Consider the following 56,961-nt stretch of genomic DNA (forward strand, 5'->3'; position numbering starts at 1 on the left):
GGCCGCTCAGGCTATCTTAACGAATTTCGCTCACACCTGCCCTGTCTAACGCCCCAGCGGTATTGGAGGACAGGGTGACGCCAAGCGGCAATGCCCAAGACCTGCGGCGCAAGTTCGAAGCGCGCTCAAGCCCTCGGGGCCGGTTTGCGAGCTATGTGCGCGGGCGGCTGACGCATTTCTGGATGCGTCAGACGGTCCTTTTTGCCGGTGCCGCCTTTGTAGGATGGCTGAGCACACCTTTGCTGGGGCTCTGGATCGCCCTGATCGGCACGCTGGGGGAAGTGCTTGACTGCGCTGTGCTCCGCCGACTGCTCCCGACGCACGCGGATTTCGATCGGTTGCTCAGGCTGAGTACCTACAGTGCCGCGATGCATGCCACGTTGGTGTCAGGGTGCGTGGCACTGGCATGGCATGCAGGCGACGGTGACGATTCGCGGTTTTTCGCAATTGCCTGCATGGCTGGCGCAGTCATCAACGCCGGCCTCGTGTACCCGTTTCATCCGTCAGCGACACGCGCGCGGATCTCCGTCTACCTTCTGAGCCTTGGCGGTCTGTTCGCAATAGACGGTTTGGTCGGTGCGCGGCCGGTAGTACCCTTGAAGTATGATGCGGTCGGCGTTCTGATCCTTGCCTTTTCGATCTACGCATTCATCGCCTATCTGCACCGACTGCGTGCACAACGGTGGGAGAGCGAGCGCGCCTTGATCGTTCAGCAGGCAGAAGTGGACGCGGTCAACCAGCAACTCTTGATCCGAGAGAGGGAGGCCAGGCGCATGGCGCTGGTGGCCGAAAACGCGAATGACTCCGTTCTGGTGACTGATTGCGAAGGGCGGATCGAATACGTGAACAAGAGTTTCGAGCGCATCACCGGCTACTCCTTCGAGGATGCGAAGGGGCAATTGCCTGCCGACCTTCTGAACTCTCCGAACACCGATCCAGCAGCGATCCGAAAGATCCTCGTGGCGCGGCAAAACCATGTTCCGGTCCGCGTGGAACTGCTTAACCGCACCAAGGACGGGCGTGACATCTGGATCGAAACGGTCATCACGCCAATGCTGACACCGAGCGGAACGCTGATCGGCGAGGTTGCGGTGGAGCGTGACATCTCGCGGCAGAAAGACCGCGAACACGAGCTCGCATGTGCCAAGGTCGCCGCCGAAGAAGGCGCGCGCACCAAGGAACGGTTCTTGGCCATGGTCAGCCACGAGATGCGCACGCCCCTAAACGGGATCATCGGCCTGACGGAAAACCTGCTTGACGGTGACCTGTCGTGCGACCAACGCCGCACCGCGCAAACGGTCCTGTCCTCAGGGGAAAGCTTGCTGACAATCATCAACGACATTCTCGATCTGTCGAAACTCGAAGCCGGGCGCATGGAGGTCACGACAGAACCGGTTATCGTGCCGGAGGTCGCCACGCAGATCGCCGCCCTACTGGCCCCGCTGGCGTCTGAGAAGGGCCTCTCGCTCGTGATCGAAACCGGTTCCGCTCCGGAAACCGCGGTGCAGAGCGACCAGGGCCGGCTCCGCCAGATCCTGCTGAACCTTGTCGGCAATGCCATAAAATTCACGCATCAAGGGGAAGTCCGCCTTGCGATCCAACCCAGCGTCGTGGCCGATATGCCGGGACTGGTTTTCCACGTCTCCGACACGGGTGTCGGTATTCCGAAGGATCGTATCGACCATATTTTCGATGCTTTCGCACAGGCCGATGCAAGCATAGCGCGAGAGTTCGGCGGGACGGGCCTTGGGCTGGCAATCTCGAAAAAACTCGCCCGTCAGATGGGAGGGGATATTTCCGTCACCTCGGCAATCGGCTCAGGGACATGCTTTTCGCTGACACTGCCTGCGCCACCCGTGCAGACCGACGCTCCATCAAGTGCGGTTTCGGTCGCAAGTCCACCCGTAAACTCCAGCGTTATGGCGACCCTCAGGGTGCTGGTCGCCGAAGACAACAAGACGAACAGGCTTCTAATGCAAAAACTCCTTGCGCCGCTTTGCATGGAACTCAGCTTTGCGCATGACGGCGAGGAGGCCGCGGAAAAAGCTGGCCTGATGCGCCCGGACCTGATCCTGATGGATATGCAGATGCCGCGTTGCGACGGTTTGGAAAGCGCCCGACGCATCCGGGCCGAAGAAGTGCGTGCAGGGCGGGGCCGCGCACCGATCGTGGCCCTGACCGCCAATGGCTATGCGGGTGACAGAGACGCTTGCCTCGCTTCCGGAATGGACGGTTTCCTGACGAAACCGGTGCGTCGACAGGATCTGTTCGTGCTCGTGGCGGAGCTGATCCCGGCCACCCTTTCCCAAGCACCCGAAGCTGAAACATGGGCGGCGATGAACTAGTGTTCGCTACGCGATTTTTTGCGTCACGGTGTGGGATCGGATAGTCAGAGGGGAACAGAACGCAAAACCACGACCAGGGACAGTCAATTTGGCCGACATCGCAACACGGGTCTACAACCATAATTGGAAAATCGACCCAATCATTCGGTCTTTGATAGACACGGATTTCTACAAGCTTCTGATGTGTCAGTCCGTGTTCCGGAACAAGCCTGATACTCGCGTTGAATTCAGCCTGATAAATCGCACCAAGAGCATTCGATTGGCCGAGCTCGTCGACGAGGGGGAACTGCGTGAGCAGTTGGACCATATCCGGTCCCTGTCCCTCAGCCGCGGCGAAAGCACCTGGTTGCGGGGCAACACCTTCTACGGCAAGCGCCAGATGTTTCGACCTGATTTCATGGAATGGTTCGAGAACCTCCGGCTTCCCCCGTACGAGTTGAGCGTGCGCGACGGCCAGTATGAGCTGAGCTTCGAGGGCGCCTGGCCAGAAGTCATGCTGTGGGAGATCCCCGCGCTCTCGGTTCTGATGGAGCTTCGGTCCAAGGCGGTTCTACGCGACATGGGACGGTTCGAGTTACAGGTCCTGTATGCTCGCGCGATGACGAAACTATGGGAGAAAGTCGAGCGCTTGCGTGCCATAGACACGCTGCGGCTAGCCGACTTTGGCACCCGACGGCGGCATTCGTTTCTTTGGCAGGACTGGTGCGTGCAGGCGATGACGGAAGGCTTGGGCGACAAGTTTGCAGGCACGTCGAACTGTTTGATCGCGATGCGACGCGAGGTCGAGGCGATCGGCACGAATGCGCACGAACTCCCCATGGTCTACTCCGCGCTTGCAGACACTGATGCGGAATTGGCCGATGCGCCCTACAGGGTTCTGGCAGACTGGCACGAGGAACACGATGGCAACCTGCGGATTATTCTGCCGGATACCTACGGCACAAAAGTGTTCCTGGACCGTGCGCCAGATTGGCTGACAAGCTGGACCGGTATCCGTATCGACAGTGGCGACCCGGCCGAGGGCGCAGAGCGCGCGATCGCGTGGTGGCGCGCGCGCGGGGAAGACCCGACTGAGAAGCTGGTCATCTTTTCCGACGGGTTGGATGTTGAAAAGATCGAAACCCTGTCCGCCCAGTTTGCAGGCCGCGTCCGGGTGTCATTTGGCTGGGGGACGTTGTTGACCAACGACTTCCGAGGACTGGTTCCGGACGATGGCCTCGCGCCCTTTTCGCTGGTCTGCAAGGCGGTGCGTGCGAACGACCGACCGACAGTCAAACTAAGCGACAACCCCAACAAGGCGATGGGCCCCGCGGCCGAGATCGAGCGTTACAAGCGGGTCTTTGGCCTCGGCGCGCAAACTGCTCAGCCGGTTGTCGTCTAGGGCGCTATTCAGGGTCCACCTTGCCCCGAAGTGACTTAACAGCGCCGCGCCGCGCCTTGCTGTCAAGCCGACGTTTCTTCGATCCAAGCGTCGGCTTGGTCGCAATCCGCCGCTTGGGCGCATGAAGCGCTTTCTCGATCAATGCACGCAGACGTTCACGCGCGATTTCGCGGTTGCGTACCTGACTGCGGGTTTCATCGACTTGCAGGACAAGGGCGCCGTCCTTCGTCCAGCGCCGTCCGGCAAGGTTTTTCAAACGCGCTTTGACCTGCGGCGCGAGATTTGGAGAGCGGGCCGCCTCAAACCGCAGTTCCACGGCCGAAGAGACCTTGTTGACGTTTTGCCCCCCGGGTCCGGACGCGCGCATGAAGCTTTCGGTCAGTTCCCAGTCTTCGATCGTGATGGCGTCTGAAACTCTCAACATCGTCTTTCCCCAATCGAAAGGGCCGCCCGATGCCGGACGGCCCTGCCGAAAGTTCTGGAGGTGGGGTCGGTTAGATAGGATTGAACCGATCCATCAGGGCGGGCAGTCCGCCAAAGGTTGCCTTAGCGGCGCACCTCCCTGATTGTCCCGACACCTCTCTCCAATACCTTTCTAGACACTGGATCACCTCCTTTCATTTGTTTCCGTTGATTGGAGGTTGCCACAGATTTTGTGTTTGTCAAAACTTTTTATGCAAGGTTTGGTCTAGCGCGCCGAACGATCATCCGGAATGGCACCAACGCCAACAACGCCAGAGTCAGCTTCACTGCCCAGTCGGCCATCGCCAGCGACACCCAGAGCGGTGCAACCGGACCAACACCCAGCAGGGGAAGCGCCTCGTTTGCCCAGGAAACGTCGTTCGATGGGTCCAGCACAGTCAACTGGGCAGAGAACGCGATCGAGAAAAACAGGGCCGTGTCCAATGTCGATCCGATCAGGGTGGATGCCAGCGGCGCACGCCACCAGGGTCCCGTGCGCAGCCGGTCAAACACCGTCACATCCACCAATTGCGCGGTCAGGAACGCGAGGCCGGAACCGAGCGCAATGCGCAGCGTGACCAGCGGGCCAAACTCGCCCATGATCTGTGTGCCGATCAAAGAGCACACGACGCCGACACCAAACCCGGCAAGGACGACCTTGCGGGCGGCGGCCTTGCCATAGACGCGGTTCATGACATCGGTAACCAGAAACGCGAGCGGGTAAGTGAACGCCCCCCAGGTCAACCACTGACCGAAGAGGAATTGCACAAGGATATTCGAGGCCACAACGATGGTGGCCATGGCAAGAATGCCGGGCAGGTGGATGCGGGTCATGGCACAGGTCCGTTTTTACAAGGTTGCGGAGACTTGGCGCCAAAAGTGGCACGAACTTAGGTCGCTTACCCACCAATTCGGCGGGGATCAAGAGCCCGGCAGGCGATACTCGACGATTTGGGTGCGCAGAAACAGGTTGTAATTGTCATCGGATACCATGCTGAGGCGAATAAACCCGCCCTCGTCCCGCCAGACAGACAGACCTTCGAGGTTTTCGTGCGTCCCGGTCGTGGTTTGCAGCAACACCCGCGCGTCACTCAAGACGTCGCCATCGACCGCAAAACTGCGCACACGGGTCGAGAACAAGATACCGCGCAGCGCGCGTTCCAGCACGTAAAGTCTCCCCTCTGGGCCGAAATCCAGGCTGACCAGCAGATAATCCTCGCTCCGCGGGATTGCATATGGCTGATCCCACCCCCCTCCGGCCCGACGATAGACGGGAAAGGGGCGCAGCAACCGCCCTGACCTCTCCGGGGCGGTGTGCAAGCGCCCCAGCGCATCAACCGCCAGCGCCTCGAGGCTGGAGTTTCGCTGCATGCGTGCGAAATGGGGATGTCGATCGAGGCCCGCGGAAACCATCCGGCCCGTCAGGTCAAATTCAGCGACGCCGTGTACCCCCTCGAACGAAACGAACAGACGGCCATCATCGGTCAAGGCAAGGCCTTCGCTGTCGCGCTCCAACTCCGGCAGTTCTGCCCCCGCCCGGTCGCGCAGTGGCGCAACCCGCGTGTTGGTGACGGAGGTGATGGCCGCATCTGGTTCACCGCGCGCAATCGACGCTGTGACCAGAAACCCCCGGTCCCCCAGCGCAACCAAAGCGGCCCCATTCTGCAGCACCTCTAGCGCGGATATCCCACCAAATGCGGGATCATCGTCCGACCAGGTGTAGGCACCTACGAACTCTGCGGACTGGGCGAATGCACCCTGCGCCAGAAAGAGGCTTGCCGCTAACGCGCGGCCAAGACTTGCGAGCATTGCTGCGGTAGGTCCGCCATGACGTAGTCACGCGCACCGCGTTTCTTCGGCGCAGGCGCTTTGGGTTTCGGTTTCGCGGCGGTTTTAGGGGGATTGAGGGCATCCGTAACCCACCAGTTCAGCGATGCGTCGCACCCTGTTCCGCCCTTTGACAACTCGCGTACGGTCGGAGTCTGGGTCCTGCATCCACGATTACCATCCGGGCACTTCAGACGTACGTGAAAATGATAGTGATGGCCCCAGAGCGGTCGTATCTTCTGAAGCCATGACTTGTTGCCGGTCGCGCTGTTACACATGGCGATCTTTGCTGGCGCGGTTACGAAAATGCGGTCCACGGCCGGATCCTGAGCGGCAGCTTTCAGCAGCGCCATGTGCTGCGCCGTCCAGTTCCCGTTGACTCGGCGCTGGTCCTTCGATCGTACGGAAACAGAACTGATCTTTTCGCGCTCAGACCGGCTCAGGTTCAGGCGTTTGGGGGGCAGCATCCATATATCGATGTCCAAACCCATCTGGTGGCTTTGATGACCGCTGGTCATCGGGCCGCCGCGCGGCTGGCTGATATCCCCGATGTAGAGCCCCTCCCAACCCGGGAGGGAGGCGGCATAACGGCTCAACCGTTCGACAAACTCGATTGCATCCGGATGGCCCCAGTTTCGATTGCGGCTCAGGCGCATCGCCTGCCATGTGGGGCCGGTTTCGGGCAGTTGTACCCCGCCCGCAAGGCACCCCCGGGCATAGGTCCCGAATGCCGCCGGCCGCTGGGAAGAGGCCTGTGACTTGGCACCAAAGAGTTGGTTGGCTTTGGTTTCTGCGAAACTTCCTTGTGGTGTCAGCGCCAAGAAGGCCCCGACAAGTGCGGAAAAAACTCGGATCATGACCTGCTCATATCTTTGTCCGGTTGCACCCAGCGTAGCAGAAACAATCCACAGAGGAAGAGGGCAATCAACGGAACAAGCCCGGCGCGCTGCGATCCGGTTACCTCGGTCACCACGGCGATCAGGAATGGCGCAAGGAAGGCGGTCGCCTTGCCTGCCAGAGCATAAAGGCCGAACCCTTCTGTCATGCGGTCTGCACTGGCCTGATGAACCATCATTGTCCGGCTTGCAGACTGAAGCGCCCCACCCGCAGCACCGATCGCCGCCCCGCAGATGTAGAAGGCGATGTCCGGCAAGGCGCTGTCCGCCGCGACCTTGATCCCCAGCACGCTGTCCTGCGAAATCGTGACGATCAGAAGCCCGACTGCCGACAATACCAGGATACAGGCGCCGATGACGGGTTTTGGACCGAAGGCGCGGTCCGCGAAGCCGCCGATCCAGGCGAAGACGGCCCCGGTGATGGCGGCAACGATCCCGAACACACCGACAGAGACAACGCTCCACCCCAAAACCCCAAACGCGTAGATACCGCCGAAAGTGTACATCCCGTTTAGTGCGTCGCGGTACAGCATGGACGAGCCCAGATACGCACTCAGACTTGGGCTGGCCGGCAGCCCCCTGAGCGTTGCCCACAGGTCCAGAAGGCTGTCGCGCAGGGGCTGGGACGCGCGCGGTGGCCCATCGCTGACCCATAGGAAAAACGGGATGATGAACACCACATACCAAAGCGCGACAAACGGCCCGACGCTGCGGGTGCCTTCGCGCATCTCGGGATCGAGCCCGAAGGCCGGGTCACGACCCAGCAGTGTGACCCCCGCGTCGTTCTCGGCAAAGAAAAGCAGCATCAGGATCAGTGCGACCACACCACCTGCGTAGCCCATCGCCCATCCCGACCCCGAGATCCGCCCGATCTCGCGTCGCGGCCCAAGGTCGGGCAACATCGCGTTGGTAAAGATCGTGGCAAATTCCATGCCTATCAGTCCGATCCCGAACAGGATCAGGATCAGGGTCACGTTCTGCGTTCCGGGGGCCGCCATCCAGAGCCCTGCCGCGCCGACAACAAGACAGCAGGAAAACAGGATGATCCACGGGCGGCGACGGCCAGTTCCATCGGCCAGCGCGCCCAGCACAGGCGCAAGGCACGCAATCACCAGGCCACTGATCGACAACGCATAGCCCCACATGGACTGGGCCTTCACCGGATCACCGACGACGGTTGCGAAATAGGGTGCAAAGATGAAGGTCAAGATCAGGGTCGCAAAGGGCTGGCTCGCCCAGTCGAACATCATCCAGCCCAAGATCCGTTTTCTTGCGCCCGACATTCCGCGCCCCTGCGTATACTACCGGGTCTTATAGGCGTGCGTTGGCATCCGTTCGCAAGGGGTAACTTGGCCTCAGGTTGCGATTTCCGGAGGCCAGGGGCGCAGGTCTTCAGCCTCGACCCAGGCTTTGACCCAATCCGGCAAGGCTGGCGTGTGTAGCCCCGGGGCAATCTGATCGGCCACGCGCTGCGGGGGTACGAGGCCCTCTGCGTCCGTCACTGCACTACGATAGACGATGTGTCCCGCGACCTGCCCACGCACCGACATCGACTGCTCGACATACATGAACCGCGCATCCCAGCCGATCACCCGGGACCTCATTTCGATCCGATCGAACAGCCTGATGCGACGGCGGTACCGCACGGCAGCGCCCGCCATGGTCAAGCCCCACGCGTTCTTGCGCAAAACCCGAAACAGCCCGGCGCGCATGCCAAACGGCAAACGGCCAAGGTCATAAATCGTCAACGTGCGCCCGTTGTTGAGCTCTGCAAAAACATCCAGATCCCAGGGCCAACACCGGTGAAAACTGACATGGGTGTCCATCGGACCCAGAGCCCGGCTCTTCCGGTGGATCACAACCTCCAGTGCCAATCGAAAAAACGGATACATCTGGTGCCTCCTTCGGATCGCATCCCTCGCGTGCGACGAAGGTCCGGTCAAGCGTGACGGAACGGCACCGTCTTGCGCGCAGCGATACAACGGCCTAGGTCAAGGCAAAGACAGGTTCGGAGACCGAAATGCAGTCCCTTTTGCAGATACTACTGCTGATCCTCGATATTGCGTGGTTCATCATCATCGCCCACATCATCATGAGCTGGCTTATCAACTTTCAGGTTCTGAACCTGCGCCAGCAGTTCGTGGCGCAGATCTGGTACGGGCTGGATCGACTGCTGGAGCCCGTGTACAGCCGTGTTCGCCAGTTTCTTCCGCAGATGGGTGGCCTTGATCTGGCCCCGTTGGTCGTGCTGATCGGCGTCTACGCTCTTCGCATCATCCTGATCAACAATGCGGCGGCTTTTTACTAGGAATAGCGACGCGCAGGGCTTGTTGCGCAACCTCTGGTATGGGACAGTCTGTGAAAACGAAGCAGTCCCAGCCAAAACAGGCCCATGCAGAGCGCAGAGTCGTTACTTTCCAGCGTATTCGGATTTGACGCGTTCCGGCCGGGTCAGGCGGACATCGTAGAGGCCGTGCGCCGGGGCGAGAACGTTCTGGCCATCATGCCGACGGGCGGTGGTAAATCCTTGTGCTATCAGTTGCCCGCCCTGCTGCGTGGTGGTGTCACGATCGTCATCTCACCCTTGATTGCACTGATGCGCGACCAGGTGCGTGCGTTGCAAGAACTGGGTGTTGCTGCGGGCGCCTTGACGTCAGGAAATACACAGGAAGAAACCGACGAGGTCTTCGAAGCACTGGAGACCGGGTCATTGCGACTTCTCTACATGGCACCGGAGCGTTTGGCGAACGCGGGGACGGTCGCGATGTTACGCCGTCTCGGGGTGCAGGCGATTGCCGTGGACGAGGCGCACTGCGTCAGCCAATGGGGCCACGATTTCCGTCCCGACTACCTGCGGATCGGAGAGTTGCGCCGCGCCCTCGATGTTCCGCTATCGGCCTTTACGGCCACTGCGGATGCGGAAACCCGCGAGGAAATCGTTGCCCGCCTTTTTGACGGTCAGGCGCCAGCCTCGTTCCTGCGAGGTTTTGATCGCCCCAATATTCACTTGGCCTTTGCCGCCAAGGATGGGCCCCGGCGCCAGATTCTGGACTTCGCGGCTGCGCGAAAGGGACAGTCGGGCATTGTGTATTGCGGCACGCGGGCCAAGACCGAAGCGCTCGCTACTGGCTTGCGCGAAGCCGGGCATACCGCGTGTCACTATCATGGCGGCATGGACCCCGAAGATCGCCGGATCGTCGAAACGCGATTTCAAGCCGAGGATGGGTTGATCGTGGTTGCGACCGTGGCGTTCGGGATGGGCGTCGACAAACCAGATATTCGCTGGGTTGCACATGCCGATCTGCCGAAGTCGATCGAGGCGTATTACCAGGAAATCGGACGGGCCGGGCGCGATGGCGCGCCAGCTGAAACGCTTACCCTGTTCGGCGCGGATGACATTCGGCTGCGGCGGTCGCAGATCGACGAAGGGCTGGCTCCGCCAGAGCGAAAACAGGCAGATCATGGGCGCTTGAACGCGCTTTTGGGCTTGGCGGAGGCCTTGCATTGCAGACGGCAGGTCCTGCTGGGGTATTTCGGCGAGGACAGCGTGCCGTGTGGCGCGTGCGACCTGTGCGAGCAGCCGCCGGAGACGTTCGACGGCACCGAAGCCGTGCGCAAGGCCTTGTCGGCCGCCCTGCGCACCGGCGAAAGTTTTGGCGCGGGGCATTTGATCGACATTCTGACGGGGACGCCCACCGACAAGGTCCGGGCCCGCGGGCATGAAGACCTGCCGACCTTCGGGGTTGGCCGTGATCTGGACCGCCGGACTTGGACAGGCGTGTTCCGGCAGATGATGGGCCATGATCTGGTCCGTCCGGACCCGACCCGGCATGGCGCGCTGGTCATGACATCTGCCGCACGCCCGATCCTGCGCGGCGAGGACACGATCCTGTTGCGGCGCGACACGCTCAAACGTGCGGCGCAGCGCCCGTCGGTCAAAGCGCTGGTCTCGGACGAAGACGCGCCGCTTCTGTCCGCGCTCAAGGCAAAAAGGCGCGCTCTCGCCGAGAGCGCCGGCTTGCCTGCCTATATGATTTTCAATGACAGAACCCTGATCGAGATGGCCGAAACGCGACCGACGGATCTCGATGCACTCGCCAGTGTAAACGGGGTTGGTGCAAAGAAGCTCGAAAAATACGGCGCTGCGTTTCTGGAAGTCATTTCAGGCGAGGTCCCCGACACTGCGCATCCGGCGCGCCGCAGACTGGCAGGGCAAACCGCAGGGTCGGTATTTGATCGTTTGCAGGCCGCACAGTCACAGCTGTCACGCGGCGCCTGTGGCACGATGAAACCGCTGAGCTGTTCCACGAGTTTGCTGTCAAAAGTTGCCGAACTGCGCCCCGATACCCCTGACCGGCTGTCGAAATTGCTTGGTGAGCGGCGCTGCGAGCGGTTTGGGACTGCGTTCCTTGAGGTCCTGCGAGATGCCTGACCGCTGTGGACCGCTCTGCGAAAGCCCCTATCTTAGGCGTTCAATACGCGCTCGGAGGACCAAATGCTTGTCGTGATCTCGCCTGCCAAACGTCTCAATTGGGAGGTCAGCGCACCATTGCCGACGACTTTGCCTGAGTTCGAAACCCAGGCATCGGCGCTTGCGCGCGAAGCCCGCAAGCTTGATACGGACGCGCTGCGTCAATTGATGGGCCTGTCGGAGAAACTCGCCGACCTGAACCATGCGCGGTTCAAGAGCTTTCGCCCGAAAACGACCGACGCGGAGTCCCGCCCTGCGGCGCTCGCCTTTGCCGGCGACACATATGTGGGACTGGATGCGCAAAGCCTGTCCAGCGACGAGTGGCGTTATGCGCAGGACCATTTGCGGATCCTGTCCGGGCTCTACGGCGTCTTGCGCCCCCTTGACCTGATCCAAGCCTACCGGCTGGAAATGGGAAGCAGGCTGGAAACGCGCCGTGGCAAGACCCTGTATGATTGGTGGGGCACACGTATCTCGAAATCGCTGAATGCGCAGGCCGAAAGCGTCGGCGCCTCGGTTCTGATGAACTGCGCCTCGCAGGAATACTTCGGAGCCGTCGATATCAAGGTGCTCCGACCCAGACTGGTAACGCCTGTGTTTCTCGAAGATCGCGATGGCGTCACGAAAACAGTCAGCTTCTTTGCAAAGAAGGCGCGCGGCGCCATGGCGCGGTTCATTGTTCAGAACCGCGTCTGCGATCTGGAGGGGCTGCGGGACTTTGCGACTGGCGGATATGCGTTTGACAAGACGCGCAGCACCCCTGACGCCCCGGTGTTCGTTCGGCCCTATCCGGACACCACGTCTGCGGAAGCCGCCTGAGCGTCTACTCCGCGGCGGTATCAACACGTAGGGGCGCGCAACCTGTCGGGGTCAGCTCCTCGATTTTCGCGTGAATCTCGGCCTTCTTCAGCGGCTTTGTCAGATAGTAATCGAGGCCTGCCGCGAGAATACGCTCCGCATCGCCATCCATCGCGTGGGCCGTCATTGCCGTAATGGGAACATGCGTGCCCCCCGCCGCCTCCATCTGCCGAATGGTCCGCGTGGCTTCCATACCGTCCATCTTTGGCATCGAAATATCCATGAAGATCATATCGGGCGCGAAGCTTTCGAACAATTCGACGGCTTCTTCGCCGTTGCCCGCAAACTTGAGCTCGATATTCAGGTCGCGCAGCATCTTTCGAAAGACGAGCTGGTTGGTGCGATTGTCTTCAGCCGCGAGCACGCGCAAGAGGCGCTCAGGTTCCTGTCCTGTGGTGGGCGGTACTTCAGGACCGGCATTGTCGGGCATTGTGTCCGCAACCGCGGGCTCGATCAATTTGGGCCCGGTTTCACCCGCTGCTGCGATCTCCGGCTCGGTTTCTGAAGGCGTTGTATCGCGGTGCGTTTGCGACGATTGCGCGCGGCGCCGGGCGGATGTGAAAGGTCCGAGTGATATTACGGAGGGGTCTTCGTCGGCTGCTTCGGGAGCCGCAGGGCCAAGCGCGGTGTCCGAAGTTGGTGCCTCAAGATCAGGTGCCGGATCAGAGGGCGCCGAAAGCGTTGCGAGGGCGGCGTGCAAATCCGAGCGCAAGACCGGCTGGGTCAGGGTTGCCGCGAACAGGGAGCGATCCTCGGGACTGAAATGTCCGGCCAGTGTTCGGCTCACCAGGATTGTCGGGATACGTCCGCCGATCTGGCGCGCAAGAGTGATGCCGGTTCCATCGGGAAGATTGAGGTCGGTCATGACCAGATCAAAGCCCGAAGCGCCATTCAGTTGCTCGAGGGCGCCCTGATGTGTATCAGCGGATGTTACCTCCAACCCGAACCGCATCAGCTGCTTCAGCAAGACGTCGCGGGACAGCGCATCCGCTTCGACGACAAGCACCTTGCGCAGGTTTGGCAGATCAATATCTGTCGGGTCCTCTGCCGCACCCGGAACCCGAGAGAGAGGGATCCGAAACGAGAAACACGACCCGCTTCCGAGATCCGAGTCCACCCAGATCTCGCCCCCCATCAGCTCGATAAGCCGTTTGGTGATCGCAAGCCCCAAGCCGGTTCCTTCGTAGTTGCGGTTGCGTTCATCTTCGGCCTGGTTGAACTCGCCGAAGATGTGCTCGACCATATCGGGTGCGATCCCGATCCCTGTGTCTTCGATGTTGAAGATGACCTCTTGGGCGTCGTTCCCGGCAGGTACGCCGATCACACGGATCGCCACATGACCTTCGGACGTGAACTTGACCGCGTTGCCAATAAGATTGGTCAGTATCTGCCGCAGTCTACCCTGATCGCCGACGAATTGTTCGGGCAGGAACATGTCAAAATCGAGCGCTAGACTGATGCCTTTCTGCTGTGCCCCGGGCAGGGACAACAGCACGACGTCATGGAGCAACTGTTCGAGGTTGAAAGGTTGCGGATGCAGTTCAAGCTTCTCCGCCTCCATCTTTGAATAGTCCAGCACCTCATTGATGATATGCAGCAGCGCCTCGCCGGACTGGCGGATCGTATCGACGTAGAGACGCTGTTCATCGTCCAGCGTGCCTTCGGTCAGCAAAGACGCCATGCCGACAACACCGTTCATCGGCGTGCGCAGCTCGTGGCTCATGTTCGCCAGAAATGCGGATTTCGCGCGGTTTGCAGCCTCGGCACGATGGCGGGCTTCTGTCAGATCCTTCTCACGTCGGATGGTTTCGGTGATGTTCAGGGCGAGCGTGACGATATCGCCATCCTCGCCCCGGCGTTCGACCAGTTTGATCGAGTATCCGTTCCATAAGCGTACGATGATCGGATCGATGGTATCGGACGACCAGCGCCCCTGCATCATTGCGCACCATTCCTCGCGGCTGAGGCCATCGGTGTCGACGATCCCTTCTTCGGTCGCGAGCCTGAGCAGAGTGTCATACGCGATCCCGGGACGGACCTCTTCCAGTCCGGCGAAGGCCGTCAGATAAGCCGGGTTCGCAATGATCAGGCGGCGCGCACTGTCGAAGACCGCGAACCCATCCTCAATGGTTTCGACCGAGGTCCAGAGCCGCTTTTCCGCGCGCTGCAGGTCAGAGCGGACCTGAAAATTCTCGTCCTTGAGCTCTTCGGCTTCGTGGCGTTGTTCGACAATCTGATCCGACAACTCGAACGCGTGCTTGGACAGCTCGTTATTGGCCGCACTCAGTTCCCGCTGTTTTTGCGCGAGCAGTCGCTCTGCCGCCAGGCGTGCCCGGCGTTCCTGCGCAAGGCGGTGTTCAATGTCTTCGTTCAGCATGATCCGACAGCCCTTAAATCATCGGGCCGCGCGAATCTAAGCGGCCCGCGCAGCACGGGCCGACAGTGAGAGCAATTGGTGAATCCGAGTTTAACCGGCGTTAAAGAAGCTCAAAGGCCAGCGCGATGCCCTGCCCTCCGCCAATGCACATTGTCACAAGGCCACGTTTGCCGCCGATGCGTTCCAACTCGTGCAGTGCCTTCACCACAAGGATCGCCCCGGTTGCGCCAACTGGATGTCCCAGCGCAATCGCGCCCCCGTTCGGGTTTACCTTTGCGGTATCAAGACCGAGGCCCCTGTTCACGGCGATTGCCTGGGCTGCAAAAGCCTCGTTCGATTCGATCACGTCAAACTCCGCGACATCGCACCCGATGCGTTTGCACAGGGCCTGAACCGCAGGAACCGGGCCAATCCCCATTACTTCGGGGCGAACACCAGCATGCGCATACCCCAGAATACGCGCCTTGGCTTTCAGACCGGCGCTTTCTGCCGCGCTGGCGCGGGCCATGACAATTGCTGCGGCCCCGTCATTGATGCCGGAGGCATTCCCTGCCGTCACCGTGCCGTCCTTCTGGAAAACTGCGCGCAGACCGGACAAGGTCTCGACAGTGGTTGCTTTCGGATGCTCATCGCGCGCGAAGGCCACCATCTCACGCTTGACCTTCACCTCGATGGGGACGATCTGGCTGTCAAATCGGCCCTCCTCTATGGCCTGCTTTGCGCGGGTCTGACTTTCGACTGCAAAAGCGTCCTGATCGGCGCGGCTGACGTCATGCTCTTTGGCGACGTTCTCGGCCGTGACCCCCATGTGACCGGTGCCAAAAGGGCAGTTCAATGCGCCAAGCATCATGTCCTGCGACGCGACATCACCCATCTTCTGGCCCCAGCGCGCAGCCGGCAACGTATACGGCGACCGGCTCATGCTTTCGGCACCTCCGGCAAGCCCGAAATCGGCATCTTCCAGTGCGAGGGACTGGATCACCGACGCGATCGCCTGCGCCCCCGATCCGCAGAGTCGGTTCACGTTCATGGCAGGCGTCGTATCGGGGATGCCAGCCTCCATCGCGGCGACCCGGCTGAGATACATGTCCCGAGGCTCGGTGTTGATGACATGACCGAACGTCACGTGACCGATGCGGTCACCTTCGATACCTGCCCTGTCGAGTGCCGCGCGCGCCACGGCTGCACCCAGCCCGATTGGGGGCACCGAAGCAAGGCTACCGCCAAATGTCCCGATCGCGGTGCGCGCGCTGCTCAAAATTACGATGTCGTCGGTCATGGTCTTCCCTCCTCCGCAACTGACAGGTCCATTGGTGACCTTTCGGGCACCGCAGAGCAAGGGACGCTTTGCCTCAGAACCGGCTGTGCATCAGCACATTGATCCCGTCTCGCACCTTGGCGTTGTCCGGCCCGAGAAGTTCGACGATTTGCGCCTGATATTTCCGGGCCAGAACAACCAGTTCGGCCATCATCGCGTCGCCCTTTTGCGTCAGCGACAACTCAACAAGGCGTCGATCGACCGAAGACACCCGTTTGGAGATATACCCGGCGGCTTCCAACCGGGCCGCCGCGCGGGAGATCTTGGATTTGTCCATGTGCGCACGTTCGTGAATTTCGCGCACACTGACTGCGCCGGAATGGTGCAAGTGCGCCACCACTCGCCACTCCGCGATGGAAATCCCGAAGCGTGCTTTGTATCGCTCCGCAAATCCGCGGCTCAGGCGTCCTGCAATGATGTTGAATTGATAAGGCAAGAAGTCATCAAGATCGAAGTCTGGGTCTCTCAAAGGTCATCTCTTGGCTTCCCCCGCGCCGCGCATCTAGCAAAAAAACGGGTGTGTGCCCATGTGACCGATCGGCTGATGCCAAAGCATGATGATTTTTGGCGACCCCGGCAGGATTCGAACCTGCAACCTGCCCCTTAGGAGGGGGCTGCTCTATCCAGTTGAGCCACGGGGTCTTATATTTATTTCAGATACTTACAGATTTGTATCTAAAGTTTTGTCTCTTTTTTGTCTCTCTTTTCTTCGACACTGGATGTCCACTCAGTACGGCCAAGACGAGGGTTTCCGCTACTCTTTGGTTGCATATCGCATCGGTACAATCGTGACCACAGTGCGTTGACTTACTCGAAGACTGGGCCACTCATCACAGCTTTGCAATCGTCAGCACCAGGCATGCTAGACTGATCGTATATGTACGAACCAGACAACGCGGCAGGATCGAACCCGTTCGGACGGGTGCGAACAATCCCTGTTCACACCGACGAACCGACACGCACAAAGAATGATTTGGCGGCTTCAAATAAGGACGAACCAGGTGCGAACCCTCCTCCGATATCAGCCGCCAAGCCCATCCCTTTCGAGGAAGTTTGGCTCACAGTTGATGAGGCCGTCGCCCATTGCGCAGCGCAGGGATTGTCGCGGACGGCTAAGACCATTCGGAAATGGGCGGAGCGCTCTTTCAATGTGCCCGAGGGCGAAGTCGTGTCCCGCCGCGAGGATACCCTTTGGGGGCGCTATCGCTGGAAGATTGAGCTGAAATCTCTTGAGCGCAAAACTGCTGAGGAGCTGTCGCGTGAAGCTGAAAATAGCCGCGAACCGGTTCAAACAGGTGCGAACACTATCAGTGCTGTCGCAACCGATATTCCCCCCAAAACCCCAACGAACCCATCCGAACATGTTCAAACCAGTGCGGTCGCACCCGCCGAACCAATCCCGGAAACTCCTTCGTCGAACATGATTGCACCGCGCGCCGATGTTCGAACAGGTGTGACCAGCATACCGGTTTCTGACATCAACTCAAACGAGCTTGCGACTTTGAGGGCCGAGAACAAAGAACTCAGAAAACAGCAGGATCGCGATCAGGATGAGATCCGGTTCTTGCGTGAGGAGGTGACATTCAACCGGTCGCTCAAAGCAGACTTCGCCCGAAACTCACAAAGGCTCTTGGAGACGCTGGAGACCGTTGCCGTTGGCGGTCGGCTGGAGCGCAGGGCAGGATCGGCTGATCACGAAGCATCAGAGCCGTCACAAGCTGTGCGTTACCGAGAGGAGGATGAGGAAGGGAATAGAGTATAATCAATCACAACATGACCAAGCCCCAGGCAGACCAGTTTCGCGACTTCAAAGGCGCGTTCATACCGAAAGACATCTGGATCAACCCGGAGCTTTCTGGCGACGAGAAGCTAATGTGGGGAGAGATCTTTGCTCTGGACAATTCATTCGGATGCATCGCGAGCAACGAGCACTTTATGAAAATGTTCAGCTACTCGAACGAGAGAAAACCCCAGCGGCTGATCAAGTCTCTGAAGGAAAAGGGGTACATCACAGTGGAGATCGACAAGAAAGACGACAGCCGAACGATACGGATCACCGGCAAGTATCGGCACCTTGATGACACCCACATGCGAGACCTTGCAGCAATGCGAGCTGATCTGATCGGATCGATGCGCAAGCGGTAGCAATGAGCTTGTGAGCTGCCGACAAATTTGTCGCCACCTGGCGACACCGCTGTCGGCACCTGACGACAAATTTGTCGTTCACACATATAAGTTTACAAATTAGATTACAAAGAAGATGACAATTTCTTTCAATTAAAAAAACAAATCGGATTGGGTGGTAGGCTAGGCCAAAGGGCTTGCCATCAACGAAAGCTGATTGGGATGGATCAAAGAGTCCATCACAGCCCATCAAGTTACTGCGGTCTCTATGCCATGCAGACATCCCACCACAGGCCCAAAATGCCACGCTGCGACGTTTGCCCGCCAAAAATGAAGTGACCCCCACCTTTGCTGAGAAAGACGCGCCCAGCGGCTTAGAGAGGCTCTAAGCGAGCGGGGCTGCAGGTGCGCTGGCGTGACAAAATGCAAGGGTCATGGTACGCTTTTCGCATATGAACGCCGTCACGATCGACACGTACAAAACCATCCAAAAGCTTCAGGCAAAAGGGTTCACCGCCGAGCAAGCGGAGGGGATTGTTGATGCGCTGACTGAAAGCGAGCTGGTGACCAAGGCCGATCTGCGATCCACCGTTGGCGAGCTCGAAACGCGGTTATACCGCGCCATGTTGATCCAGACCGGCGCGATTGCTGCCATCGTGATTGGCATTATGCAGTTTACTCTGTCGTAGGTATGAGCTCACCAGATCATCCGCTCACGAAGCCAGATCTACAACGCGCATTCCGCGAACTGAAGTCAGGCCTCAAGGTCTGGGTTGCAATAGCGCTCTTGGCACAAGGTGCGTTGCTGGTAACTTTGCAGAACCTCCTTGGCGCATAGCGTATGGATACAATCGTCGCTGAAGCTGTTGCCCAACTCACCGCCTTACCCGAGAACACCCGGCACCAAATTGGCTGGGCCTTGCTGCGTGGGGAAGGGCAGCGGGAGTTGCCAGTCATCGAGTTCACCGACCCTACGCTTGACCGGGCGGACACGGCCAGCAACACTATCTTCGCCTAGGTTTTCGCAAACCGGGGTGATCGCGATTGCTCCTTAATCGGAGTTAATCGTGATGACTAGACTACTGAGCAAGAAGCAAGTTCGGGAGATTGTAGGGTTCAGTTTTGCCCATATCGACCGCATGGAGAACGATCCTGCCTATGCGCATCTTGGCTTTCCAAAGCGCGTTCAGGTCGGCTTCCGGGTCTTTTGGGTGGAAGAGGAAATCTACGCCTGGGTTGCGGCGCAGATAGCTAAGCGCGATGCTTCCTAGCGGGGCATGGGGGGCGGGTCCAACCGTCCCCCTTTCTGTCGAAGTAGCTATTCGCAAAGCAGGCGGAAGGTCGCGCTAGGCACTCCTCCCGCAGGATCACTCACAGCCAAAATATCCAAGTGGCACCTCCTTTTGTCAGCAAACGTGGACTCAAGAAAGAACGGAGCAAACGGCTGTGTAAGATCATAGCGTTCCCCTACTGTGACCGGATCGATTGAACCATTGATCCTCACCGCGAGTTTTCCTCGCCTATCCCGTACTAAAGCCAACAACACGCTGCGATCTGTCAGATCAACAACTTCGTCTAGCCTCAAATCGAAGACGCCTTCATTGACCTGAATGAAGTCCAGACCTGGCTCCCTGGATTGCGCGGTTCCATGGCTCGCTACCAAAGTCAGAAAAACAACTTTCAAAAATCGACTAAGCAAATTCACCCTCCAATCATGAACATTCGACCTGCTCGTTCTGTTACGCGAAAAGTTGGCGCTCCATCCCAGCCAAAACTACAAGAGTCATCGGTGTAGCATGGAAACGGCCCGTTCAACCCACCAGAGAACTCAACACCGGTTTGAAAAATTCTCTTCACCTCAGCCATCGCGCTGTCGTCCTCAGAAACAAAACAGGCACCGACCTCCAACGGAATTCGCTCGCTGAGCGACGATCCAAGCACCACGCAGTCTGCGCCGTCCTGAATGATCCTTTTCGACGTTTGTTTATCGGCTGCAGGACTGACATTCTCCGTAACGTCTTCGCGAAAAACTTCCTGGCGTGTCACTACGTAGACTATGCCTCCACCGCCGACTAAACATAGTGCGAAGGCGATAAGCTTTACCCACCGATGCTCTCTAGAGAAGAATAGAAATGCGAGCAGCCCTAATGCGACAACAATGAGAGATACAATAGCCAGAGGATTGCTCGGCAGGCTCTCGAGTACGCTCGCAAGGTTCCTTAAAAAAGTATTCAATGCTGACCACAACGTAGCGTTGGCAAGATAGGGAAACGTAGTTGGCTTGCCTCACAAATACCAGCGGCAAGTAATTTCACTGAGACAGTATCATAGATCATGGGGTGGAACACAGTATTCCTTCTGTTTCCATGTCTCAAAGCATGGCGGGAGGTCGAACATACCCCCCCATACAACACCATTCCGCAGCAACTGGTCGTCAGGCATCCGCCATGACTCAATACGCTTTAGGGTAAAAACCCCACAGCCCTCACTCGGGTAAAGCGTATTGAGTCATGGCGCAGTTGCGCCAGACGACACAGTTGCTGCGGTGACTGGTACAGCCACAAGACTGATTCCATTCCCGTTAACTCAGACTCCAAGCTACGCAGCACCCCCTCGCTTCTCTGCAGAAGAAACCGGGCACTAACTCGGTCTGGGGAAGGGGAGCGTATAATGCGAACGGATGTTCTTTAACGGTAGCATCCCTGTAGCCCCCGACTGGTCACCGCACACGGGGCGGGGGACTGGTATGCTACCGTTATGGCGCATCAACTCCTTCTGGGTGGGCACGGGACTGGCAAGACCAGTCTTATTGTGGAGCAGATAGGGAAGAGCACCGCCAAGGGTCACGGCGTCTGCTTCTTCGACGCCCACGGTATCACGCTTCCGACCGTTCCAGACCTCGTCTTCGATCCAGCAGAAACGCGCTGGAACCCGTTGCGCGAACCCATCGAGCCCGCCTTGGCCGCGACGCTCTTTCAAGAGACAACCAAGAGCGCGTGGGACTACGCCGGGCAGACCACACCCACGATGGACATGTTCCTATTGTTCTCCGCTGCTGCCCTGATCGAAAACGGTCATAACCTGTCGGATATCTTGAAGCTGCTCATCGACAAACAGTACCGCTCTACGCTGCACTTCAAAGACGAGCTGACCGCGATGTTCTGGGCAGACTTCGAGCAACTGAAGCCGATCCAGCAACGCCAAGAGGTCGCGAGTACGATCAACAAGTTCTTCACGCTTCTGGCTGACCCGCGCGCCCGGCGCATGCTGTCGGTCAACAAGAAGGGGATACATCTCTCGGACTACCTGCAAGACCAGATACTGCATGTTCGATTGCCCGTTCGTCTGTATGGGAAAGCCAAGGTTAAGCTGATTGGCTCGCTGGTGTTGTCGTACCTCACCCAGCTACTCCTGGAGCGCAACGACCCACGACCGTACGATATCTACATCGACGACGCCCACTTGTACGCCCACGATACAGTACAAAATGCCCTGGTGAACTCCACCCGCTACGGCCTCTCGGTGACGGTTGCCACGCAGAGCAGCACGCAATTCGATCAGACGTTGTTTGATGCGCCTTTGGGCAATACAGAGCGGCAATTTCTATTCCGTGTGTCGCAGGAGGACGCTGCAATCCTGTCCCCGCATATGCCCGCCAACCATTCAAAAGTATCGCTTGATCGATTGCCAAACCATTCATACCGTGAACTACCATTTAATAAATTGCGCCCCGATGGGGTCACGTTTCCACTGGAGAATTTACATTGAAAGTTTCGATTACGCAGGAAACCCGCAAGGCTGGATTACTGGGCGGCAAGCGGGAATGGCAAACGACTATGAAGATCACCGCCACCGAAGAAGAGAAGGCGGTGGTGTCCTCTGGCAATCTCGGCGACTTCACCCTTGTGACGTTGCCTTCATTCAGCGGAAATGGTGAGACGGAATATACCGCCGACCAGATGCTCAAGGACGCAGTCTTCACCATCAGCGGAAACCAGTGGCACGCAAACGATATGGCGAAGCGCATGAAAGGCGGCGCGGCGGGCTTGAAGTCTCTGATTGAAGAGACGATGGCTGATGAGACCGGTGAATTTGAGCTTTGATTGACGACGCACTCGGCTTTCTGCTCGCCGCGTTTGTCTTCGTCTGCATCTTGAATGCGGTTGTCGCGGCCAGCTCAGCACTAGCAGTCCTGGCCGTGCCAGGAGCGATTGGCTACAATCTATTGGCACCAAACCAAGTCCACGACGGCGAAGGAGCGGCAAGCCAAAGCGCGCACAATGCAGCTCTATCGCTCGGTGAAAGCAAAGTTCACCGAAATCGATATCGAGCGCTTTCTGTCCGAGCGTCTCGACTACCCAGATGCAGACGATCCGAACTCGTACACGCAGTTCACCATTGCCACCCGCCTGGTCGCCTTCGAGAACCTGGACAGCTATCCGCCCGAACCGCCAGAACTATGCGACAGCATTGAAGGCGGACGATACCGAGACTTTCTCAATCAAATCTCGCCCGACGACTTCACCCTGCGCCTAGAGCACATTTGTCGAGTGGCGGAGTTGTGTAACCGGCCAGCAACCACCGAGAACGTCGCTATCGTGGTATACACGGCGGTTGAGACGCTCTCAGACGGGCGGAGCATTCTTCCCAACATGCAAAAGCGGCTTGATGAGAACTATGCGCTGCTGAAGGAAGTCGCGCCCCGCGATTACAAGGGCGACGACATCATCGACGCTTACCTCAAAGGCACGCCACTCGCGCTGATGGCCGAGATGGTCTTTGATGAGAGTATCGAGCTCCCGCATGAGCTCAGAAACCAGCACCACGCCATTATCGCGGGCACCGGGCACGGCAAGACCCAGTGCCTGCAACAGATGCTCTTGCAGGACTTTGAAGAAGACGACGCCTGCGTGATCGTCATCGATAGCCAAGGATCGATGCTTGAGAAGCTCCTGCATGTCGTCTCTTGGGATCGTTGTGTCTATCTCGACGGGGGGAACATCCGCACCCCGCTTGCGCTCAGCGCGTTCTCGATTGGCCGCACGGATCGACCCGAAGACGAGCCCAAAGTGCGGACAGCGGTCGCGCTCTATGAGCACATGTTTGCCGCGCGCGACACGGCGCTCACGACAACCCAGTCAACGCTCTACCGCTTCCTATCGCGGTTCTTGATGGTCATCCCCAATGCGAACTTTGATACCGCGCTGGAGATCTTGCAGGACGGCTACGAGGCCTATGCGAAGCACGTCGCACACCTTGATGAGACCTCGCAGAAGTTTGTCACCACGCAGCTTTGCAATCCAAAAGACAAGCATGCGAGCCAGAGCTACCGCACCACCCGGCAGGAGGTTGCACGCCGCCTCTTCACGCTGATGGAGAGCCGGACACTCAAGGGCATGTTCAACGCGCCGGAGAGCAAGGTGGACATCGCACAAGCGATCCGAGAAGACCGGATCATTCTCATCAACACCGCCCAAGCGGTACTGGGTGATGAGGGCGCACAGCTCTTTGGCAAGTATTGCTTTGCGCAGATCGCCATCGAAGTCCTGGCGCGCGCCGAAACGAAAAAACGGGTCTACCTCTATCTTGATGAGGCACAGGAGTACCTTTCTGACAGCCCGATTATTCGCCGTCTCTATGAGCAAGGACGCAAACGCGGACTGTGTCTCGTCACGGCGTGCCAGGAGTTAGACCAGTTAGAACGCGCGGGGATTGACCGCATGATCAACTCGCTCACTTCCATCAAATTTGCCGGGGGTGTCAGTGCGCAGGACGCTGCCAAATTCGCCAAGGAAATGGACACGGAGGCGGAGACCATTCGCGGCGTTCCTGCGCTCACCTTCGCGGCCTGGGTCAAACACCATGGTACCGGTGTGTACAACGTGCGGCCTGGTTTGCTGGAAGATCGGATCGCGGCAGAGCCGGAAGACACCGAGAGCCTCAAGCAGATGATGATCGATCTCTTTCACTACGACCCCAAGCGAACCAGCGCGGCAAAGCAACCCCACACCGGCGAAGACGCCGAGCCTGACTTCGAAAGCTACTGGGACGATGAGCCGACACCAGGCACGTCAAATGAGAAAAAGCGCAGCTCTAGGCCGGACGACCCGCTCGATCCAGACCGCCCTCAGGATTTAGACTAAGTATTTGCTATACTGCATGTATGCGCACTCCAAACATGTGCCCACATGCCAACTATGCTGCCCTTTGACGAGACGAAACCGACGCCCCAATAACGAGGTATGCGCAAACCTCGTTTCAAACGCGTCCCGCCCAAAACAGCGCTGAGTGTAGCGCCGACGATGTACGAAGTGCTGGAGCTGATCTACCAGTTCAAAGCACTGCGCTCACATCACATCGCCATGCACCTGCCGCATCGACACGCGCGCGGATTGTCCCATTCCTTGCGTCTGATGTTTGACCACGGCTTGATCGATAAGCGGTTTTGCGGGCTCTACGAACGCGACACGTACTTCCTGCTCGACAAAGGGCTCGACCAACTCGCGGGGCGTGATCTGCCACCACGCTTTCTGTTCCTGGGCGGCGGGCTTGATATCAACCTGGGGCGCGAATGGGCGCACTCGATGATGACGATTGATTTGCTGTCTAACCTCAAAGCTGGGGCAGACGCCGCAGGCCTGCGGCTCATCTCCGCCGAAGGAATCTACCAAAACGCAACCGTCGAAACGCCGTTTATCTTCCCGAGAAAGACCGAATACACCGATAGGAAGAGTAGGGAAGTGGTGCCACACACGGTTGTGCCGGATGGTGTGGTCGGGATCGGGTACCCCGATGGGCGGCGCGCATTCTTCGCCATCGAAGCAGAACACAATAAAGCCAACAGCCGTTTTGATGACGACGATCCGAGCTCAAAGCAAAGCTCGACCAACAAGAAGTTCAAAGCCTACCGCGACATCGATTGGCGAAAGGTCTACGCAAATTTAGGTGTGCGGAATATGCGCGTGCTGATGGTGGCTCCGACAAGCACGCAAATCAAAAACAAGTTCGATCTGGGAAAGAAGGTGGTCTCCGAGAGCCATCTGTTTCTGGGTCAAAGCGTGCCGGTGGTACACGAAACCGACGTGCCAACGCTCCCACAGCTTATTGATGAACCCTGGTTGCGTATCGGCCTGCCCCCTGAGCAGATCAACACCTCGACGCTCCGAGCTCATGCATGAACAGCCTGACCTACGCATGGTACAATGAGACACGGATGTCCTTCAGAAAGGAGACCGTGGTGTCTACATTCATCGACTTTGAGGCCGTGAAGGCCGACAACCCCATTGCCGAGGTCGCAGAACGCCTTGGCCTTACGCTCAAGAAAGCAGGCAACACGTTGCGTGGGCCATGCCCATCGGGAGAGGGAGGCGAGCGTGGTCTTGCGATTACGCCGAGCAAAGGCGTCTGGTACAGCTTCCCGCTGCAAAGGGGCGGCGACGTACTGGCGCTTGTGCAGCTCATCAACGATTGCGACGTCAAGGAAGCAGCACAATTCCTAGCGGGTACCGAGCCACTGGAGAAGGCCAAGAAGTCATCTTCAGAGAGGGGAGCGGAACGTGGCTTCCGCCCCCTCGACTATCTTGAGCCTGATCATCCGGCGGTAGAAGCGCTCGGGCTGGAGGTTGAAGATGCAAAGGCGCTTGGGATTGGATACGCCCCGCGCGGCACGTTGCGAGGAACTGTAGCAGTACCCATCCGTAGAAAAGATGGGAGGCTTGCAGGCTACATTGGAATTACAGAAGCTTCGCTGCCAGTCTCGTGGCACCACTAAACCAATAGCATAGAGTGAAGACCCACGTGGCCTTCGCTTTTTTCGTCACGTAGAAAGATCACTGGCTGCCCTTGCAAGCAATATCTTCGTCTTGGGTGCTAGCCAACAACAAAATGCTTGAAGGTCACTTATGCCTAGCTCGCTGTCTTTTCCTTACAACGGAACTCGTCTTTTGGTGGGTTCTCTGACGAGTGGCAGGCCAAGATGCAGAGTAGATTTTTCTCTAGCAAGCAGCTGAAAAATATGTAAAAAATGATGCGGCACCATGCTACGTGTTAACATATTGAATGAGGTGAGTTGTGACTCCGATCTCAATCGCTGCTGTTTTAGGAATTTTCTTGCTCGTAGTGTTTTTTGCTACAGGTATGGGGAGATTTACACCTAACCCATCATATTCAAACTATTTTTTAGCATCACGGTCGGTCGACAAGTCGACAAACTCGGCTTCCTACATCGCCAGATTCACCTCACTTGCAACCGTCCTCGGGTTTTTTTTGATTTTTTCTAGATTTGATGGCCTTTTCCTTTTAGTAGCTCCAATAACTGTTTTTTTAGGTATTTATATTTTTGTTTGGATTATGCGGAGATACATTTTTCTTCGCGACGACGCGGGGCAACCATTTTCGTCTATGAGCGCAATGGTAGGTGACTTTTATGGGTCTACCACAATCGGCCGCATTGCGTCTTCCATTTCGATATTTACTGTTTTTTGCATTTTGCTGATTGAGCTTTACGTTGGGGTTCAGATACTAAGTCTATTTATCGAAGATACGGATCCTCTAATTCCAATATCTATGATAATAATAAGTATACCTGTATTTCTTTATGTGTGCGCCGGAGGTCTCGAAACGGTTGTGGTTACTGATAAGCTTCAGTCAAGCTTAATGTGGTTATTTGTTATTGCGCTTCTAGTATATGTTTTGGCGACTGGCTCACTTACAGTTGAAAAAGCACTGCCGCGACCAGCAATCAGCGAAGGTGTCTTCTTACTTCCGTATGCACTTCTCGCTAATATTATGGTTGTGAACATATTTTTATTCCCTACGCTCTACTCAACTTGGCAGATGCGGTTCGCCTCTCAATCTGACGACGATTTTGTAGCGGGAACGATGCGCGGAGCTCTAGGAGTTACATTTCTCTGGTTTGCACTGGTGCTTTGCGGTATCGGCCTTGGTTCGTTTCTTCCAGGCGAAGTAATGTCGATAGCGGAGCTCGCGCAAGCACTGGCAAATGCTGAAGACTTCCTTGTTAAATGGCTACTGTTTCCACTTTTTTTCGCTGCAAGCTTATCTGCCCTTTTCAGCACAGCTGACAGCGCAATTGTACCGATCGTACAAAGCTGTTACGATATAGCGAGGAAGCGAGAACGAAGCTTTTCGAGGCTCTTGGCGATCTCATTAACAATAGTTCTTTTGATAGTTTGTATCTTTGTCTACATACTCGTATTTGGCATTCTCAATTATAATTTCATCAATTTTCTTTTCTCTGTATTTGCATTTGCAATATCAATCGCCCCAATTATTCTTTGGATGTTCCTTTACCCTAAAGACCCTTTTTCTAAGAGCCGCGCCAACTTCTTTGCATTATTTGCAGTTTTAGGATTTATTGTTGCTTTGGCAGTTTCATCGTATGGCAACTTATTGAGCAATGCCGCGCTTGTCCAATTAAGTGCGCCGATCGCACTTCTTGTTGCGCTTCTTGGCCCTGGCATCTCGATGTTGGTACATGGGAGCGGAAACGCTAGAGACTAATGCTGAAATTTTTTTCTGAGATTCCGGTGGGCGCGTTGCTTTGGTGTGTGATGATGCCTGGGATGCTTTTTCTAAGAAGTCAGAACATTTTCTCTTTGCTCAGGAGTATACAGTTCCACAAAACCAACCAGTACTTTAGCTACAAAGACATTCAGCGCCTTCACGCCTCAGATAAAAAGTCTGTCATTGAGGGCTATTCGGTTACCTTTTCGTCAATTATGCGGCATGCGTTCTATACGCAGCCCGTACTTTTGTTTTGCTATGCAAGTGCATCTATCTTTTATTTGGGCGAAGGCTTTTCATTCGTAGCTAAATTCCTTATCGATAAAGGATTGCTACAGTTGAACTATGATCCTAGTTTTGCAACCTATCTATCCGGGTTTGGCAATGTATCGTTAGGCGCGTTTTTTGTGATATACTGGACATCAGGCTTGATCATGCTATTTTTCCGCACCAAGTGGGGGCAAGAGAACAGCGCAGCCGTATTTCTCGCTTCTGCTCCCTTTTTTTGCAAGAATACAAAGCTTTAATATGCTCGACATCTTTCCCTCAAATTCCATATTTTGTCCAATAAGTGTTGGGAACCCGTTCTTTAGCAGAAGAAACATTCAAGCTCTTTTTTCTTGGGCAAAGAAGAATGATGCACATCTTTCTATAGTTATTTTTGATAGCCTTCGCGTACTGACAAATTTAATACAGGGTAGAGAGCTCGACAAATCAGAGGCATTGGCGAGAACAGCGTCGAAGGAAACTGCGCGGATGATTGAAAAAATAAGCCACCGCGACGAAGTTGATGTTACGATTAAATTTTCATCGGAACTACTTTTAGACACAGAAGTATTACTGACTAAGGAAAGGATCAGAAAATGGTCGATTGGAAACGACGCAGCTTTTCAAAAAATTCAAGAGATTTCCGATCGCACTTTTCAGAGACTTGGGTTGAACAATAATCAGAAGAACAAGATTATCCAGTTTGAGTATCTTGTAGAAGAAAGCGCTATCGCCCTTTGTATGGTAGAAAAAAGTGAAATTGAGTTTGAGCTGTACCCTCGAAACGAGGATGGTCTAATAGACTTTCTATTTAGGAGTGATGGTAAGGGCTTTCTGCAGAGATCTAAACTGCTTGGTGGGCGAAAATTCAAAACCTGGCAGACTGCTGGAATTGAATATGCTGATAATAATTAATACCGCTCTCAGGCGGTTTTTGTTGTACTTGACCGCTTTTGTATAGAACCGGCCATGTTACACTAAGGGGCGTATGGCAGCGCAACGCCCAAAGCCCCAACCAGCCCGTACCTCCAACGACAGTTTTCGGCCAAGTTTCGACGCTAGCGCGCCAGTTGACGTCCACGCCCGACCAAAAGTTGATTACCTCACCGAAAACGAAGTGATGAAGTTGATCGCGGGTGCAAAGCATTCGCGAAATCCTGAGCGTGACCAACTGTTGATCTTCATGCTCTTCCGGCATGGGTACCGCGAGAGTGAAGCGATCATGGCAAGGCGCGATTGGATTGATCTGGAAAAGGCGGTGATCTGGGTTGAGCGCTTGAAGCGGGGGATGAGCCGATATCACCCGTTGGCGGGTGACGAGCTACGTCGGGTGCGGAAGTTCCTTCGGGCTCGCAACGACGATTTGCCCTGGCTATTCGTCTCCGAGCGTTGTCAGCCCTTGTCACCGAGGTCAGTGCGCCGGATTCTGGCCGAAGCTGCCAAAGCCGCCAAGCTGCGACATGTCCATCCACATATGCTGCGACACTCTTGCGGTTTTCATCTACGAGAGCGCGGACACGACATTCGTATGATCCAAGAGTATTTGGGACACGCATCAATCACGAGTACGCAGCTGTACACAAGGTTGTCAGCGAAAGCGTTTGATGCATTGTGGCGGTGATGGCCGTTATCGGGCAGTAAACATGACGCTGTGGTGCTGCGCCCGCAAGCCCGCAAAGCCGACGAGTAGCATTGGCCCGTAAACGAACTCAGCACTGTGGCTCAGCGAAGCCTATGAAGTCCCGCGCGGCTCCATCGACTCGAAAGTCCTCCATTTGACGCTGCACGAAGACCTGAATCTCGGTTCTAGGATCATCTCCAAATTCGGAGAAAGTCTGAGCGAGCCGACGAACCTCTTTAGCCAACTCCGGGCCGGCGTCTGTCTGACCTCCAGAAATGTGCCAAGCCTCGACATCCTCAATTATCCAGGTGAAGGAAACGTCCGACGGGCACCCATTGACGATGATTGGTTCGGGCAGGTTATATTCTCGCTGGATGAAGGCCGAGTATACGTGAACTTCCTGCGTCCGTGCATCGAACTGATGCAGACCTGGTTTCAAAGTTTCTATCACCTGACCATCGCTGACAAGGACGCCCATCTCGTACGGCTCAACAGTCGCAAACGAAGGTAGTCGCGATAAGTAAAACCATATGGCTGCAAGTGTCGCCAAAACGGTTAGTGCTATCAATGCACTGCGAAACACCGGGTTCTCTCCTATTCGATTGGACTCCGCCTCCCAGAGCGCCATGACAGAAGATCGTGTCGTTCAAATGGCCAAAGCTTGAGCGTAGAGCACTTAACTAGAGCTTTCCACATATGCGCCGAAACCCGTTGAGGGTTCTTAGACGGACCGCAGACGTGCTGCGACATAACCGCTATCCGACGCGCCGAAAGTCCACCCGGATGCGGCGTTCACAGCCTACATAGCTGCTATCCGCTGCCTTCAAACAGTCAGAGGTTTGGGGGATTGATTGGGTGCAGCGGAGCCCTGTGCCCAAATGGCAAAATCAGTGACTGTCAAGTATAGGCATAATGCGCGATTATGCAGGCAAACACTGGAAGTCATGCCGACCCAGAAAGGCAAACAATGACGATTGACCACACAGTTCTGCATGACCAACGGGTCAAATGCACTTCAATTATGACGGCCATGACCGTTAGCGATTACATTGATCTGGTGGACTCTGCCTATCAAAAGCGTGGCGGGTTGGCTCATCAGCGGGATGCACTCAAGACCACGACGGCCCGAAGAATTCGTTCTCGGATGGTCGATGACATCGTCAAAGGGGCGGTTTTGCCGCCGGTTGTTGTCGGCGTCGTCGCCAACAATGACTTCATCACGTCTATCCAGAAAAATTCGACTGCCGACACGGTTTCGGCAATCAGTAGTGATTATTCTGAGGCTCTTTCAATTATTGACGGTATGCAGCGTACGACTGCGCTACTGGAAGCTTTGGACCGAGAGCGCGACAGCGTCGAGGGGCGCCCTATGCGGGTCGAGTTCTGGATCGCTGATACAACGGAAAGCCTCATATATAGAATGCTGGTCCTTAACACAGGACAAGTGCCTTGGAACCTGAGCCGCCAGCTTCAAGTCGTCTATGCGCCGTTGATCGAGGAGATGAAAGATCTGGTCAAATTTGAGCGTGTTCTGGACACAAACGCAGGCGAAAGGAGGTCAAAAGCGGGAGAGTATGCTCCAGATAATTTGGTCGAGCTTTACATCGCCTTTGGCCTTCGAAAGACCGACATTGATACTCAAGAGACATTGGCAGACGAGTTTTCGCGGCTTGATATGACCGAGGCGCTCTCTTCGCACCAGTACCGGGACTTTTTCTATCCAGTTGTTCAAATGATGGTCGATCTGGACAAGGCCTTCTCTAGGTTTGATGCAGACATCGAAGCTGCCATCGCGGCTCAGGTAGATGACACTGCCCAGAAATTGAAAAAGGGACGTAGCATCTTCGATAGCAAACCGGCGCGGATTGGTTTTGTTGTTGCTGCAGCAACCACAATTCTTGGCCGTGTTGGCATGGAGCAAGATGACGACCCAGATGCAACGAATACAAAGTTGGCAGAAATTCAGAGCAATCTTGAGGCGCTGATAGACAAGCTAGACGGCTACGGAAGCGATGAACTTCAAACGTTCCTAAAGCTGGATGTTCTTTCTGAGCGCCTATACGGACAGAAGCGGTCCGCAGTTGGTCGCTACGAAAGAGCGTTTTTCGACTCTGCCTTCAAAGTCCTGTTTGAAGAGGACTTTAAGGTTCCAAGTATGGAGCCATGTTGGCGGGCCTAGGCATGGCCAATCGTTCCCGAATCCAGATGAGCCAACAGATTTTTGCGCGTTTGATCGCGCATGCGAGTGATAGCGGCGTCCCAATACTCGGCGCCGACCAAGCGAGATGGATACGCAGGCTCAGCGACGCCGACGCTTTACTGATGGCTGAGGCCGATGTCTTGGGCTATCAGCAGATCACCAGACAGATCAGGGCAATCCACTTTGAGCATGACGCTGTGCGCTATTTTGCTGTCTTGGGGATCGGTGAGGCAGAAAGCCTTCCAGATGGATTGACGCCGACTGAACTCACTCCAGGCACTCTTGCAGTGGCACTAACGCAATCGGACATCCATCCGAGTGCAAGGGGCTTAGAAATTCTGGAAGCCATTGGCGACTTACATGGAGGAGTCGAAGGCTTCGACGGATACGAACTGGCGGCTATCACTAACCTTTTTCCAAGCATTGAGATTTTTGAAGCGGACCAGAATTACGAGTACACCGCAAATGTGGTCCGCGTCCTTGGGGCGCTGACAGCACGGTCCTATGCCGATGGTCCGATAGCTCCCTCAGGCACAACGTTGAACAAGGTCGCTGACATTTTTCAATCAGGCTCAGAGTACGTTCCGTTCGAAAATGTCCTGCAAGGCATGTTGTCGATTTCCTGGGGGGGGTTCTTTCTGGAACTCTATCGCTCGATCGAACAGCTCTATGCGGTTCCCAGGCTCGCCGCCCTTGTCGAGGCGTGGCCTACCACCCTGCCCTACCGCAGCATAGCTGACTTGTTGGAGAGCCACCTTGCTTGGCGCCCAAAGGAAGACGACGCGTTAGCCAAAATTATTGCTGAATGTGACGACACGATAGTCGCCCCACTGAGAGAAAGTTTCTCAGGTCATCGGGATGGCGATCAGGAGATTACCGCAGAAAAAATCGCGGCAGACATATACAAAGTCCGAAACGGCTTGGTCCATTTCCGCGCAGCTTTAGGAACAGTTCAGCGCACCGATGAAAACTGGGACGATATGATTTCGGCAATGCTCGATCTCGTCAAAGACGTTTACCGGCGCCATGGTGCCCGCTTCAACTTGGAACCAGAAGCGTAGTCAATCCTAAGAGCGACGGATGGGGGTAGGCTTTGACTCTCTGCGGATTCTGCCGTCCCTTACAATCTTTGTTGTTCTTACCAAATCGACCCCATTCATGGCCGCTTCGAAATGGGCTTTGTTCAGTTCGTTTTCATCGCCCCCAAAACAACGATGCATTGCATAAAGAATACCAACGTCATTGATGTTTTGCGGACGTGGGTTCGGATTGTTCCGAGGACTCGGGATCGTGCCAGGAAAGAGATAGATGCATGGCGGCGGTAGCCTATATGGACCCACTTCAGAAATGCGGTCTTCTCTACCAGCGATTTTTGGGCAGACGCGTGCTGCGGTTCCGCACAGCCAGTCCCAGACGACCACGCCGTCCACCCGCTTTTCCTCGGCAATAATATCTGCGGAGAAGCGAGTGTGGATGCCAGACCAGACGTTGTGTCGAGGATCGGCACCCTTATTTTGGCAGACGCTCCACACAATGAACTCGTTTGCATGAGGAGGTCGGGCAGAGATGTTTGTGTTGTTCCCGTCTAGGCAGCCCTTCAGCTCGATGGCCGCAATTTTTCCATCGTTCAGCGTAACCGAATAGTCATGCCTATTGGAGCCACCGGCTTCGATCCATTCCTGAATGAAACCGCCATCCTGCATGTGATTGAGGATGTGCTTCACGAAGGTCTTCTTTTCCCCCATGGACGCGGAGATTTGACCTCGGACTCGCTGGATTGAACCTTCAAATATCCCGCTATCGTAGAAGTCTTGCTCGGTCATACCAAAGGGATCGAGACGATGCGCTTGTGTCTTCAAGACCTCTGAAAATTGCTCGATGCGCTCTGTAAGCTGAGGGTCTTTCTGACACGGTATCTCGTCGTTCATGTTGCCTTCGCTTTGGGTGCCTTTGCTGGTGGCCTTGAGGCGCGCGCGCTCTTAACTACCGGTTCCAAAATGTGTTTTGCAATGTATCGCACAACTGGAACAGCAACGCCATCACCAGTCAAATGATAGGCTTCGTTGTATGCCTGAGGCAGCTCGTAGCTGTCGGGTAAACCCATCAAGCGGGCCGTCTCGCGTGTGGAGATCAGCCGTGAACGGATACGCTCGCCATCCACCACGAGAATGAGCTGGCGAGACGATCCGCCTGCGGGTGTTCTTAGGCACCCCGCAACGTCATCAAAGCGCACTTCTGCGCGTTGAACCTTGATGCCGTGGTGATAGCGCGTGCGTTTGTAGACACCACCAACCATAACAACACCAGCAGCCTTAGCCGTTTCGACTTTGGCCAGGTTAACATCACTCATCATGGACAATAGTGCCCGCGTTTCAGCAACCGTATGCCATTTGACTGATGCAGGCTTTGCCTCGATTACATCGGCGAAACGCATCTCGCGCTTCGGTGGCTTTGGCATCCGCCACCATAGCCAAGACTTCTTTAGAGGTTCCGGGAGTTGGCTGTGCGCTTTCTTCAATGCAGCCGTGTGCCACGGTGCCGTTGGCTCCGGACCGGTCTTCAATGGTTCCACGCTCTTTTCAATAGCGATCACAAATAGTCTTGGCCGGGATTGCGGGACAAAATGTGAAGCGTCGGCGATGAACGCGCCATACCGATAGCCCAGGTTGTCCAGCGCTTCGCAGATGGCGGTGAAATCCGCACCCTTATGTGAGGTCAGAGTTCCGACAACATTCTCGACCGCAATCACGGTTGGGGCGCGCCCTGCCATCTTCAATTCTTCGAGCTGTGCAATGAAAGGCCAGAAGGTTCCCGAGCGGTCGCCGCGTAGCCCTGCCCCACCACCCGCTAGAGAAAGGTCCTGGCAGGGGAACGAACCCCACACGAGGTCAGCGTGTCCGGGAAGATCCTCGAGACCAATGTTGCGGATGTCGTCCACGATCATCTCGCCATTGCCCCAGTTCTTCTTGTAAGTTACGCCCTTCTTCAGGTCGAAGTCGTTGGCGAACTCGCACTTCCAGCCTTCGCCCAATCCTGCACGCGCCATGCCTCCACCAGCAAAAAATTCGTAAAATTTGTGCATTGACCGCCCTACACTGCTTGTAAGCACTGTTCTAGTTTTCTCATTTTGTTCTCATTTAGCATTTATTCGATTGCAGAACCATAGAATTTTCCGAGACCCTTCCATTCGTTCCCCATTTCAACGTCTGCTTTCTTAACGCGAAGAGCTTAACGTTACACCCACAACGAACTTCCGCTTCTCGCCGTACGCTCGCCACAACCTTTTAGTGTAACGCCAGCTACGCAGCGATTGCTTTGACGCGCCGTTCGTATCGTTCAAACGCCTCACGCATTTCAGGCATGTAGGTGTGTCGGTTATAAACAGCCGCAACACCTGAAACTGTTCCGGATCGATGATCAAGAATGCGTTCCGTCACATGCAGTGGAACCCCGAGGGCCGCACAGTTCGTCGAAAACGTACGCCTGAGGTCGTGGATCGTCCAAGGCTCAAGTGGGACATGTCGATCAAGCCGACGCTTGGCATTTGACCAACCATTGAACGGTTGTACGGGCAACAGTTTGGAAACTGCATCGGTGAGCGGAATGACGTGCTCTCGCTTCCCTTTCATGCCTTCCGCTTCGAATACGATTGTTTGGTCTTTGCAGGTGTAATTCTTCCATTGACCGATCCGTTGGCCCGTAAGGATCTGCAGTTTTAGGTAGTCGCTGTATGGCGGGTAGTCATATAACCAGACCTGCCTGAGTTCATCGTCGTTTAGAACACGACTGCGTTCTCCGAAGACAACAGGGATATGCTGGAACGGGTTACGGTCTGTGATCTCGTTGCGCACGCACCAATTGAAGAAAGCTTTCCAAGTTTTGATCGCTTGTGGATCGCCCAGATCGATGTCGCGTCTGGTTATGTCAGCCAGTTGTTTTTCTGGTGCTTTATCGAGGTGTCGGCGGTATTCGCGCAGCGTGTTGTGCCGCAAGCGGTCGTTGGCATCGTCCAGAAAGACGGAAATTGTCTCTCTTGTCCCTTTCAGGCTTCGCATCCGTGGCTTGGCTGCGAGGACGAGTTTCGCTTCTTGCCTCGCAGTTCTCAGAGACATGTCTGGGTACTTTCCGAGCGTGACCAATCGACGGTCTTTGCCGAACATCACTATGAAAGATTTAGACTTTGCGGAGCAACGCACGCCGAAACCAGGTGTGTTTTCATCCCAGTATTTTTTGCTGCCCTTGGCTTGCAGCGGCAGCGCACGAAGAGAAACGTCTGTCAGGCGCATGGCAAATTTTGTCTCTTTTTTGTCTCTCAAATCTACGATCAACACCTATCAGGTATGGGTATGCATGAGAAGGCGCTCACGCCTAAGTCATTGAAAAATATTAATTCTGTTTTTGTATGAGGAGCTATGGTCAAGTCAGCATCCCCTTAGGAGGGGGCTGCTCTATCCAGTTGAGCCACGGGGCCACACCATGTGTCAGAGACATAACGACGAGCGGTTCAGCTGTCACGGATCAATTGGAACAGCGCCCTACACCCCTAAGCTGAACTTCCCGCAAGTCTTTATCGCTTCGTCATCTGACCGTCATGAAGCCGATACACAGCCTGCGTACCCAAGAAAAAATCGCGCGACACACCACAAACCGTGCATCCGAGGCCATGAGACAGTTCCTTCCCTCTTTGCGCCTGGTCGGCGCAGACGCCCTGCGCGACGGCGCCTTGCAGGCGCGGTCAGTGGCGATCGAGGGCGGTCGCATCGCGAAGGGTCCGTTCCCGGAGGTAGACGTTTCCGGCTATCTCGTGCTCCCCGGCATTGTCGATCTCGAACGACCGGTTGACGCCGTACCGCGACCTGCGAGCTGCGCCGGTGCGCCGACATGGGATGACGTGGAGGTCCACACCGGGATTGATGGCGTGACGACCGCCATGGTTCGGCAAAACTGGAACTGGGCAAGCGGGATAGATGACCGGGAAGCCGCGCTCTCATCGCTGAGCGCGCTGCGTAAATGGCGGCGCGGGACTGGCACGGACCTGCGCATTCAGTTGCACGTGGAAACACACCTGATGGACTGGGAAGCCGCTGTTCACGAACACGCGGATGGCGAGACCGTATCACAGGTCATCTTTCGGAACCGGCTTGGCCAGGCGATGGCCGAGGCGACATTCCAGCGCGATGCCCGGCAGGCACATCTCAGGGCCCTGTCAAAACGGAGCCAGGACGTACCGAGATTCCTGTGCCGCCTTGCCGAAAACTTCGACAGGGTTGGCGTCCTTTACGGGTCGCAAGGGGATCCTGATGGGGAGACGCGGGAGTTCTTTTCCATGATCGGGGGGCGGATCTGCCTGCGTCCTGCGACACGGGCCGCAGCGGCGCTTGCGCGCGCAGTTGGTGATCCGGTTCTTCTATCGGCTTCCGACATCTTGCAGCCTTCGGATGCCAGCGCAGATTTCTCAGCCGAACGGTTCGTAACAACCTACAAAAACAGTGCGCTGGTTTCCCAGGGACGCCCCGGATGCCTGGTCCAGGCCGCTTTCCATCTTGTCGGCAAGGGAGGGATGACGCTTGCCGATGCATGGTCTCTGGTATCGACGCGACCTGCCGAGATCGCCCGTCTGCCGGACCGCGGGCGTATCGCCTATGGGCAGCGTGCGGATCTTGTCATCGTGCATCCGCACACCAGAAAGGTTCACGCAACACTCGCTGGCGGGTGCCTGACCTACGCAACGGATGAGTTGGCAGCGCGTTTCGCGGACCTGCCCTCTGTGTTTGAACACGCCGCCGAGTAGTTTGATCGCTATCTGCCGGCGACTGCCGGAGTGTCCTCGCGCGGGACAATCACGGCCTGGCCGCTGACCATGGCATCGATTTCCGCATGCCCATAGCCCAGTTCCAGCAACACTTCTCGCGTATGCTGCCCTAGAACAGGTGCAGGGCACCGGACGCCGCCCGGCGTCTTGGAAAACTTGACTGGGAGGCCCAGCGTCTTCGTCGGGCCGGCAACCGGGTGATCCAATGCGACAATCATCTCGCGGGCCTTTGCCTGCGGATCGGCGTGCATTTCCGTTACTGACAGCACCGGTCCAGCAGGCAAGCCGATCGCTTCCATCTGCTCAAGCAGAGAGGCCGTCGTGCAGGTCTTCGTATGATTTTCGATCAGGGGTACAAGTGCGTCCAAGTTGACCCGTCGGTCCTTGTTCGTGGCAAAGCGCGGATCGTTTGCCAGTTCCGGGGCATCGAGTATCTGGATAAGGCGTTCCCAGTTCTTCTGGTTTGCGGCACCGATATTGATGTAGCCATCCGCTGTTCGGAACGCCTGATACGGTGCGTTGATCGGGTGCGCGGAGCCTTCGGGACCGGGTGCGACGCCCGTGGCAAAGGCAATGGCGGATTGCCAGTAGGTCTGTGTGATTGCGGCCTCGAACAATGACGTATCAACCCGCTGCCCCTGCCCCGTCTGGAGCGCATGCGCATAGGCAGATGCGACGCCCATTGCCGCGATGATGCCGGAGGTGATGTCCGAGATCGGCGCGCCGGGTTTGACAGGCGGGCGGCCCGGCCCCTCGCCCGTGATCGACATCAACCCCGACATGCCTTGGGCAATCAGGTCGAAGCCTCCGCGGTGCGCATAAGGCCCTGTGCGACCGAAGCCGGAGATTTCGCAATAGATCAGCTTCGGGTTCTCTGCGTGCAGCGTCTCGTAGCCGAGGCCCAGCCGCTCCATCGTTCCCATGCGGTAATTCTCGATCACAACGTCCGCGTCAGCGAGCAGCTTGTGCAGAACCTCTACGGCCTCGGGATCCTTGAGGTTCAGCGCGATGCCGCGCTTGCCGCGGTTCATCATCATGTAGGCCGCGCTTTCACCGTTCACATCCGGCGGCAGGAACCGGCGGCTGTCATCGCCGTCGGGTTTCTCGACCTTGATGACCTCAGCCCCCATATCGGCCAACATCAATCCGCAGACCGGCCCCGCCATGATGTGGGCCAGTTCGATCACCTTCATGCCGCTCAGGGGTCCGGGCATGTCAGGTACCTGTCCAAACCGGCGGACGTTTGCCCAGGAACGCCTCCATCCCTTCGCGGAAGTCGGCGCTCATGTAAGTCATCTCGATCAGGTCGGCATCTTCGACCGTTGTTGCGGCACGGTTGCGGCGCAGGGCTTCCTTGGTGGCGCGCAAGGTCAGCGGGGCCATGGCACCGACCTGTGCGGCAAGCTCCGAGGCCCGCGTCAGAAGCGCATTTTCGTCCGGCAGAACCTCGGAAACCAGACCGATGGCGTGCGCCTCTTCCGCGAGGACGAGCCGCGCGGTGAAGATCATCTCTCGCACGCGGCCTGCTCCCATCAAGTCCGACAGCCGCGCAAGGTTGCCAGCGGCGAGGCAGTTGCCCAAGGTGCGCGCGATCGGGAAGCCGAACTTGAGCCGTTCGGACGCGATCCGCAAATCGCAAACGGCGGCGATGGAGGCACCACCACCCGTACACGCCCCGTGAATTGCCGCAATGGTGGGAAGCTTACACTGCTCGATCGCGGTCAGTACGGTTTCTATACGCGCCTCGTACTGCAACGCATCCTGGGTGGTCTCAAATGCGCGGAACTGTGTCATATCCGTTCCGGCAGCGAAGGCTTTGCCACCCTCGCCGGTTATGACTACAGCCTTGATCCCGGGCCGCTCATGGGCCGTTGCGCACATCTGTGCCAAACCTTCGTACATTGCGAAAGTCAGGGCATTGCGCGCCTCGGGCCGATTGAACGACACCCAGAGGGTGCCGTCCTTCTCAGTGCATAACAGTTCAGTTGCCACCGTAGAAATACTCCACGAGGAAGAGCGGGATCGACGGAATGTAAGTACACATCAGGAGTACCGTAAGCAGCACCAGAATGAACCAGATGTTGACCTTGGATACTTCCCAGATGTTGGCCCTCGCCACCGCACAGGCGGTGATCAGAACGCTGGCCACCGGTGGCGTCTGCTGGCCGATAGCGAGGTTCAGCGTAACCACCAGCCCGAAGTGAATCGGGTTGATATCCGCCGCGATGATCAGAGGGATCACGATGGGCACAACAAGGATGATGGCAGCCGCAGAGTGCAGGAAGAACCCGATCACAAGGAAAAAGAAGTTCAGGATCAACAGGATGATCCACTTGTTGTCGGTAATGTTCAGGATGCCCTCGGCAATCTGCTGGGGCATCTGCGCCCGGGTCAGGAAGCCGCCCATGACGACCGACGCCGCGACCAGAACCATGACAACCGCTGTCTGCATACCACCGTCAAGCATCGCATTCTTGAGATGTTTCATGTCGACCTGGCGGTAGATCAGGCTGACCGCGATGGCGGCAAGGACCGCCAGACCTGCAGCCTCGGTCGCAGTGACGAAGCCACCAAAGATACCGCCCAGGATGATCACCGGCAGGGTGAATGCAGGCAGCGCGTCGACGAACGTCTCGCGCAGACGCTTGACGTTGAACGCTTCTTCCGTTGGCAGGTTATAGCGGCGTGCGAAGATATGGGCGACAAGCATCAGGCCGAATGCCCCCATCAGACCCGGCACGATACCAGCGACAAAAAGCTGCTCGACCGAAACGTTCGCGGACGTCGCGTAGAGGATCATCGGGATCGACGGCGGGATGATGATGGCAAGTGACGCCGAGGACGACGTCACCGCCGCAGACAGCGCGCCCGAGTAGCCGCGTTTCTTCATCTGCGGGATCAGGACCGACCCCATCGCCGCCACATCTGCAACAGCCGACCCCGAGATCTCGGCAAAGAACAGCGACACGCCGATATTCACCATCGCAAGACCGCCCCGGACAAAGCCGATGATGGCGGAGACGAAGTTGATCAGGCGGTCGGTGATGCCGCCCGCGTTCATGATCGCCCCGGCCAGCACGAACATCGGGATCGCGATCAATGAAAACTTCGTGGAGCCGTTGTACATATCGAGGGCAACGGTCACGAGCGCGCCTGTCCCTTCCATCACGATCAGTCCGAAGATAGCGGACACGGCGAGCGCCACGGCGATAGGGATGTTGAGGCAGATCATTGCCACCATCGCCACGAAAATACCGAACATAAGCATCAGGCGTTCCCCGCTTTCTTCATTTCGTGCTCGACCTCTTCCTCGATCTCGGCGTGTTCGAGCGAGATGCCGGAAGCTGTCTTGGCCCAGTATTCGGGCAGGCTGAGCGCCTGGCAGATCAGGAACAGAACCGCGCCGATCGGGATGACTGACTGGGTAAACGTCACAGGCACCCAGGTCAGAGAGATCAAGTTCATCCCAGACATGACCTGAAGCACGGTGAAACCAGACCATGCGAGCAGGATGAAGAAGCCGGCCGTGACGGCCTCGGCGAAGGCCACGGCCCACATGCGCGCTGGCATCGGGATCGACAGCAGCACACTGTCAAACCCGATATGGCGGCGACGGAGTGCGGCAAGCGCCGCTCCATAATAGGTGATCCACGCCAGAAGGATGGCGGCCACCTCGTCGTACCAGCTGAAGCTGGACCCCGAGATGCGCCAGAGTACGGCGACGATGACAATGACGGTCAGGAACACCATCAGGAAGATGACAAACCATTCCAAGAGGGTCTCTAGGACCGTACGGACTGTGGCAAACATGGGGTCTTCCTTGCCAGAGGGCAAAAGGGATCCGGGCACCTTGCGGCGCCTGGACAAGATCGGTGTTTGGAAGGAATTCGGAGAGCCGCCCGCCTGGGCGGTGGCCCTCCGAAAAGAAAATCAGGACCCGTCAGCCAGCGACTGGACCGTCTCGATCATCTCGCTTGCGCCCTCGACAGAGGAGGCAAATTCTTCGTAGATCGGTGCAGATGCAGCGACGAATGCGACCTTGTCGGCTTCATTCACCTCGACGCCGGCAGCCTTGATCACGTCAAGCAGTTCCGTCTCCAGGTTCGCCGCGATTTCATACACCGTGTCCTGTGTTTCAGTCCCGCAAGCTTCAAGCGCCGCGCGAACATCTTCCGGCCATTTCTGCCACTGGTTTTCAGCAACCAGAACATAGGCGGGTGTGTAAACATGGCCCGTGATCGACAGATAGCTCTGCACTTCCTGGAACTTTGCAGACGCAATCTGGGCGTAGGGGTTTTCCTGCCCGTCAATGACCTTTGTCTGCAAGGCGGTGAAGACCTCCGAGAAGGACATCGGTGTCGGGTTTGCCCCATACTGCTGGAACATTTTCACGCGCCACTCACCGTTGGGCGTGCGCAGTTTCACGCCGGCCAGATCTTCGGGAGAGTTGATCGGGCGTACATTGTTCGTGATGTGGCGGAAGCCATTCTCCATATAGCCGATGATCCGGTATCCTTGGCTCAGAGCAGCTTCCTGGAACGTGTCACCCAGTGCAGCTTGCACGCGCTTCATGTGCTCGCGATCGCGAATGATGTAGGGCATCTCGAAGATCCCGAACTCGGGCGCGACGGACGACATCACCGACGATGGCAGGGACATGTGCACCTGCCCAAGCTTGAGCTTTTGGAGCATTTCGCGGTCGTTGCCGAGCTGGCTGGCGCCAAAGGTCTGCACCTCGGCTGCGTCGCCAAGCTTGTCATTTGCGCACTGGGCAAACGCATTCACCGAGGCTTCGAACAATGATCCGGGCGCCCCTACGTGGCCAAAACGCAGGGTCAGGTCTGCGGCCATGGCCGAGACGGGCAGTGTTGCGGCGACAGTCGCACCGAGCAGCATGGTTTTGAGTTTCATCGGTTAATCCTCCCTGATTTCTTCCGATATATTTGAGTTTTATTCGGCCGCGAGGCGTGGTGCCTCCGCTGTCTTGAGATGTGCCATTGCGGCCATGACGCCCCCTTCTTCGTGGGGAACATTTGCTTTGGCCAGTCCCATTTCCACCCCCGACAGCGTTGCCACGAGCATAAGGTCATTGAAATCGCCAAGATGTCCAATGCGGAATACCTTGTCCGCCACTTTGCTGAGGCCGTTGCCAAGCGATATGTCGTATGCCTCGAGCGTTTTTGCCCGGAAGCTATCCGCAGAATGGCCCTCGGGCATCATCACTGCCGTCAGGACACCGCTTTCCTGCCCCTGCTGCGCACACAGCACCTCAAGCCCCCAGGCGCGAACCGCGGCACGCGCCGCTCGGCCGTGTCGTTGGTGACGCTCAAAGACGTTGTCCAGCCCTTCCTCATGCAGCATATCGATCGCTTCATTCAGTCCATAGAGCAGGTTCGTCCCAGGGGTATACGGAAAGTAGCCGGTCTTGTTTGGGCCCAGCATGTCCTGCCAGTCCCAATAGGACCGCTGCATCGTGGCGGTTTTTGACACTTCGAGTGCGCGGTCGCTGGCCGCATTGAAGCTAAGCCCCGGCGGCAACATCAAACCTTTTTGCGAACCGGAGACGCACACGTCGACGCCCCATTCGTCGAAGCGAAAGTCGACCGACGCCAGTCCGGAGATGGAGTCCACCATCAGCAACGCGGGGTGGCCCGCGGCATCAATCGCCTTGCGCACCTCGGCAATCGGCGACACCGATCCGGTAGACGTTTCGTTGTGCACAACGCAGACGGCCTTGATCTCGTGCCCGGTGTCAGCGCGCAGGTGGTCTTCAATCGCCTGCGGATCCGCACCACCGCGCCAATCGCCCTCGATGAACTCGGGGTTCAAGCCGATTTTCTTGGCCATTTTCTGCCAGAGGGTCGCGAAATGCCCGGTTTCATACATCAGCACCTTGTCGCCCGGCGACATGGTGTTCACCAAGGCCGCTTCCCATGCGCCAGTGCCGGACGACGGAAAGATGAATACGTTCTGGTCGGTCTTGAAGATCGACTTCATCCCTTCCAACGCCTTTTGACCTACAGCGGCAAAATCCGGGCCGCGATGGTCAATCGTTTGCATACTGATCGCGCGCAAGATGCGATCCGGCACGGCACTCGGTCCCGGGATCTGCAAGAAATGGCGTCCGGCTTTCCGCATCTTGGACAACTCCTCCGTTGGTCTACGTGCTGCCATGGGCGTACCGGCTTCAAACCAGCGCCACATGGCACACGTTTCTTTTGTCGTTGCTAATACAAAATTATGAATTCATAATTCAGTCAACCAAAAAGTTCGGGGAGGGTTCAATGGGTCTCATGGAAGCGTCACCGCTGGCCGACAGACTACGCGGACACATCGAAGGCGAGCTCATGTTCGACGCGTTCTCGCGCGGACGGTATGCCACAGACGCGTCGATCTATCAGATGACACCCAGCGGTGTGGTTGTTCCAAAAACCCTTGCGGATATCGAAACCGCCATCGGAGCGGCCCGGGAAATCGGGGCTTCGGTCCTGCCGCGCGGTGGGGGCACATCGCAATGCGGACAGACAGTCAACAACTCGCTGGTCATTGATAACTCGAAGTATTTCAACCAGATCCTCGAACTCGATGTCGAAAACAGACGCTGTGTCGTGCAGCCCGGCATTGTCCTGGACGAGTTGAACCGCGCCCTCAAACCCCATGGCCTCTGGTTTCCGGTCGATGTCTCCACCGCGTCGCGTGCAACGATTGGCGGTATGGCCGGAAACAACTCTTGCGGGGGACGATCCCTGCGCTACGGAACAATGCGAGACAACGTGCTGTCGATCGAGGCCATTCTGGCGGACGGCACCAAGGCGAGGTTTGGCCCCACGGACCGGAACGCCGCGCCAGCGAACGATTCGACCGCCGCGCTGATCACCGAGATGCTGGCACTTGGCGCACGGGAACAGGCAGAGATTGCCGCGCGATTCCCCAACATCATTCGCCGTGTGGGAGGATACAACATCGACGCGCTGACGCCGGACCATTCGACCAACAATATGGCGCACCTGCTCGTCGGCTCCGAAGGCACGTTGTCCTATTTCACGGCGATTGAACTGAAGCTCTCACCGATCCAGGGCACAAAAGTCATGGGTGTGTGTCATTTTCCGACCTTCTACAAGGCGATGGATGCCTCGCAACATCTGGTGAAGCTCAAACCCGCCGCTGTCGAACTGGTGGATGATACGATGATCGCGCTGGCTCGGAATATTCCCATGTTCCGCAAGACGATCGAGGCGTTCGTTCAGGGCGATCCGGCAGCGCTGTTACTTGTGGAGTTCGACGAAGGGTCCGATGCCGCCAACGCGGCCAAGTTGCGCGAGTTGGACGAGGCGATGGGTGATATCGGCTTTTCGTTCACCGGATCCGGCGATGCCTGGGGCGGCGCCGTGGCTGTCACGGACCAAACACTGCAAGCGGACATCGGGGAGGTGCGCAAGTCCGGCCTCAACATCATGATGTCCATGAAACAGGAGGGCAAACCCGTCAGTTTCGTAGAAGACTGCGCCGTCGAATTGCCCGACCTTGCGGAATATACCTCAGGCCTGACAGACATCTTTGAAAAGTACGGGACAAAGGGCACGTGGTATGCCCACGCATCTGTCGGATGTCTGCATGTGCGCCCCGTCCTGAATATGAAGCTGGATCAGGACGTCAAGACGATGCGCGCGATCGCGGAGGAGTGCTTCGATCTGGTCGCCAAGTACAAAGGCTCCCACTCTGGCGAGCATGGCGACGGGATCGTCCGGTCCGAGTTCCACGAAAAGATGTTCGGCCCGCAGATGGTGGCCTCTTTCAACGAGGTGAAGGACCGCTTCGATCCAAACCGCGTATTCAACCCCAACAAGATCGTTCAGCCGCCCAAAATGGATGACCGGCGGTTGTTTCGCTATGGCCCCGACTACGAAGCCAAAGACATCGACACGAAGCTCGACTGGTCCGACTGGCCCGGCAAGGGCGGCGGCTTTCAGGGCGCCATCGAGATGTGCAACAACAATGGCGCGTGCCGGAAGCTGAAGGGCGGTGTGATGTGCCCATCGTTCCGCGTGACGCGCAATGAACGCGATGTGGTGCGTGGGCGGGCGAACTCCCTGCGTCTTGCGATCACCGGGCAGCTTGGGCCGGACGCGCTTGCCTCCGACGAAATGGCCGAAACGATGAAGCTTTGCGTGTCGTGCAAAGGATGCAAGCGGGAATGTCCGACCGGCGTGGACATGGCCCGTATGAAGATCGAGGTTCTGGCCGCGCGGGCCGAAAAGAACGGCTTGAGCCTGCATGACAAGCTGGTCGGCTACATGCCGCGCTATGCGCCCTTGGTGTCCAAGATGCCGTGGCTCGCCAACATGCGGAACTGGGTGCCTGGGGCCGCGAAACTGACCGAAGGGCTGACAGGCTTTGCCGCCAACCGAAAGCTACCGGAATGGTCTGCGCGCCCGTTCAAGGATACCGAGTTCGCCGATGACGATCCGGATGTCATCTTGTTTGCCGACATCTTCAATCGGTATTTCGAGCCCGAGAACCTGCGGGCTGCGGGTCGGGTTCTGAAGGCTGCGAGGTTGAAGGTCCGCGTGGCAACCCCTGTGGACGGCAAAGGCAATCTGGAATGCGGGCGGACCTTGCTGGCTGTCGGGCTTGTCGACGATGCCCGTGCAGAGGCCGAGCGCCTTTTGGCGGCGCTCACGCCCTATGCCGCCAGAGGTGTACCCATTGTCGGGTTGGAGCCCTCCTCGCTTTTGACCCTGCGCGACGAGATTCCCGCTCTGGTACCGGGCGCGGATGCCCAACTGGTCGCAGAGCATGCCAAGATGTTCGAGGAGTACTTCGTGACGCTCGAAAACCCGCCTGCCCTGTCGGATCTGGGTCGGCCGATCGTGCTGCACGGCCACTGCCATCAGAAGGCGCATAACGTCATGGGATCGGTGCAGAAAGCGCTCGGCATGATCCCGGGCGCTGAGGTCGAGATGGTGGAAACCAGTTGCTGCGGAATGGCCGGGGCTTTTGGATATGGCAAAGATACGGTAGACACGTCGCTGAAGATGGCGGAACTCGACCTTTTGCCCGCGATCCGAAAAGCGCCGGAAAATGCGCTCGTCGTGGCCGATGGCACCTCCTGTCGCCATCAAATCAAAGATGGCACATCGCGCGAGGCAATCCACGTCGTGCGTGTGCTGGAAATGGCACTGGACGGGAAGGACACCTGACATGAACCTGTCAAAACCCATTGCCCGCCCTTCGCTGCACGAAGAACTCGTTGACCGGGTACGCGAATTGATCATCGAAGGCGAACTCGAACCCGGAACCAAGATTCCCGAGAAAGAGTTGTGCGAAAATTTCGGTGTTTCGCGCACGCCGATGCGCGAAGCGCTCAAGGTTCTGGCGAACGAAGGTCTTGCTGTTCTGGAACCGAACCGTGGCGCTTGGGTGTCAACGGTCACAATGGAAGAACTGGAAGAGACCTTCCCGGTTTTGGCTGCGTTGGAACGTCTTGGTGGAGAACTCGCCTGCGCGCACGGGACCGAGACGGAGATCGCCTTTGTCCGCGAACGTCACGATGACATGGTCCGCCATTTCACGGCACGGGACCGTCAACCCTATTTCAAGGCCAATCAGGACATTCATGACGGCATTCTGCGCGCGGCAGGAAACCCGGTCCTGACCCAGCATCACAGGGTTCTGGCCTCGCGCGCGAAGCGGGCGCGTTTTCTCGCGAACATCTCCGACGAGCGCTGGAGCCAGGCCGTGGCCGAGCATGAGGAGATCATAACTGCCCTTGAGGCACGGGATGGTCCCCGGTTGGGGCAAATCCTGAGCGATCACCTGACCAACAAGCTCGCCGCATTGCGCGAGCGCATGAAATCCTGACAGGTCACCGCGACGCCGGCGCTCTTGCGCTTTGCGCGAGCGCTAACGTAGCATACCGGAAACACGGGGCCGGTCATGGTTGGGCCCGAAACATGGTGTGACGCGCAGGAGTATTCATGTCCGAGATTTCCGACCCGCCGGCGCAACGTGGCTTGACGCTGCGCGATGTTTCCGAAGCCTCGGGCGTCAGCGAGATGACGGTCAGCCGGGTGCTCCGTAATCGCGGAGACGTCTCGGAGGCCACGCGCGAAAAGGTCAAGGAAGCCGCCCGGGCACTCGGGTACGTTCCAAACAAGATCGCAGGCGCCTTGGCGTCCAACCGCGTGAACCTTGTCGCCGTGATCATTCCATCAATGTCGAACATGGTGTTTCCCGAGGTGATGGGCGGCATCAATGCCCAATTGGAAGAAACCGACCTGCAACCCGTTGTGGGCATCACCGACTATCTGCCCGAAAAGGAAGAGAAGGTTCTTTACGAGATGCTGTCATGGCGTCCGTCTGGCATTATTATCGCCGGGCTGGAACACAGCGAGGCGTCCCGTGCGATGCTGCGCAACTCCGGCATTCCGGTGGTCGAGATCATGGACACGGACGGCAACCCCATCGACTGCTGCGTTGGAATTTCGCACCGGCGCGCAGGACGTGAGATGGCCGAAGCGATTCTTGCCGCAGGGTATAAACGGATCGGGTTCATGGGCACCAAGATGGCGCTCGATCACCGGGCCCGCAAACGGTACGAGGGCTTTGTAGAGGGGTTGGCCAAAGGTGGCGTGGAGCTTGCCGATTGGGAGTTTTACGAGGGCGGGTCGGCCCTGGCAAAGGGCCGTGAGCTCACAGCAGCGATGCTCGATCGCACCCCTGACCTCGACTTTCTATATTACTCGAACGACCTGATAGGTGCGGGTGGCCTGTTGCTGGCGCAGGAGCGCGGCCTCGATATCCCCGACGCGTTCGGGATGGCGGGCTTCAACGGCGTCGAGTTGCTGCAAGGCCTGCCCACGCAGCTTGCGACCATCGACAGTTGCCGCAAGGAAATCGGGCGCGAAGCTGCAAAACTGATCATGGCACGCTACGAAGGGTCTCAGGCATCCGAAACGCTGACGCTGGCGCCCCAGTTGAACCCGGGCGAAACGATGCGGTCCGACTGAGGCGACATCGCTTGGCGGGTTGGAGAATCTTTCCGTTTTATGCGATCCTTTGGCCAACTCGTTGCAAGTGCAACGGCTTGTGTCTTTGGGAGGAGACAACGTGAACCGATCAGCGCCAGTACCGCACATGACGCAAGATCCGCGATCGTTGGCGTCACATCCGGGGTACATGCCCGGTTTCGGGAATGACTTCGAGACCGAAGCGCTGCCAAATGCCCTGCCACAGGGTCGCAACAGTCCGCAGAAATGCAACTACGGCCTGTACGGCGAACAGTTGTCGGGGACAGCGTTCACCGCACCCAGCCACCAAAACGAAAGGACATGGTGTTATCGCATCCGGCCCTCTGTGAAGCATGCAAACCGGTTTGCCCGCGTTGATCTGCCTTACTGGAAAAGTGCACCGCTGATCGATCCGGATTTGATCAGCCTCGGGCAATTTCGTTGGGACCCGATCCCCCGGACAGACACGCCGCTGACCTGGCTGACCGGGATGCGCACCATGACCACTGCGGGAGACGTTCACACGCAAACCGGCATGGCGGCCCATGTATATCTGGTCACACGGTCGATGGAGGACGCCTATTTCTATTCAGCCGATAGCGAGTTGCTGGTTGTTCCACAGCAAGGTCGCCTGCGATTTCTGACCGAGCTTGGAATTATCGACCTCACGCCGGGCGAAGTTGCGATCCTTCCACGCGGCCTGACCTACCGTGTGGAGGTAGTGGATGGCCCAGCGCGTGGCTTTGTTTGCGAAAACTACGGCCAGAAGTTCGCCCTTCCGGGCCGTGGTCCGATCGGCGCGAACTGCATGGCGAACCGACGCGACTTCAAGACCCCCGTTGCTGCCTTCGAGGATCGCGAGGTCCCTTCCACGATAACGGTCAAGTGGGGTGGGCAGTTCTACGTTTCCCAGATCGGGCAAAGCCCGCTGGATGTCGTGGCGTGGCACGGCAATTACGCGCCCTGCAAGTATGACCTTAACGACTATTGTCCGGTTGGCGCGGTTCTTTTCGACCATCCCGATCCGTCGATTTTCACCGTTCTGACTGCCCCGTCTGGCGTTGAAGGCACCGCGAACATTGATTTCGTGCTGTTTCGGGAAAGATGGATGGTCGCAGAGGATACGTTCCGCCCACCCTGGTATCACCGCAACATCATGTCCGAGCTGATGGGAAACATCTACGGGCAATATGATGCCAAACCGCAGGGCTTTGTCCCGGGTGGAATGAGCCTGCACAACATGATGTTGCCCCACGGCCCGGACCGCGAGGCGTTCGAAGGCGCGTCGAACGAAGATCTTGCCCCGCAGAAACTCGACAACACCATGTCCTTCATGTTCGAAACACGCTTCCCGCAACACCTGACGCCGTTTGCTGCCAAGGAGGCCCCCTTGCAGGCCGACTATGTGGAGTGTTGGGCTGACCTCGAGAAAAAATTCGATGGCTCACCGGGGCCGAAATGATCTGCATGCAGCCGATCCGAAGATATCGCACAGGGCACCGCCCCAGAGGGAGGACATGACATGACCACGGCTTTCGCATCAGCCGGTGACATGGCCGATAAGGAAACGCGCTTCACCGAAATAGGCGATGGGCTTTGGGCATTTACGGCCGAAGGCGACCCGAACTCCGGCGTGATTATCGGCGACGACAGCGTCATGGTGATCGAGGCACAGGCAACACCACAACTGGCTGAAAAGGTGATCTCCGAGATCCGCAAGGTCACCTCCAAACCGATCACCCATCTGGTGCTGACCCACTATCATGCAGTGCGGGTTCTTGGAGCCTCGGCCTATGGCGCAGACCAGATCATCATGTCCGACACAGCCCGCGCCATGGTAGCGGAGCGCGGGCAGGAAGACTGGGACAGCGAGTTCGACCGATTCCCGCGACTGTTTCAAGGTCATGAAAGCATTCCGGGGCTGACCTGGCCGACAACCACGTTTTCGGATCGTATGACGGTCTACCTTGGCAATAGGCGTGTGGATATCATGCATCTGGGACGCGCGCACACCGCCGGGGATGCAGTGATCTGGGTGCCCGACGCGGAAGTAATGTTCACCGGCGATATCGTAGAGTATCACTCGGCCTGCTACTGCGGCGATGGTCACTTGGCCGAGTGGGGTCAGACACTGGACAATATCGCTGCGTTCGAACCACAAGCCATTGCCCCAGGACGAGGCGACGCCCTGATCGGTCCCGACATGGTTGCCTCGGCCATAGACTCCACGCGCGACTTCGTTGACAGCACGTACCGCCCGGCGGAGCGTGTGGCCGCGCGCGGCGGTAGCTTGAAAGACGCGTGGAAAGCGGTGCGGGCTGAATGCGACCCGAAGTTCTCGGACTTCGCCATCTACGAACATTGCCTGCCCTTCAACGTAAGCCGCGCCTACGACGAGGCGCGCGGCATCGAAACACCCCGTATCTGGACAGCCGCCCGCGACAAGGAGATGTGGGCCGCCTTGCAGGGTTAGGACATGGCACGCAAATTCGAACCAACCCGCGGAGAGATTTGGTTCCGCCTTGTCTTCAGCCTGATTGGTTTGGGGCTGATGGGGTTTGCGCTTGCAACACGCGGGTTCGGAGGAATTGCGTGGGTAGAGGTTGTCTTGATCTCAAGTGCGTTTTTCGGCGGCACAGCGCTGTGGGCCGTTTTGCGCTTGTCCAGACCAAGCGAGGATCGCGATGACCTTTGAATACAAGCCATATGACTTCATCCCTCCCCCGGGTTTGGCAAATCCGGAGCCGCGCAAGCCGGTTGTGATCGTCGGGGCAGGTCCGATCGGTCTCGCGATGGCGATCGAACTGGCCAATCACGACCAGCCATCGGTCATTCTGGATGATAACAATGTGGTCTCTGTCGGGAGCCGCGCAATCTGCTGGTCGAAACGTAGCCTTGAGATTTTTGAGAGACTTGGAATTGCAGACCGCGCCCTGGCCAAAGGCGTGACCTGGCAGGTTGGGCGAACGTTTCACCGGGACAAGGAGGTATTCTCATACGACCTTCTGCCGGAGGACGGCCACAAGATGCCGGCCTTCATCAACCTGCAGCAATACTACGTTGAGCAGTTCCTGATCGAGCGGGCACAGCGAAGCGCCCTGATTGACCTGCGGTTCAGCAACAAGGTGACAAACGTCGACAACAGCACGAACGGCGTCATTCTCGATATTGAGACGCCTGACGGCGCATATGCCTTGGAGGCGGACTACGTTCTGGCCTGTGACGGGGCCCGCTCCCCGGTGCGGGGCATGCTGGGGTTGGAATTCGAAGGCGAGTTCTTCGAGGAAAGGTTTCTGATCGCGGACATTGAAATGGATGCGGATTTTCCGCCTGAGCGTCACTTCTGGTTCGAACCGAAGTTTCACGAAGGTCAGTCAGCTTTGCTCCACAAGCAGCCCGACAACATTTATCGGATCGACTTGCAGCTTGGCTGGCATGCAAACCCGGATCACGAGATGAAACCCGAAGTCGTCATCCCGCGGATCATTAAAGTGGTCGGTCACTCAAATTTTCGCCTCGATTGGGTAAGTGTTTATTCCTTTCAGTGCAGACGCTTGGCGAGTTTTGTCCATGATCGGGTGATTTTTGTCGGTGACAGTGCGCATGTTGTCAGCCCATTCGGAGCGCGTGGCGGAAACGGCGGAATGCAGGACGTTGACAACCTTGGTTGGAAGCTTGCGGCAATCCTCAAAGGGCATGGGAGTGCAGCCTTGCTGGACACCTACAATACCGAACGCGTACAGGGCGCGGACGAGAATATCGCCAATTCCGCGCGCGCCACCAAGTTCATGACGCCCGCCGACGGGATCGAACGCCTTTTTCGGGACCAGGTGCTGGTTCTTGCCGGACATGCAGAGTTTGCGCGCCATTGGGTCAATGCCGGACGACTGTCCAAACCCTGCACATATCGGCTCGAGGCGCCCGACGACCCGAGGTTGCCGGACGGTGCGCGTCCGGGTGCGGTGGCACCGGATGCACCGTTGGGGCTAGACTGGTTAACGTCATTGCTTGGCGGTGAACCGGTCATTCTCGCTCTGGGAAGAGACGCGCCAGCGCTGTCCGGCGTGCGCGTTTTGCAGCCGGAAATTTCCCGGACGTTGCGGAAACGATATCTGGGGGAAGAGGACGGTGCCTTTTACCTCGTCAGGCCCGATCAGGTGATCGGCGCGCGCTGGGTCGATGCGCACGCGGATGAAATCGCGAACGCTGTTGCTGACCTCTGGGCAGGTGTGACATGCCGTTGAACCAGACCAACAACCTATCGGATCCGGACGCGTTCTATACGGAACTGCTGGCCGCCCATCGCGGCTTGAGCGAGGCAGACAGCCATGCGCTGAACGTGCGGCTCTTGCTGATCCTTGCCAACCATGTGGGCGACCTTGAGACACTGCGAAACGCGTTGGCCCTGGCCCGAAAGTAAAAGCCCCGGCATTTGCCGGGGCTTGAAACAGAGTCTGCCTGCTTGTTCAGACGTTGAATTCCAACGGCCGCACCTGCTGAAACAGACCTGTGGCCTTCAGCGCTTCCTGAACAGGCGTCGGAAGCGGGGCGTCGAGGTAGAGCATTGCGATCGCATCCTCGCCGGTGTCACTTCGACCCAAGGTAAAGTTGGCAATGTTCACACCATTCTCACCCAGTGTGTTGCCCAACGTCCCGATGATACCCGGCACGTCCTTGTTGGTCGTATAGAGCATGTGCTGACCAATCTCGGCATCGATATTGATGCCCTTGATCTGAATGAAGCGCGGTTTTCCATCCGAAAAGACGGTTCCGGCGATGGACCGCGTCCGCTCCGCCGTTTTGACCGTCAGCTTGATGTAGCCGTCAAACACACCTGATTTGTCCTGAGATGTCGTCGATATGCCGATCCCGCGTTCCTTCGCGATGACCGGGGCAGATACCATGTTCACATCCGGGTTGGTCGCCTGCATGATCCCGGCGATGGCCGCGCAGTTCAGCGCCTCCAGGTTCATCTTGGAAACCGTTCCGTTATACAGAATTTCGATGCTTTGAATGGCCTCGTTGGTGAGTTGACCAACAAACGTTCCGAGATGGCCTGCGAGTTTGACCCACGGCCCCATGATCTTCGCTTCTTCCGCAGTCACCGACGGCATGTTGAGCGCGTTCTCAACCGCCCCGTTGAGCAGGTAGTTCGACATCTGCTCCGCGACCTGAAGCGCCACGTTTTCCTGCGCTTCAGTCGTAGCGGCACCGAGATGCGGTGTGCAGACCACGTTGGGCAAGTTGAACAACGGGTTTTCGGTTGCCGGTTCTTCGGAAAACACATCGAAGGCCGCGCCTGCGACATGGCCCGACTTCAGCAAATCCGCCAACGCCTCTTCGTCGACCAGACCACCGCGGGCACAGTTGATGATCCGAACGCCCTTTTTGGTCTTTTCAAGTGCGTCGCGGCTCAGGATGTTCCGGGTCTGATCAGTCAGCGGGACGTGAAGCGTGATGAAATCTGCACGCTTCAGCAATTCCTCCAGTTCGACCTTTTCGACGCCCAGTTTGTCGGCACGCTCCTGCGACAGGAACGGGTCGTAGGCGACGACCTTCATCTTCAATCCCAAGGCCCGGTCGCAGACGATACCGCCGATATTGCCCGCACCGATCACGCCGAGCGTCTTGGCGGTCAACTCGACCCCCATGAATTTCGACTTCTCCCATTTGCCCGCGTGGGTTGACGCGGACGCCTCGGGAATCTGACGCGCAACCGCAAACATCATTGCAATCGCGTGTTCCGCGGTCGTGATCATGTTGCCAAAGGGCGTGTTCATCACGATCACCCCCTTCTTGGAGGCCGCAGATTTGTCGACATTGTCGGTTCCAATTCCGGCGCGACCGACGACTTTGAGGTTGTCGGCATGTTCCAGAAGCTTGTCGGTCACCTTGGTGGCCGACCGGATCGCGAGGCCGTCATACTTGCCGATCACCTCGGCCAGTTTTTCCTTGTCCTTGCCGAGGCCGGGTTCGAAATCAACTTCGATGCCACGGTCACGGAAAATCTGGACAGCAGTTTCCGACAGCTTGTCGGAGACGAGAACTTTGGGGGCCATGATCAGGCTCCTTTGACAGAAAAAATGGGGGGGCAGGCAGCGGATGTGCTGCCTGCGAGAAGGGGTCAGGCCGCGGCTTGTTGCGCTGCGATCTCGGTCTCGAAGGCCCAGTTCAGCCACGGGAGCATTGCCTGGACATCGGAGGTCTCAACCGTGCCACCGCACCAGATGCGCAAACCAGCGGGCGCGTCACGGTATGCGCCGATATCCAGCGCAATCCCTTCGCCCTCAAGGCGCTTTGCGATTGCCTTGGCAAAAGCCGCACCGTCAACGATCCGATCATCGGTGAACTTCAGGCACACGGACGTATTGGACCGCGTCGCAGGATCCTCAGCAAGAAAATCGATCCAATCGTGCGCGTCCACAAACGCCGTGATGGCGGCTGTGTTGGCATCTGCGCGGGCGATCAGGCCCTTCAGACCACCAACCGATTTCGCCCAATCCAACGCAAAAAGGTAATCTTCGACACACAGCATGGACGGCGTGTTGATCGTCGCCCCGGTGAAAATACCGTCGATCAGTTTCCCCCCCTTGGTGAGGCGGAAGATCTTTGGAAGCGGCCACGCAGGCGTATAGCTTTCAAGGCGTGCTACAGCGCGCGGGCTGAGGATCAGGATACCGTGGGCCGCTTCACCGCCAAGAACTTTCTGCCAAGAGAAGGTCGTGACATCGAGCTTGTCCCAAGGCAAATCCATTGCAAACGCGGCCGAGGTCGCGTCACACAAGGTCAGGCCCGCTCGATCCGACGGAATGAAGTCACCATTGGGAACCCGCACGCCGGACGTGGTGCCGTTCCACGTAAAACAAACATCCTTGTCGAAATTCACCGAGGCAAGATCAACAATCTGCCCGTAGTCTGCGGACTTGACCTCTGCATCCAGCTTCAACTGCTTGATCGCGTCAGTCACCCAGCCTGATCCGAAGCTCTCCCATGCCAGCATCTCAACCGGGCGCTCGCCCAACAGGCTCCACATCGCCATCTCGTACGCGCCGGTGTCAGAGGCAGGAACGATCCCGATCTTGTAATCGGCAGGCACGCCGAGGACCTCTCGCGTGGTCTCGATTGCAGCTTTCAGCTTGCTCTTGCCAACGGCGGCACGGTGCGATCGGCCAAGGGCGGCGTCACTGAGCGCGTCGAGGGACCATGTGGGGGGTTTGGCGCAAGGGCCAGACGAAAAACGCGGGTTTGCCGGCCGCGTGACCGGAGCTTGAATAGCCATTGCTGGTATCCTTCCAGATATCTGCCCTTCGTTGGGGAAGGGTGTCCCACCGCCGCGTGTACGGGGCTTGGACTGCTGAGGCAAGCCGCAAAACGCGGATTTTCTGTCGCAGAACCCGCAAAACCATCGCCACGGTTTCACATCGGAAACGCACCACCACGCACCATGCGAAAGCGCAACGGGACAGGGCAGCGGCCTAACGTCTGGCACTTGGAGACCAAAATGGTATACGCGCCCGAAACCCCAGTCCGGAGTGCCCAATGTTCACAGTGACCCTTTTGACCAGTCCCGCAGATCCAAAGCTGGATGCGGCGCTTGTGGACTCGCTGCGCAACGCCTGGGGTGGTGGCGACGCAGTGTGGCTAGCCCCGGATGAGGCCGCCGAGTTTTCGGTTCAGTCCGTGCCGGGAACGCGGTGGGACGTGTGGGATGACTTGCAGCGCATGGGCGTTGACATGGTGGTTCAGCCCTCGAATGGACGACGCAAGAAGATGCTGCTGGCGGATATGGATTCCACGATGATCCAACAGGAGTGCATCGACGAATTGGCTGAAGAAGCCGGTGTCGGCGCGCGGGTGGCCGACATTACCGCACGGGCAATGAACGGGGAGTTGGACTTCGAAGGGGCGCTGCGCGAACGAGTCGGCCTGTTAGAAGGCCTCGACGCGTCCGTGATCGGAACGGTGCTGGACACCCGTATCCACCTGATGCCGGGCGGTCCCGAGTTGCTCGCGACAATGAAATCGAACGGGGCCTATTGCGCGCTGGTTTCTGGGGGCTTCACCGCCTTTACCGCGCATGTTGCAGAGACATTGGGTTTTGACGAGAATCGCGCGAATACTCTCCTCGTCGCGAATGGCAAACTCACCGGTCAGGTTGCAGACCCCATTCTTGGACGCGACGCCAAAGTTGCGGCGCTCAAGGACATCACCGGGCGTCTGGGGCTCAAGGCGGAGGATGTTCTCGCTGTCGGGGATGGTGCCAACGATCTGGGCATGCTGAAACTGGCAGGAGCGGGTGTCGCCTTGCACGCAAAACCGGTCGTCGCTGCGGAGTGTGATCGGCGGATCAATTTCGGGGATCTCAGCGCGCTGTTGTACTTGCAGGGATATGCGCGGTCCGATTTCAAGCAGCCTTCGTCCACCTGAGGCAAGGGCGATCAGAACTCCAGAAGCAGCCCCGCGCCGAC

Annotated in this window: 55 protein-coding genes and 1 tRNA gene (2 of these 56 only partly in view); 32 read left to right on the plus strand and 24 right to left on the minus strand. The window is 57.5% G+C overall.

Annotation, left to right across the window (positions count from 1 at the left end; genetic code table 11):
• The 3 genes from pncA to pncB form a co-directional block, all read left to right on the plus strand.
• Nucleotide 1 carries a 1-nt sliver of a bifunctional nicotinamidase/pyrazinamidase gene (gene pncA / locus ACP15N_RS13830; protein ID WP_425092899.1) on the plus strand. The gene continues 602 nt to the left of window position 1, outside the view, so just 1 of its 603 coding nucleotides falls inside the window; its start codon lies beyond the left edge, outside the window; only part of the stop codon is in view: it crosses the left edge, with 1 base visible at nucleotide 1.
• Between the two features lie 73 nt (nucleotides 2-74).
• Nucleotides 75-2,345, plus strand: a complete 2,271-nt coding sequence (locus ACP15N_RS13835) for an ATP-binding protein (protein WP_425092900.1) — start codon at nucleotides 75-77, stop codon at nucleotides 2,343-2,345.
• 88 nt (nucleotides 2,346-2,433) lie between these two features.
• Nucleotides 2,434-3,726, plus strand: coding sequence for a nicotinate phosphoribosyltransferase (pncB, locus tag ACP15N_RS13840; protein ID WP_425092901.1), 1,293 nt, complete (start codon nucleotides 2,434-2,436; stop codon nucleotides 3,724-3,726).
• A 4-nt stretch (nucleotides 3,727-3,730) separates the two neighbouring features.
• On the opposite strand, the gene arfB is transcribed toward pncB, so the two are convergent.
• The 6 genes from arfB to ACP15N_RS13870 form a co-directional block, all read right to left on the minus strand.
• Nucleotides 3,731-4,150, minus strand: coding sequence for an alternative ribosome rescue aminoacyl-tRNA hydrolase ArfB (arfB, locus tag ACP15N_RS13845; RefSeq protein WP_425092902.1), 420 nt, complete (start codon nucleotides 4,148-4,150; stop codon nucleotides 3,731-3,733).
• 248 nt (nucleotides 4,151-4,398) lie between these two features.
• Nucleotides 4,399-5,022, minus strand: coding sequence for a queuosine precursor transporter (locus ACP15N_RS13850; protein ID WP_425092903.1), 624 nt, complete (start codon nucleotides 5,020-5,022; stop codon nucleotides 4,399-4,401).
• A gap of 87 nt (nucleotides 5,023-5,109) precedes the next feature.
• Nucleotides 5,110-5,997, minus strand: coding sequence for an esterase-like activity of phytase family protein (locus tag ACP15N_RS13855; RefSeq protein ID WP_425092904.1), 888 nt, complete (start codon nucleotides 5,995-5,997; stop codon nucleotides 5,110-5,112).
• Nucleotides 5,970-6,872, minus strand: a complete 903-nt coding sequence (mepA, locus tag ACP15N_RS13860; RefSeq protein WP_425092905.1) for a penicillin-insensitive murein endopeptidase — start codon at nucleotides 6,870-6,872, stop codon at nucleotides 5,970-5,972. Before mepA ends, ACP15N_RS13855 begins: the two co-directional genes overlap by 28 nt.
• Nucleotides 6,869-8,194 carry an MFS transporter gene (locus ACP15N_RS13865; RefSeq protein ID WP_425092906.1) on the minus strand — a complete coding sequence of 442 codons (1,326 nt, stop codon included), beginning with the start codon at nucleotides 8,192-8,194 and terminating at the stop codon, nucleotides 6,869-6,871. Before ACP15N_RS13865 ends, mepA begins: the two co-directional genes overlap by 4 nt.
• Before the next feature lie 72 nt (nucleotides 8,195-8,266).
• Nucleotides 8,267-8,803, minus strand: a complete 537-nt coding sequence (locus tag ACP15N_RS13870) for a thioesterase family protein (RefSeq protein WP_425092907.1) — start codon at nucleotides 8,801-8,803, stop codon at nucleotides 8,267-8,269.
• 128 nt (nucleotides 8,804-8,931) lie between these two features.
• Here ACP15N_RS13870 and ACP15N_RS13875 point away from each other — a divergent pair, with 128 nt between their 5' ends.
• The 3 genes from ACP15N_RS13875 (at nucleotide 8,932) to yaaA (ending at nucleotide 12,201) form a co-directional block, all read left to right on the plus strand.
• Nucleotides 8,932-9,219 (plus strand): YggT family protein, encoded by a 288-nt coding sequence (locus ACP15N_RS13875; RefSeq protein WP_425092908.1) that lies wholly within the window; start codon nucleotides 8,932-8,934, stop codon nucleotides 9,217-9,219.
• Between the two features lie 84 nt (nucleotides 9,220-9,303).
• A complete protein-coding gene (recQ, locus tag ACP15N_RS13880; RefSeq protein ID WP_425092909.1) occupies nucleotides 9,304-11,343 on the plus strand; it encodes a DNA helicase RecQ in 2,040 nt (679 codons plus the stop codon).
• A gap of 63 nt (nucleotides 11,344-11,406) precedes the next feature.
• The gene (gene yaaA, locus ACP15N_RS13885; RefSeq protein WP_425092910.1) at nucleotides 11,407-12,201 is read left to right on the plus strand and encodes a peroxide stress protein YaaA; all 795 of its coding nucleotides are present in this window, start codon (nucleotides 11,407-11,409) and stop codon (nucleotides 12,199-12,201) included.
• Between the two features lie 4 nt (nucleotides 12,202-12,205).
• On the opposite strand, the gene ACP15N_RS13890 is transcribed toward yaaA, so the two are convergent.
• From ACP15N_RS13890 to ACP15N_RS13905, 4 genes are all read right to left on the minus strand, one after another.
• The gene (locus tag ACP15N_RS13890) at nucleotides 12,206-14,617 is read right to left on the minus strand and encodes a response regulator (protein ID WP_425092911.1); all 2,412 of its coding nucleotides are present in this window, start codon (nucleotides 14,615-14,617) and stop codon (nucleotides 12,206-12,208) included.
• A 100-nt stretch (nucleotides 14,618-14,717) separates the two neighbouring features.
• Nucleotides 14,718-15,896: an acetyl-CoA C-acyltransferase family protein gene (locus tag ACP15N_RS13895; protein WP_425092912.1), complete on the minus strand. Its 1,179-nt coding sequence runs from the start codon at nucleotides 15,894-15,896 to the stop codon at nucleotides 14,718-14,720.
• A gap of 73 nt (nucleotides 15,897-15,969) precedes the next feature.
• Nucleotides 15,970-16,404 (minus strand): MarR family winged helix-turn-helix transcriptional regulator, encoded by a 435-nt coding sequence (locus tag ACP15N_RS13900; protein WP_425092914.1) that lies wholly within the window; start codon nucleotides 16,402-16,404, stop codon nucleotides 15,970-15,972.
• 96 nt (nucleotides 16,405-16,500) lie between these two features.
• Nucleotides 16,501-16,577 (minus strand) — tRNA-Arg (locus ACP15N_RS13905).
• 235 nt (nucleotides 16,578-16,812) lie between these two features.
• Here ACP15N_RS13905 and ACP15N_RS13910 point away from each other — a divergent pair.
• From ACP15N_RS13910 to ACP15N_RS13930, 5 genes are all read left to right on the plus strand, one after another.
• Complete coding sequence (locus ACP15N_RS13910) at nucleotides 16,813-17,697, plus strand: hypothetical protein (RefSeq protein ID WP_425092915.1); 885 nt, start codon at nucleotides 16,813-16,815, stop codon at nucleotides 17,695-17,697.
• Nucleotides 17,698-17,708: 11 nt separating this feature from the next.
• Complete coding sequence (locus tag ACP15N_RS13915; RefSeq protein ID WP_425092916.1) at nucleotides 17,709-18,080, plus strand: hypothetical protein; 372 nt, start codon at nucleotides 17,709-17,711, stop codon at nucleotides 18,078-18,080.
• Between the two features lie 431 nt (nucleotides 18,081-18,511).
• On the plus strand, nucleotides 18,512-18,748 hold the full coding sequence (locus ACP15N_RS13920; protein WP_425092917.1) for a hypothetical protein: 237 nt from the start codon (nucleotides 18,512-18,514) through the stop codon (nucleotides 18,746-18,748).
• A 152-nt stretch (nucleotides 18,749-18,900) separates the two neighbouring features.
• Nucleotides 18,901-19,077, plus strand: coding sequence for a hypothetical protein (locus ACP15N_RS13925; protein WP_425092918.1), 177 nt, complete (start codon nucleotides 18,901-18,903; stop codon nucleotides 19,075-19,077).
• 52 nt (nucleotides 19,078-19,129) lie between these two features.
• Entirely contained in the window at nucleotides 19,130-19,330 is a 201-nt protein-coding gene (locus ACP15N_RS13930) for a helix-turn-helix transcriptional regulator (RefSeq protein WP_425092919.1), read from the plus strand.
• A gap of 430 nt (nucleotides 19,331-19,760) precedes the next feature.
• On the opposite strand, the gene ACP15N_RS13935 is transcribed toward ACP15N_RS13930, so the two are convergent.
• Nucleotides 19,761-20,306, minus strand: a complete 546-nt coding sequence (locus tag ACP15N_RS13935; RefSeq protein WP_425092920.1) for a hypothetical protein — start codon at nucleotides 20,304-20,306, stop codon at nucleotides 19,761-19,763.
• Between the two features lie 510 nt (nucleotides 20,307-20,816).
• On the opposite strand from ACP15N_RS13935, the gene ACP15N_RS13940 reads away from it, so the two are divergent.
• From ACP15N_RS13940 to ACP15N_RS13980, 9 genes are all read left to right on the plus strand, one after another.
• Complete coding sequence (locus ACP15N_RS13940) at nucleotides 20,817-21,827, plus strand: hypothetical protein (RefSeq protein WP_425092921.1); 1,011 nt, start codon at nucleotides 20,817-20,819, stop codon at nucleotides 21,825-21,827.
• Nucleotides 21,824-22,162 carry a hypothetical protein gene (locus ACP15N_RS13945; RefSeq protein WP_425092922.1) on the plus strand — a complete coding sequence of 113 codons (339 nt, stop codon included), beginning with the start codon at nucleotides 21,824-21,826 and terminating at the stop codon, nucleotides 22,160-22,162. Before ACP15N_RS13940 ends, ACP15N_RS13945 begins: the two co-directional genes overlap by 4 nt.
• 177 nt (nucleotides 22,163-22,339) lie before the next feature.
• A complete protein-coding gene (locus tag ACP15N_RS13950) occupies nucleotides 22,340-24,202 on the plus strand; it encodes a type IV secretion system DNA-binding domain-containing protein (RefSeq protein ID WP_425092923.1) in 1,863 nt (620 codons plus the stop codon).
• 99 nt (nucleotides 24,203-24,301) lie between these two features.
• On the plus strand, nucleotides 24,302-25,237 hold the full coding sequence (locus ACP15N_RS13955) for a hypothetical protein (protein WP_425092924.1): 936 nt from the start codon (nucleotides 24,302-24,304) through the stop codon (nucleotides 25,235-25,237).
• Between the two features lie 59 nt (nucleotides 25,238-25,296).
• Entirely contained in the window at nucleotides 25,297-25,830 is a 534-nt protein-coding gene (locus ACP15N_RS13960) for a CHC2 zinc finger domain-containing protein (protein ID WP_425092925.1), read from the plus strand.
• Between the two features lie 299 nt (nucleotides 25,831-26,129).
• A complete protein-coding gene (locus ACP15N_RS13965) occupies nucleotides 26,130-27,581 on the plus strand; it encodes a hypothetical protein (protein ID WP_425092926.1) in 1,452 nt (483 codons plus the stop codon).
• Nucleotides 27,581-28,111, plus strand: a complete 531-nt coding sequence (locus ACP15N_RS13970; protein ID WP_425092927.1) for a hypothetical protein — start codon at nucleotides 27,581-27,583, stop codon at nucleotides 28,109-28,111. Before ACP15N_RS13965 ends, ACP15N_RS13970 begins: the two co-directional genes overlap by 1 nt.
• Before the next feature lies 1 nt (nucleotide 28,112).
• Nucleotides 28,113-28,766: a hypothetical protein gene (locus ACP15N_RS13975; protein WP_425092928.1), complete on the plus strand. Its 654-nt coding sequence runs from the start codon at nucleotides 28,113-28,115 to the stop codon at nucleotides 28,764-28,766.
• Between the two features lie 73 nt (nucleotides 28,767-28,839).
• Complete coding sequence (locus tag ACP15N_RS13980) at nucleotides 28,840-29,472, plus strand: tyrosine-type recombinase/integrase (protein WP_425092929.1); 633 nt, start codon at nucleotides 28,840-28,842, stop codon at nucleotides 29,470-29,472.
• Nucleotides 29,473-29,560: 88 nt separating this feature from the next.
• Here ACP15N_RS13980 and ACP15N_RS13985 read toward each other — a convergent pair whose 3' ends face one another.
• On the minus strand, nucleotides 29,561-30,100 hold the full coding sequence (locus ACP15N_RS13985; RefSeq protein ID WP_425092930.1) for a hypothetical protein: 540 nt from the start codon (nucleotides 30,098-30,100) through the stop codon (nucleotides 29,561-29,563).
• Nucleotides 30,101-30,439: 339 nt separating this feature from the next.
• Here ACP15N_RS13985 and ACP15N_RS13990 point away from each other — a divergent pair, with 339 nt between their 5' ends.
• Nucleotides 30,440-31,651, plus strand: a complete 1,212-nt coding sequence (locus ACP15N_RS13990; protein ID WP_425092931.1) for a hypothetical protein — start codon at nucleotides 30,440-30,442, stop codon at nucleotides 31,649-31,651.
• Nucleotides 31,652-31,677: 26 nt separating this feature from the next.
• Entirely contained in the window at nucleotides 31,678-32,733 is a 1,056-nt protein-coding gene (locus ACP15N_RS13995) for a hypothetical protein (RefSeq protein ID WP_425092932.1), read from the plus strand.
• A gap of 6 nt (nucleotides 32,734-32,739) precedes the next feature.
• Here the strand turns inward: ACP15N_RS13995 and ACP15N_RS14000 are convergent, their stop codons facing one another.
• From ACP15N_RS14000 to ACP15N_RS14010, 3 genes are all read right to left on the minus strand, one after another.
• On the minus strand, nucleotides 32,740-33,600 hold the full coding sequence (locus ACP15N_RS14000) for a hypothetical protein (RefSeq protein WP_425092933.1): 861 nt from the start codon (nucleotides 33,598-33,600) through the stop codon (nucleotides 32,740-32,742).
• Complete coding sequence (locus ACP15N_RS14005) at nucleotides 33,597-34,754, minus strand: DNA cytosine methyltransferase (RefSeq protein WP_425092934.1); 1,158 nt, start codon at nucleotides 34,752-34,754, stop codon at nucleotides 33,597-33,599. The genes ACP15N_RS14000 and ACP15N_RS14005 overlap by 4 nt, the downstream gene beginning before the upstream one ends.
• Before the next feature lie 217 nt (nucleotides 34,755-34,971).
• On the minus strand, nucleotides 34,972-35,958 hold the full coding sequence (locus ACP15N_RS14010; RefSeq protein WP_425092935.1) for a tyrosine-type recombinase/integrase: 987 nt from the start codon (nucleotides 35,956-35,958) through the stop codon (nucleotides 34,972-34,974).
• Between the two features lie 377 nt (nucleotides 35,959-36,335).
• On the opposite strand from ACP15N_RS14010, the gene ACP15N_RS14015 reads away from it, so the two are divergent.
• Nucleotides 36,336-37,463, plus strand: coding sequence for an amidohydrolase family protein (locus ACP15N_RS14015; protein WP_425092936.1), 1,128 nt, complete (start codon nucleotides 36,336-36,338; stop codon nucleotides 37,461-37,463).
• An 8-nt stretch (nucleotides 37,464-37,471) separates the two neighbouring features.
• Here the strand turns inward: ACP15N_RS14015 and ACP15N_RS14020 are convergent, their stop codons facing one another.
• The 6 genes from ACP15N_RS14020 to ACP15N_RS14045 all read right to left on the minus strand — a co-directional run bounded on the left by ACP15N_RS14020 (nucleotide 37,472) and on the right by ACP15N_RS14045 (nucleotide 43,622).
• Nucleotides 37,472-38,698: a CaiB/BaiF CoA transferase family protein gene (locus ACP15N_RS14020; RefSeq protein WP_425092937.1), complete on the minus strand. Its 1,227-nt coding sequence runs from the start codon at nucleotides 38,696-38,698 to the stop codon at nucleotides 37,472-37,474.
• 1 nt (nucleotide 38,699) lies between these two features.
• On the minus strand, nucleotides 38,700-39,476 hold the full coding sequence (locus tag ACP15N_RS14025) for an enoyl-CoA hydratase/isomerase family protein (protein WP_425092938.1): 777 nt from the start codon (nucleotides 39,474-39,476) through the stop codon (nucleotides 38,700-38,702).
• The gene (locus tag ACP15N_RS14030; protein WP_425092939.1) at nucleotides 39,466-40,752 is read right to left on the minus strand and encodes a TRAP transporter large permease; all 1,287 of its coding nucleotides are present in this window, start codon (nucleotides 40,750-40,752) and stop codon (nucleotides 39,466-39,468) included. The genes ACP15N_RS14025 and ACP15N_RS14030 overlap by 11 nt, the downstream gene beginning before the upstream one ends.
• Nucleotides 40,752-41,294, minus strand: coding sequence for a TRAP transporter small permease (locus ACP15N_RS14035; protein ID WP_425092940.1), 543 nt, complete (start codon nucleotides 41,292-41,294; stop codon nucleotides 40,752-40,754). Before ACP15N_RS14035 ends, ACP15N_RS14030 begins: the two co-directional genes overlap by 1 nt.
• Before the next feature lie 120 nt (nucleotides 41,295-41,414).
• Entirely contained in the window at nucleotides 41,415-42,395 is a 981-nt protein-coding gene (locus ACP15N_RS14040) for a TRAP transporter substrate-binding protein (RefSeq protein ID WP_425092941.1), read from the minus strand.
• A 39-nt stretch (nucleotides 42,396-42,434) separates the two neighbouring features.
• Complete coding sequence (locus ACP15N_RS14045; RefSeq protein ID WP_425092981.1) at nucleotides 42,435-43,622, minus strand: pyridoxal-phosphate-dependent aminotransferase family protein; 1,188 nt, start codon at nucleotides 43,620-43,622, stop codon at nucleotides 42,435-42,437.
• Nucleotides 43,623-43,768: 146 nt separating this feature from the next.
• Here ACP15N_RS14045 and ACP15N_RS14050 point away from each other — a divergent pair, with 146 nt between their 5' ends.
• The 8 genes from ACP15N_RS14050 (at nucleotide 43,769) to ACP15N_RS14085 (ending at nucleotide 52,913) form a co-directional block, all read left to right on the plus strand.
• Nucleotides 43,769-46,684: an FAD-binding and (Fe-S)-binding domain-containing protein gene (locus ACP15N_RS14050; RefSeq protein ID WP_425092942.1), complete on the plus strand. Its 2,916-nt coding sequence runs from the start codon at nucleotides 43,769-43,771 to the stop codon at nucleotides 46,682-46,684.
• Nucleotide 46,685: 1 nt separating this feature from the next.
• A complete protein-coding gene (locus ACP15N_RS14055) occupies nucleotides 46,686-47,345 on the plus strand; it encodes a GntR family transcriptional regulator (RefSeq protein ID WP_425092943.1) in 660 nt (219 codons plus the stop codon).
• A 116-nt stretch (nucleotides 47,346-47,461) separates the two neighbouring features.
• Nucleotides 47,462-48,493 (plus strand): LacI family DNA-binding transcriptional regulator, encoded by a 1,032-nt coding sequence (locus ACP15N_RS14060; protein ID WP_425092944.1) that lies wholly within the window; start codon nucleotides 47,462-47,464, stop codon nucleotides 48,491-48,493.
• A gap of 127 nt (nucleotides 48,494-48,620) precedes the next feature.
• Nucleotides 48,621-49,955, plus strand: coding sequence for a homogentisate 1,2-dioxygenase (gene hmgA / locus ACP15N_RS14065; RefSeq protein ID WP_425092945.1), 1,335 nt, complete (start codon nucleotides 48,621-48,623; stop codon nucleotides 49,953-49,955).
• 60 nt (nucleotides 49,956-50,015) lie between these two features.
• Nucleotides 50,016-50,966: an MBL fold metallo-hydrolase gene (locus ACP15N_RS14070; RefSeq protein WP_425092946.1), complete on the plus strand. Its 951-nt coding sequence runs from the start codon at nucleotides 50,016-50,018 to the stop codon at nucleotides 50,964-50,966.
• A 3-nt stretch (nucleotides 50,967-50,969) separates the two neighbouring features.
• Entirely contained in the window at nucleotides 50,970-51,188 is a 219-nt protein-coding gene (locus ACP15N_RS14075) for a hypothetical protein (protein WP_425092947.1), read from the plus strand.
• On the plus strand, nucleotides 51,178-52,737 hold the full coding sequence (locus tag ACP15N_RS14080; RefSeq protein WP_425092948.1) for an FAD-dependent monooxygenase: 1,560 nt from the start codon (nucleotides 51,178-51,180) through the stop codon (nucleotides 52,735-52,737). Before ACP15N_RS14075 ends, ACP15N_RS14080 begins: the two co-directional genes overlap by 11 nt.
• The gene (locus ACP15N_RS14085) at nucleotides 52,728-52,913 is read left to right on the plus strand and encodes a DUF2783 domain-containing protein (protein WP_425092949.1); all 186 of its coding nucleotides are present in this window, start codon (nucleotides 52,728-52,730) and stop codon (nucleotides 52,911-52,913) included. The genes ACP15N_RS14080 and ACP15N_RS14085 overlap by 10 nt, the downstream gene beginning before the upstream one ends.
• 46 nt (nucleotides 52,914-52,959) lie before the next feature.
• On the opposite strand, the gene serA is transcribed toward ACP15N_RS14085, so the two are convergent.
• Both serA and ACP15N_RS14095 read right to left on the minus strand, forming a co-directional pair.
• Nucleotides 52,960-54,552 (minus strand): phosphoglycerate dehydrogenase, encoded by a 1,593-nt coding sequence (serA, locus tag ACP15N_RS14090; protein ID WP_425092950.1) that lies wholly within the window; start codon nucleotides 54,550-54,552, stop codon nucleotides 52,960-52,962.
• Between the two features lie 65 nt (nucleotides 54,553-54,617).
• Nucleotides 54,618-55,772: a phosphoserine transaminase gene (locus ACP15N_RS14095; protein WP_425092951.1), complete on the minus strand. Its 1,155-nt coding sequence runs from the start codon at nucleotides 55,770-55,772 to the stop codon at nucleotides 54,618-54,620.
• Between the two features lie 260 nt (nucleotides 55,773-56,032).
• On the opposite strand from ACP15N_RS14095, the gene serB reads away from it, so the two are divergent.
• Nucleotides 56,033-56,920: a phosphoserine phosphatase SerB gene (gene serB, locus ACP15N_RS14100; protein ID WP_425092952.1), complete on the plus strand. Its 888-nt coding sequence runs from the start codon at nucleotides 56,033-56,035 to the stop codon at nucleotides 56,918-56,920.
• An 11-nt stretch (nucleotides 56,921-56,931) separates the two neighbouring features.
• On the opposite strand, the gene ACP15N_RS14105 is transcribed toward serB, so the two are convergent.
• Nucleotides 56,932-56,961: the final stretch of a hypothetical protein gene (locus ACP15N_RS14105; protein ID WP_425092953.1), read on the minus strand. Its footprint extends 270 nt past the window's final position; 30 of the gene's 300 nt are visible here — the last part of the coding sequence; its start codon lies off the right edge, out of view — the gene reads right to left on this strand; it ends in the stop codon at nucleotides 56,932-56,934.

This window comes from Tropicimonas sp. S265A (assembly GCF_049800835.1).
Taxonomy (GTDB): domain Bacteria; phylum Pseudomonadota; class Alphaproteobacteria; order Rhodobacterales; family Rhodobacteraceae; genus Dinoroseobacter.

Bases quoted from the DNA above. Each gene is read 5' to 3' on its own strand.
- arfB (WP_425092902.1), bottom strand. From the start codon at position 4,150: ATGTTGAGAGTTTCAGACGCCATCACGATCGAAGACTGGGAACTGACC.
- ACP15N_RS13850 (WP_425092903.1), bottom strand. From the start codon at position 5,022: ATGACCCGCATCCACCTGCCCGGCATTCTTGCCATGGCCACCATCGTT.
- ACP15N_RS13855 (WP_425092904.1), bottom strand. From the start codon at position 5,997: ATGCTCGCAAGTCTTGGCCGCGCGTTAGCGGCAAGCCTCTTTCTGGCG.
- mepA (WP_425092905.1), bottom strand. From the start codon at position 6,872: ATGATCCGAGTTTTTTCCGCACTTGTCGGGGCCTTCTTGGCGCTGACA.
- ACP15N_RS13865 (WP_425092906.1), bottom strand. From the start codon at position 8,194: ATGTCGGGCGCAAGAAAACGGATCTTGGGCTGGATGATGTTCGACTGG.
- ACP15N_RS13870 (WP_425092907.1), bottom strand. From the start codon at position 8,803: ATGTATCCGTTTTTTCGATTGGCACTGGAGGTTGTGATCCACCGGAAG.
- ACP15N_RS13875 (WP_425092908.1), top strand. From the start codon at position 8,932: ATGCAGTCCCTTTTGCAGATACTACTGCTGATCCTCGATATTGCGTGG.
- recQ (WP_425092909.1), top strand. From the start codon at position 9,304: ATGCAGAGCGCAGAGTCGTTACTTTCCAGCGTATTCGGATTTGACGCG.
- yaaA (WP_425092910.1), top strand. From the start codon at position 11,407: ATGCTTGTCGTGATCTCGCCTGCCAAACGTCTCAATTGGGAGGTCAGC.
- ACP15N_RS13890 (WP_425092911.1), bottom strand. From the start codon at position 14,617: ATGCTGAACGAAGACATTGAACACCGCCTTGCGCAGGAACGCCGGGCA.
- ACP15N_RS13895 (WP_425092912.1), bottom strand. From the start codon at position 15,896: ATGACCGACGACATCGTAATTTTGAGCAGCGCGCGCACCGCGATCGGG.
- ACP15N_RS13910 (WP_425092915.1), top strand. From the start codon at position 16,813: ATGTACGAACCAGACAACGCGGCAGGATCGAACCCGTTCGGACGGGTG.
- ACP15N_RS13915 (WP_425092916.1), top strand. From the start codon at position 17,709: ATGACCAAGCCCCAGGCAGACCAGTTTCGCGACTTCAAAGGCGCGTTC.
- ACP15N_RS13920 (WP_425092917.1), top strand. From the start codon at position 18,512: ATGAACGCCGTCACGATCGACACGTACAAAACCATCCAAAAGCTTCAG.
- ACP15N_RS13925 (WP_425092918.1), top strand. From the start codon at position 18,901: ATGGATACAATCGTCGCTGAAGCTGTTGCCCAACTCACCGCCTTACCC.
- ACP15N_RS13930 (WP_425092919.1), top strand. From the start codon at position 19,130: ATGACTAGACTACTGAGCAAGAAGCAAGTTCGGGAGATTGTAGGGTTC.
- ACP15N_RS13940 (WP_425092921.1), top strand. From the start codon at position 20,817: ATGGCGCATCAACTCCTTCTGGGTGGGCACGGGACTGGCAAGACCAGT.
- ACP15N_RS13950 (WP_425092923.1), top strand. From the start codon at position 22,340: ATGCAGCTCTATCGCTCGGTGAAAGCAAAGTTCACCGAAATCGATATC.
- ACP15N_RS13955 (WP_425092924.1), top strand. From the start codon at position 24,302: ATGCGCAAACCTCGTTTCAAACGCGTCCCGCCCAAAACAGCGCTGAGT.
- ACP15N_RS13970 (WP_425092927.1), top strand. From the start codon at position 27,581: ATGCTGAAATTTTTTTCTGAGATTCCGGTGGGCGCGTTGCTTTGGTGT.
- ACP15N_RS13975 (WP_425092928.1), top strand. From the start codon at position 28,113: ATGCTCGACATCTTTCCCTCAAATTCCATATTTTGTCCAATAAGTGTT.
- ACP15N_RS13980 (WP_425092929.1), top strand. From the start codon at position 28,840: ATGGCAGCGCAACGCCCAAAGCCCCAACCAGCCCGTACCTCCAACGAC.
- ACP15N_RS13985 (WP_425092930.1), bottom strand. From the start codon at position 30,100: ATGGCGCTCTGGGAGGCGGAGTCCAATCGAATAGGAGAGAACCCGGTG.
- ACP15N_RS13990 (WP_425092931.1), top strand. From the start codon at position 30,440: ATGACGATTGACCACACAGTTCTGCATGACCAACGGGTCAAATGCACT.
- ACP15N_RS13995 (WP_425092932.1), top strand. From the start codon at position 31,678: ATGAGCCAACAGATTTTTGCGCGTTTGATCGCGCATGCGAGTGATAGC.
- ACP15N_RS14000 (WP_425092933.1), bottom strand. From the start codon at position 33,600: ATGAACGACGAGATACCGTGTCAGAAAGACCCTCAGCTTACAGAGCGC.
- ACP15N_RS14005 (WP_425092934.1), bottom strand. From the start codon at position 34,754: ATGCACAAATTTTACGAATTTTTTGCTGGTGGAGGCATGGCGCGTGCA.
- ACP15N_RS14010 (WP_425092935.1), bottom strand. From the start codon at position 35,958: ATGCGCCTGACAGACGTTTCTCTTCGTGCGCTGCCGCTGCAAGCCAAG.
- ACP15N_RS14015 (WP_425092936.1), top strand. From the start codon at position 36,336: ATGAGACAGTTCCTTCCCTCTTTGCGCCTGGTCGGCGCAGACGCCCTG.
- ACP15N_RS14020 (WP_425092937.1), bottom strand. From the start codon at position 38,698: ATGCCCGGACCCCTGAGCGGCATGAAGGTGATCGAACTGGCCCACATC.
- ACP15N_RS14030 (WP_425092939.1), bottom strand. From the start codon at position 40,752: ATGCTTATGTTCGGTATTTTCGTGGCGATGGTGGCAATGATCTGCCTC.
- ACP15N_RS14035 (WP_425092940.1), bottom strand. From the start codon at position 41,294: ATGTTTGCCACAGTCCGTACGGTCCTAGAGACCCTCTTGGAATGGTTT.
- ACP15N_RS14040 (WP_425092941.1), bottom strand. From the start codon at position 42,395: ATGAAACTCAAAACCATGCTGCTCGGTGCGACTGTCGCCGCAACACTG.
- ACP15N_RS14045 (WP_425092981.1), bottom strand. From the start codon at position 43,622: ATGCGGAAAGCCGGACGCCATTTCTTGCAGATCCCGGGACCGAGTGCC.
- ACP15N_RS14050 (WP_425092942.1), top strand. From the start codon at position 43,769: ATGGGTCTCATGGAAGCGTCACCGCTGGCCGACAGACTACGCGGACAC.
- ACP15N_RS14055 (WP_425092943.1), top strand. From the start codon at position 46,686: ATGAACCTGTCAAAACCCATTGCCCGCCCTTCGCTGCACGAAGAACTC.
- ACP15N_RS14060 (WP_425092944.1), top strand. From the start codon at position 47,462: ATGTCCGAGATTTCCGACCCGCCGGCGCAACGTGGCTTGACGCTGCGC.
- hmgA (WP_425092945.1), top strand. From the start codon at position 48,621: ATGACGCAAGATCCGCGATCGTTGGCGTCACATCCGGGGTACATGCCC.
- ACP15N_RS14070 (WP_425092946.1), top strand. From the start codon at position 50,016: ATGACCACGGCTTTCGCATCAGCCGGTGACATGGCCGATAAGGAAACG.
- ACP15N_RS14075 (WP_425092947.1), top strand. From the start codon at position 50,970: ATGGCACGCAAATTCGAACCAACCCGCGGAGAGATTTGGTTCCGCCTT.
- ACP15N_RS14080 (WP_425092948.1), top strand. From the start codon at position 51,178: ATGACCTTTGAATACAAGCCATATGACTTCATCCCTCCCCCGGGTTTG.
- ACP15N_RS14085 (WP_425092949.1), top strand. From the start codon at position 52,728: ATGCCGTTGAACCAGACCAACAACCTATCGGATCCGGACGCGTTCTAT.
- serA (WP_425092950.1), bottom strand. From the start codon at position 54,552: ATGGCCCCCAAAGTTCTCGTCTCCGACAAGCTGTCGGAAACTGCTGTC.
- ACP15N_RS14095 (WP_425092951.1), bottom strand. From the start codon at position 55,772: ATGGCTATTCAAGCTCCGGTCACGCGGCCGGCAAACCCGCGTTTTTCG.
- serB (WP_425092952.1), top strand. From the start codon at position 56,033: ATGTTCACAGTGACCCTTTTGACCAGTCCCGCAGATCCAAAGCTGGAT.